59 protein-coding genes (1 of these 59 running past the window's edge) are annotated in these 57,671 nt (G+C 38.7%); 35 read left to right on the plus strand and 24 right to left on the minus strand.

Translation table 11 applies throughout. The features are described from left to right. Positions 1 to 149 precede the first annotated feature (149 nt). The 13 genes from mnmG (at position 150) to DS885_RS11680 (ending at position 11,543) form a co-directional block, all read left to right on the plus strand. The gene (gene mnmG, locus DS885_RS11620; protein WP_113819597.1) at positions 150 to 2,039 is read left to right on the plus strand and encodes a tRNA uridine-5-carboxymethylaminomethyl(34) synthesis enzyme MnmG; all 1,890 of its coding nucleotides are present in this window, start codon (positions 150 to 152) and stop codon (positions 2,037 to 2,039) included. Then, positions 2,039 to 2,665, plus strand: a complete 627-nt coding sequence (rsmG, locus tag DS885_RS11625; RefSeq protein WP_113819598.1) for a 16S rRNA (guanine(527)-N(7))-methyltransferase RsmG — start codon at positions 2,039 to 2,041, stop codon at positions 2,663 to 2,665. Before mnmG ends, rsmG begins: the two co-directional genes overlap by 1 nt. A gap of 27 nt (positions 2,666 to 2,692) precedes the next feature. Beyond that, a complete protein-coding gene (locus tag DS885_RS11630) occupies positions 2,693 to 3,499 on the plus strand; it encodes a ParA family protein (RefSeq protein WP_113819599.1) in 807 nt (268 codons plus the stop codon). Next, positions 3,489 to 4,397, plus strand: coding sequence for a ParB/RepB/Spo0J family partition protein (locus tag DS885_RS11635; RefSeq protein WP_113819600.1), 909 nt, complete (start codon positions 3,489 to 3,491; stop codon positions 4,395 to 4,397). Before DS885_RS11630 ends, DS885_RS11635 begins: the two co-directional genes overlap by 11 nt. Positions 4,398 to 4,616: 219 nt before the next feature. Further along, entirely contained in the window at positions 4,617 to 5,027 is a 411-nt protein-coding gene (locus DS885_RS11640) for an ATP synthase subunit I (RefSeq protein ID WP_113819601.1), read from the plus strand. Beyond that, positions 5,011 to 5,811 carry a F0F1 ATP synthase subunit A gene (gene atpB / locus DS885_RS11645; RefSeq protein WP_113819602.1) on the plus strand — a complete coding sequence of 267 codons (801 nt, stop codon included), beginning with the start codon at positions 5,011 to 5,013 and terminating at the stop codon, positions 5,809 to 5,811. The genes DS885_RS11640 and atpB overlap by 17 nt, the downstream gene beginning before the upstream one ends. Before the next feature lie 87 nt (positions 5,812 to 5,898). Continuing rightward, on the plus strand, positions 5,899 to 6,156 hold the full coding sequence (atpE, locus tag DS885_RS11650) for a F0F1 ATP synthase subunit C (RefSeq protein WP_025565310.1): 258 nt from the start codon (positions 5,899 to 5,901) through the stop codon (positions 6,154 to 6,156). Between the two features lie 39 nt (positions 6,157 to 6,195). After that, a complete protein-coding gene (gene atpF, locus DS885_RS11655; RefSeq protein WP_113819603.1) occupies positions 6,196 to 6,666 on the plus strand; it encodes a F0F1 ATP synthase subunit B in 471 nt (156 codons plus the stop codon). Between the two features lie 11 nt (positions 6,667 to 6,677). Further along, the gene (gene atpH / locus DS885_RS11660; protein ID WP_113819604.1) at positions 6,678 to 7,211 is read left to right on the plus strand and encodes a F0F1 ATP synthase subunit delta; all 534 of its coding nucleotides are present in this window, start codon (positions 6,678 to 6,680) and stop codon (positions 7,209 to 7,211) included. Between the two features lie 12 nt (positions 7,212 to 7,223). Then, entirely contained in the window at positions 7,224 to 8,765 is a 1,542-nt protein-coding gene (atpA, locus tag DS885_RS11665; protein ID WP_113819605.1) for a F0F1 ATP synthase subunit alpha, read from the plus strand. A gap of 48 nt (positions 8,766 to 8,813) precedes the next feature. Continuing rightward, positions 8,814 to 9,680, plus strand: a complete 867-nt coding sequence (gene atpG / locus DS885_RS11670) for a F0F1 ATP synthase subunit gamma (protein WP_113819606.1) — start codon at positions 8,814 to 8,816, stop codon at positions 9,678 to 9,680. 30 nt (positions 9,681 to 9,710) lie between these two features. After that, positions 9,711 to 11,108 carry a F0F1 ATP synthase subunit beta gene (gene atpD / locus DS885_RS11675; RefSeq protein ID WP_113819607.1) on the plus strand — a complete coding sequence of 466 codons (1,398 nt, stop codon included), beginning with the start codon at positions 9,711 to 9,713 and terminating at the stop codon, positions 11,106 to 11,108. A gap of 15 nt (positions 11,109 to 11,123) precedes the next feature. Further along, a complete protein-coding gene (locus DS885_RS11680) occupies positions 11,124 to 11,543 on the plus strand; it encodes a F0F1 ATP synthase subunit epsilon (protein ID WP_113819608.1) in 420 nt (139 codons plus the stop codon). 296 nt (positions 11,544 to 11,839) lie between these two features. Here the strand turns inward: DS885_RS11680 and DS885_RS11685 are convergent, their stop codons facing one another. Further along, complete coding sequence (locus DS885_RS11685; protein WP_113819609.1) at positions 11,840 to 11,998, minus strand: DUF4223 family protein; 159 nt, start codon at positions 11,996 to 11,998, stop codon at positions 11,840 to 11,842. A gap of 107 nt (positions 11,999 to 12,105) precedes the next feature. Next, on the minus strand, positions 12,106 to 12,801 hold the full coding sequence (locus DS885_RS11690) for a DUF2161 family putative PD-(D/E)XK-type phosphodiesterase (RefSeq protein ID WP_113819610.1): 696 nt from the start codon (positions 12,799 to 12,801) through the stop codon (positions 12,106 to 12,108). 241 nt (positions 12,802 to 13,042) lie between these two features. On the opposite strand from DS885_RS11690, the gene glyQ reads away from it, so the two are divergent. The 3 genes from glyQ (at position 13,043) to DS885_RS11705 (ending at position 17,632) form a co-directional block, all read left to right on the plus strand. Then, positions 13,043 to 13,951, plus strand: coding sequence for a glycine--tRNA ligase subunit alpha (gene glyQ / locus DS885_RS11695; RefSeq protein WP_113819611.1), 909 nt, complete (start codon positions 13,043 to 13,045; stop codon positions 13,949 to 13,951). A gap of 11 nt (positions 13,952 to 13,962) precedes the next feature. Then, positions 13,963 to 16,029 carry a glycine--tRNA ligase subunit beta gene (gene glyS / locus DS885_RS11700; protein ID WP_113819612.1) on the plus strand — a complete coding sequence of 689 codons (2,067 nt, stop codon included), beginning with the start codon at positions 13,963 to 13,965 and terminating at the stop codon, positions 16,027 to 16,029. Positions 16,030 to 16,384: 355 nt separating this feature from the next. Next, positions 16,385 to 17,632, plus strand: a complete 1,248-nt coding sequence (locus DS885_RS11705) for a valine--pyruvate transaminase (RefSeq protein ID WP_113819613.1) — start codon at positions 16,385 to 16,387, stop codon at positions 17,630 to 17,632. A 92-nt stretch (positions 17,633 to 17,724) separates the two neighbouring features. Here DS885_RS11705 and DS885_RS11710 read toward each other — a convergent pair whose 3' ends face one another. The 5 genes from DS885_RS11710 to dnaA all read right to left on the minus strand — a co-directional run bounded on the left by DS885_RS11710 (position 17,725) and on the right by dnaA (position 25,927). Continuing rightward, positions 17,725 to 19,665 (minus strand): methyl-accepting chemotaxis protein, encoded by a 1,941-nt coding sequence (locus DS885_RS11710; RefSeq protein ID WP_113819614.1) that lies wholly within the window; start codon positions 19,663 to 19,665, stop codon positions 17,725 to 17,727. A gap of 168 nt (positions 19,666 to 19,833) precedes the next feature. Then, on the minus strand, positions 19,834 to 22,263 hold the full coding sequence (gene gyrB / locus DS885_RS11715; RefSeq protein ID WP_113819615.1) for a DNA topoisomerase (ATP-hydrolyzing) subunit B: 2,430 nt from the start codon (positions 22,261 to 22,263) through the stop codon (positions 19,834 to 19,836). A gap of 7 nt (positions 22,264 to 22,270) precedes the next feature. Then, on the minus strand, positions 22,271 to 23,350 hold the full coding sequence (gene recF / locus DS885_RS11720; RefSeq protein WP_113819616.1) for a DNA replication/repair protein RecF: 1,080 nt from the start codon (positions 23,348 to 23,350) through the stop codon (positions 22,271 to 22,273). Between the two features lie 82 nt (positions 23,351 to 23,432). Next, a complete protein-coding gene (dnaN, locus tag DS885_RS11725; protein WP_113819617.1) occupies positions 23,433 to 24,536 on the minus strand; it encodes a DNA polymerase III subunit beta in 1,104 nt (367 codons plus the stop codon). Between the two features lie 14 nt (positions 24,537 to 24,550). Continuing rightward, the gene (dnaA, locus tag DS885_RS11730) at positions 24,551 to 25,927 is read right to left on the minus strand and encodes a chromosomal replication initiator protein DnaA (RefSeq protein ID WP_113819618.1); all 1,377 of its coding nucleotides are present in this window, start codon (positions 25,925 to 25,927) and stop codon (positions 24,551 to 24,553) included. 516 nt (positions 25,928 to 26,443) lie between these two features. Between dnaA and rpmH the strand changes: the two genes are divergently transcribed. The 6 genes from rpmH (at position 26,444) to DS885_RS11760 (ending at position 31,449) form a co-directional block, all read left to right on the plus strand. Then, positions 26,444 to 26,578, plus strand: coding sequence for a 50S ribosomal protein L34 (rpmH, locus tag DS885_RS11735; protein WP_084605455.1), 135 nt, complete (start codon positions 26,444 to 26,446; stop codon positions 26,576 to 26,578). Between the two features lie 10 nt (positions 26,579 to 26,588). Beyond that, complete coding sequence (rnpA, locus tag DS885_RS11740) at positions 26,589 to 26,945, plus strand: ribonuclease P protein component (protein ID WP_113819619.1); 357 nt, start codon at positions 26,589 to 26,591, stop codon at positions 26,943 to 26,945. Then, positions 26,912 to 27,175: a membrane protein insertion efficiency factor YidD gene (gene yidD, locus DS885_RS11745; RefSeq protein ID WP_113819718.1), complete on the plus strand. Its 264-nt coding sequence runs from the start codon at positions 26,912 to 26,914 to the stop codon at positions 27,173 to 27,175. Before rnpA ends, yidD begins: the two co-directional genes overlap by 34 nt. Before the next feature lie 14 nt (positions 27,176 to 27,189). After that, a complete protein-coding gene (gene yidC, locus DS885_RS11750) occupies positions 27,190 to 28,860 on the plus strand; it encodes a membrane protein insertase YidC (protein WP_113819620.1) in 1,671 nt (556 codons plus the stop codon). A gap of 82 nt (positions 28,861 to 28,942) precedes the next feature. Further along, entirely contained in the window at positions 28,943 to 30,310 is a 1,368-nt protein-coding gene (mnmE, locus tag DS885_RS11755) for a tRNA uridine-5-carboxymethylaminomethyl(34) synthesis GTPase MnmE (protein ID WP_113819621.1), read from the plus strand. A 224-nt stretch (positions 30,311 to 30,534) separates the two neighbouring features. After that, positions 30,535 to 31,449: a porin gene (locus DS885_RS11760; protein WP_113819622.1), complete on the plus strand. Its 915-nt coding sequence runs from the start codon at positions 30,535 to 30,537 to the stop codon at positions 31,447 to 31,449. 807 nt (positions 31,450 to 32,256) lie between these two features. On the opposite strand, the gene DS885_RS11765 is transcribed toward DS885_RS11760, so the two are convergent. Further along, positions 32,257 to 33,174, minus strand: coding sequence for a TIGR01777 family oxidoreductase (locus DS885_RS11765; protein WP_113819623.1), 918 nt, complete (start codon positions 33,172 to 33,174; stop codon positions 32,257 to 32,259). A gap of 79 nt (positions 33,175 to 33,253) precedes the next feature. Here DS885_RS11765 and DS885_RS11770 point away from each other — a divergent pair, with 79 nt between their 5' ends. The 3 genes from DS885_RS11770 (at position 33,254) to glpX (ending at position 36,211) form a co-directional block, all read left to right on the plus strand. After that, a complete protein-coding gene (locus tag DS885_RS11770) occupies positions 33,254 to 33,838 on the plus strand; it encodes an anthranilate synthase component II (protein WP_113819624.1) in 585 nt (194 codons plus the stop codon). Positions 33,839 to 33,902: 64 nt separating this feature from the next. Further along, complete coding sequence (locus DS885_RS11775) at positions 33,903 to 35,123, plus strand: aspartate aminotransferase family protein (protein WP_113819625.1); 1,221 nt, start codon at positions 33,903 to 33,905, stop codon at positions 35,121 to 35,123. Positions 35,124 to 35,200: 77 nt separating this feature from the next. Further along, on the plus strand, positions 35,201 to 36,211 hold the full coding sequence (glpX, locus tag DS885_RS11780; RefSeq protein ID WP_113819626.1) for a class II fructose-bisphosphatase: 1,011 nt from the start codon (positions 35,201 to 35,203) through the stop codon (positions 36,209 to 36,211). Positions 36,212 to 36,266: 55 nt separating this feature from the next. Here the strand turns inward: glpX and coaA are convergent, their stop codons facing one another. From coaA to DS885_RS11805, 5 genes are all read right to left on the minus strand, one after another. Further along, positions 36,267 to 37,232: a type I pantothenate kinase gene (gene coaA, locus DS885_RS11785; RefSeq protein ID WP_113819627.1), complete on the minus strand. Its 966-nt coding sequence runs from the start codon at positions 37,230 to 37,232 to the stop codon at positions 36,267 to 36,269. Then, the gene (locus DS885_RS11790) at positions 37,225 to 37,866 is read right to left on the minus strand and encodes a uridine kinase family protein (RefSeq protein ID WP_258546904.1); all 642 of its coding nucleotides are present in this window, start codon (positions 37,864 to 37,866) and stop codon (positions 37,225 to 37,227) included. The genes coaA and DS885_RS11790 overlap by 8 nt, the downstream gene beginning before the upstream one ends. Before the next feature lie 108 nt (positions 37,867 to 37,974). Beyond that, positions 37,975 to 38,583, minus strand: coding sequence for a thiol:disulfide interchange protein DsbA/DsbL (locus DS885_RS11795; RefSeq protein ID WP_113819629.1), 609 nt, complete (start codon positions 38,581 to 38,583; stop codon positions 37,975 to 37,977). 45 nt (positions 38,584 to 38,628) lie between these two features. Beyond that, positions 38,629 to 39,612, minus strand: coding sequence for a serine/threonine protein kinase (locus tag DS885_RS11800; protein WP_113819630.1), 984 nt, complete (start codon positions 39,610 to 39,612; stop codon positions 38,629 to 38,631). 237 nt (positions 39,613 to 39,849) lie between these two features. Continuing rightward, positions 39,850 to 40,197, minus strand: a complete 348-nt coding sequence (locus DS885_RS11805) for a hypothetical protein (RefSeq protein WP_113819631.1) — start codon at positions 40,195 to 40,197, stop codon at positions 39,850 to 39,852. A 161-nt stretch (positions 40,198 to 40,358) separates the two neighbouring features. Between DS885_RS11805 and DS885_RS11810 the strand changes: the two genes are divergently transcribed. Genes DS885_RS11810 through DS885_RS11825 form a run of 4 tightly spaced genes read left to right on the plus strand, consistent with a single transcriptional unit; the run spans position 40,359 to position 43,902 of the window. Beyond that, a complete protein-coding gene (locus DS885_RS11810) occupies positions 40,359 to 41,255 on the plus strand; it encodes a metal ABC transporter substrate-binding protein (RefSeq protein ID WP_113819632.1) in 897 nt (298 codons plus the stop codon). Next, entirely contained in the window at positions 41,245 to 42,114 is an 870-nt protein-coding gene (locus tag DS885_RS11815; protein WP_113819633.1) for a manganese/iron ABC transporter ATP-binding protein, read from the plus strand. Before DS885_RS11810 ends, DS885_RS11815 begins: the two co-directional genes overlap by 11 nt. Positions 42,115 to 42,122: 8 nt before the next feature. Next, positions 42,123 to 43,004: a metal ABC transporter permease gene (locus DS885_RS11820; RefSeq protein WP_113819634.1), complete on the plus strand. Its 882-nt coding sequence runs from the start codon at positions 42,123 to 42,125 to the stop codon at positions 43,002 to 43,004. Next, complete coding sequence (locus DS885_RS11825) at positions 42,988 to 43,902, plus strand: metal ABC transporter permease (protein WP_113819635.1); 915 nt, start codon at positions 42,988 to 42,990, stop codon at positions 43,900 to 43,902. Before DS885_RS11820 ends, DS885_RS11825 begins: the two co-directional genes overlap by 17 nt. A gap of 28 nt (positions 43,903 to 43,930) precedes the next feature. Here DS885_RS11825 and DS885_RS11830 read toward each other — a convergent pair whose 3' ends face one another. From DS885_RS11830 to aroE, 4 genes are all read right to left on the minus strand, one after another. Next, entirely contained in the window at positions 43,931 to 44,128 is a 198-nt protein-coding gene (locus DS885_RS11830) for a DUF4250 domain-containing protein (RefSeq protein ID WP_113819636.1), read from the minus strand. Positions 44,129 to 44,196: 68 nt separating this feature from the next. Next, positions 44,197 to 44,460, minus strand: a complete 264-nt coding sequence (locus tag DS885_RS11835; protein WP_113819637.1) for a YihD family protein — start codon at positions 44,458 to 44,460, stop codon at positions 44,197 to 44,199. 58 nt (positions 44,461 to 44,518) lie between these two features. Further along, on the minus strand, positions 44,519 to 44,800 hold the full coding sequence (locus DS885_RS11840) for a DUF1488 domain-containing protein (RefSeq protein WP_113819638.1): 282 nt from the start codon (positions 44,798 to 44,800) through the stop codon (positions 44,519 to 44,521). Positions 44,801 to 44,806: 6 nt separating this feature from the next. Continuing rightward, positions 44,807 to 45,625, minus strand: coding sequence for a shikimate dehydrogenase (gene aroE, locus DS885_RS11845; RefSeq protein WP_113819639.1), 819 nt, complete (start codon positions 45,623 to 45,625; stop codon positions 44,807 to 44,809). Between the two features lie 225 nt (positions 45,626 to 45,850). Here aroE and DS885_RS11850 point away from each other — a divergent pair, with 225 nt between their 5' ends. Beyond that, a complete protein-coding gene (locus DS885_RS11850) occupies positions 45,851 to 46,864 on the plus strand; it encodes a class I SAM-dependent rRNA methyltransferase (protein WP_113819640.1) in 1,014 nt (337 codons plus the stop codon). An 87-nt stretch (positions 46,865 to 46,951) separates the two neighbouring features. Here DS885_RS11850 and DS885_RS11855 read toward each other — a convergent pair whose 3' ends face one another. From DS885_RS11855 to DS885_RS11885, 7 genes are all read right to left on the minus strand, one after another. After that, positions 46,952 to 48,100 (minus strand): 5-(carboxyamino)imidazole ribonucleotide synthase, encoded by a 1,149-nt coding sequence (locus DS885_RS11855; RefSeq protein WP_113819641.1) that lies wholly within the window; start codon positions 48,098 to 48,100, stop codon positions 46,952 to 46,954. Between the two features lies 1 nt (position 48,101). Then, complete coding sequence (gene purE, locus DS885_RS11860; protein ID WP_113819642.1) at positions 48,102 to 48,584, minus strand: 5-(carboxyamino)imidazole ribonucleotide mutase; 483 nt, start codon at positions 48,582 to 48,584, stop codon at positions 48,102 to 48,104. 174 nt (positions 48,585 to 48,758) lie between these two features. Further along, positions 48,759 to 49,328: a Sua5/YciO/YrdC/YwlC family protein gene (locus DS885_RS11865; protein WP_258546902.1), complete on the minus strand. Its 570-nt coding sequence runs from the start codon at positions 49,326 to 49,328 to the stop codon at positions 48,759 to 48,761. A 47-nt stretch (positions 49,329 to 49,375) separates the two neighbouring features. Then, the gene (locus DS885_RS11870) at positions 49,376 to 49,930 is read right to left on the minus strand and encodes a DNA topoisomerase family protein (protein WP_113819643.1); all 555 of its coding nucleotides are present in this window, start codon (positions 49,928 to 49,930) and stop codon (positions 49,376 to 49,378) included. Further along, positions 49,931 to 50,404, minus strand: coding sequence for a DUF494 domain-containing protein (locus DS885_RS11875; protein WP_113819644.1), 474 nt, complete (start codon positions 50,402 to 50,404; stop codon positions 49,931 to 49,933). It abuts the gene before it with no gap. Positions 50,405 to 50,406: 2 nt separating this feature from the next. Further along, the gene (gene dprA / locus DS885_RS11880) at positions 50,407 to 51,519 is read right to left on the minus strand and encodes a DNA-processing protein DprA (protein WP_309472392.1); all 1,113 of its coding nucleotides are present in this window, start codon (positions 51,517 to 51,519) and stop codon (positions 50,407 to 50,409) included. A gap of 21 nt (positions 51,520 to 51,540) precedes the next feature. Further along, a complete protein-coding gene (locus DS885_RS11885; protein WP_113819646.1) occupies positions 51,541 to 52,617 on the minus strand; it encodes a LysM peptidoglycan-binding domain-containing protein in 1,077 nt (358 codons plus the stop codon). 95 nt (positions 52,618 to 52,712) lie between these two features. Between DS885_RS11885 and def the strand changes: the two genes are divergently transcribed. The 5 genes in view from def to DS885_RS11910 are tightly spaced (at most 44 nt apart) and all read left to right on the plus strand, a layout consistent with a single transcriptional unit that may run on beyond the window. Continuing rightward, entirely contained in the window at positions 52,713 to 53,225 is a 513-nt protein-coding gene (gene def, locus DS885_RS11890) for a peptide deformylase (RefSeq protein ID WP_113819720.1), read from the plus strand. A gap of 29 nt (positions 53,226 to 53,254) precedes the next feature. Next, entirely contained in the window at positions 53,255 to 54,208 is a 954-nt protein-coding gene (gene fmt, locus DS885_RS11895; RefSeq protein WP_113819647.1) for a methionyl-tRNA formyltransferase, read from the plus strand. A gap of 5 nt (positions 54,209 to 54,213) precedes the next feature. Further along, complete coding sequence (rsmB, locus tag DS885_RS11900; protein ID WP_113819648.1) at positions 54,214 to 55,512, plus strand: 16S rRNA (cytosine(967)-C(5))-methyltransferase RsmB; 1,299 nt, start codon at positions 54,214 to 54,216, stop codon at positions 55,510 to 55,512. Positions 55,513 to 55,556: 44 nt separating this feature from the next. Next, positions 55,557 to 56,933 carry a Trk system potassium transporter TrkA gene (gene trkA, locus DS885_RS11905; RefSeq protein ID WP_113819649.1) on the plus strand — a complete coding sequence of 459 codons (1,377 nt, stop codon included), beginning with the start codon at positions 55,557 to 55,559 and terminating at the stop codon, positions 56,931 to 56,933. A gap of 10 nt (positions 56,934 to 56,943) precedes the next feature. Then, positions 56,944 to 57,671: the 5' portion of a TrkH family potassium uptake protein gene (locus DS885_RS11910; protein ID WP_113819650.1), read on the plus strand. The gene runs 718 nt beyond the window's last position; only the first 728 of its 1,446 coding nucleotides appear in the window; it begins with the start codon at positions 56,944 to 56,946; the stop codon falls past the right edge of the window.

Raw genomic sequence — 57,671 nt, forward strand, 5'->3', positions numbered from 1 at the left:
GCTTAATAAGTGTAGTAATAAAAGATCTTTAAAGATCTATATATAATACTAATACTATTCTTTTGCTATAAAATCAGCTTCTCGCTTTCCTTTATTTTTTAAAAGGGTAAAATCCAGCTTTAATTTTATATAGCTGTATTTGGATTATTATGATTTACCATGAACATTTTGACGTTATCGTAGTTGGCGGTGGCCATGCTGGTACTGAAGCTGCTGCTGCACCTGCTCGAATGGGATTAAAAACCCTATTATTGACTCACAATATTGAGACGTTAGGTCAGATGTCATGTAACCCTGCCATTGGTGGTATTGGTAAAGGACATCTTGTAAAAGAGATTGATGCTTTAGGTGGTTTAATGGCTAACGCTATTGATCAGGGTGGTATTCAATTTAGAACGTTGAACTCAAGTAAAGGTCCTGCTGTACGTGCAACACGAGCACAAGCAGATCGTTTATTATACAAAGCAGCTATACGAGAAAAACTAGAAAACCAAGAAAATTTGAAGATTTTCCAACAAGAAGTGGAAGATTTGATCATTGAAAATGATCGAGTGACTGGTGTCATTACCAAAATGGGTGTGCGCTTTTCTGCTAAAACAGTGGTGTTAACTGTAGGTACATTCTTAAATGGTTTAATTCATATCGGAATGAAAAATTACAGTGGCGGTCGCGCTGGTGATCCAGCTTCTGTTACTTTATCAGACCGTTTAAAAGAGATGCCTTTGAGAATGGGCCGTCTTAAAACGGGTACACCTGCACGTATTGATGCTCGTAGTATCGATTTTTCTGGTTTAGAAGTACAACATGGTGATAATCCAACACCTGTATTTTCTTTCTTAGGTAATCGAGAACAACATCCACGCCAAATTCCTTGTTATATCACTCATACCAATGAGAAAACTCACGATATCATTCGTGAAAACCTAGATAGAAGCCCTATGTATTCGGGTGTTATTGAAGGTGTAGGACCACGATACTGCCCTTCGATTGAAGATAAAATCATGCGTTTTGCAGATAAAAATTCGCATCAAATTTTTGTTGAGCCAGAAGGTTTAACAACGCATGAAGTTTATCCAAATGGTATTTCTACTAGTTTACCTTTTGATGTTCAGCTTAAGTTTATCCAGTCGATGAAAGGTTTTGAAAATGCTTTTGTTACACGACCTGGTTATGCCATTGAGTATGATTACTTCGATCCTCGCGATCTTAAATCAACATTAGAAAGCAAATATATCGATGGTTTGTTCTTTGCTGGTCAAATCAATGGTACAACTGGTTATGAAGAAGCCGGTGCACAAGGTTTATTAGCTGGTATGAATGCTGGTTTACAAGTACAAGATAAAGAAGCATGGGCTCCGCGTCGTGACCAAGCATATATGGGTGTTTTAGTTGATGATCTATCTACCTTAGGCACAAAAGAACCTTACCGTATGTTCACTAGCCGTGCTGAATACCGTTTATTGTTACGTGAAGATAATGCTGATACGCGTTTAACTGAAAAAGGCCGTGAATTAGGGCTGGTTGATGACGTTCGTTGGAAAGCATTCAGTGAAAAGCAAGAATCGGTAGAAAAAGAGTTACAACGTTTAAAAACTCATTGGGTAAACCCAGGTTCAACCAATGCAGAGCAGATTAACTCACTTTTGAAGACACCAATGCAACGTGAAAGTACGTTAGAAGCTATGATACGTCGTCCTGAAGTGGATTATGAAACATTAATGAAAGTAGAGGGTCTTGGTCCTGCTATCGAAGATCCAATCGCTGCTGAACAAGTTGAAATTAAGATCAAATATCAAGGTTATATTGATCGCCAGTTAGATGAAATTGCTAAACTGAAGCGTCATGAAGATACGGTATTACCGCGCGATCTTGATTATTCAGAGATCAAAGGCTTATCGAATGAAGTAACTACTAAGTTAAATGATATTAAACCTGAAAGTATCGGTCAGGCGTCACGAGTGTCAGGTATTACACCGGCTGCTATCTCAATACTCTTGATTCATTTGAAAAAGAGCGGCGTGCGTCGTAAGGCAGTTTAATGAGTTTACGTTCTGAATTAGATGCTTTATTAGCACAAACAAGTTTAAACATCACTGAGCAACAAACAATACAATTAGTTGAACTCGTTGAGTTATTGACCAAGTGGAATAAGGCTTATAATCTAACGTCTGTACGTGATCCCTCACAAATGTTGGTGAAACATATTATGGATAGCATTGTCGTATCTCCGCATTTATCGGGTAATAGTTTTATTGATGTTGGAACTGGCCCAGGTTTACCGGGTCTACCTTTGGCTATTTTAAATCCAGATAAACAGTTTGTGTTGTTAGATAGTTTAGGAAAAAGATTGCGTTTTATAAGACAAGCGATATTAAGCTTAGGTCTTAAAAATGTTGAGATAGTGCAAAGTCGAGTTGAAGAGTTTCAACCTGAGCAAGGGTTTGACTGTGTGTTAAGTCGTGCTTTTGCATCATTAGAAGATATGTTGTCTTGGTGCCATCATTTACCCAATGAAAATGGGCATTTTTTAGCGCTAAAAGGACAATACCCTGAATCTGAGATCACTCATTTAGATTCTAAATTTGAATTTATAGAGTCAGTTACCTTACAAGTCCCACAATTAGATGGTGAACGCTGTTTAGTGAAAGTTAAGCGTGTATCGTAGTGACTATAATTTTTTAGGTAGGTATTTGTGGGTAAAATAATTGCAATTGCAAATCAAAAAGGTGGCGTAGGTAAAACAACTACGTGCGTCAATTTAGCTGCCTCAATGGCGGCGACTAAACGTAAAGTATTGATTATCGACCTAGACCCGCAAGGTAATGCAACCATGGGTAGTGGTATCGATAAATATGAAGTTGCCCATACTGCTTATGATCTATTGATCGACGAACTGCCTTTAGCTGATGTAGTTGAAACTGAAACCAGTGGTGGTTTTCACTTGGTAGCTGCAAATAGTGATGTAACGGCAGCTGAAGTTAAGTTAATGACTTTTTTCGCCCGTGAAACTCGTTTAAGAACCGCTTTAGAAGGTGCTAGAGACGTTTATGATTATATTTTCATAGACTGCCCTCCTTCGTTGAATATGTTAACAGTGAATGCGATGACTGCCGCTGATTCAGTGTTAGTACCTATGCAATGTGAATACTACGCTTTAGAAGGTTTAACGGCGCTGATTGATACGATCAGTAAATTAACCGCCGTGGTTAATGCGGATCTTAAAGTAGAAGGGATCTTACGTACCATGTACGATCCTCGTAATCGCTTATCAAGTGATGTATCAGATCAGCTTAAGAAACATTTTGGCGATAAAGTTTACAGAACAATCATCCCTCGTAATATTCGTCTTGCTGAAGCACCAAGTTTTAGTAAACCAGTGATGTTTTATGATAAAAGTTCAACTGGAGCAAGAGCTTACCTATCTTTAGCAGGTGAAATATTAAGACGAGAAGAGCAATCTATTAGTACAGATCAGGAAGTCATTGAAGATGCTAAGTAAAAAAAGAGGCTTAGGTAAAGGATTAGATTCTTTGTTAAGTAGCAGTACTGTTACACGTAATAAACAAGTGTCACATGATATCCATGCCCAAAAAACACAACAACTGGTAAGTGATGAACAAGGTGCGTTACAGGATCTTAATATCAATCAGTTACAAGTGGGCAAATACCAGCCTCGTCGTGATATGGCATCAGATGCATTACAAGAACTTGCTAATTCGATTCATGCGCAAGGGATTATTCAACCTTTAGTAGTTCGTGAGACCGGTCATCAAAAATATGAGATTATTGCCGGTGAGAGACGTTGGCGTGCAGCTAAAATTGTTGGCTTAACTTCAATCCCTTGTTTAATAAAAAACGTTGAAGATGATGCGGCTATTGCGATTGCATTAATTGAAAATATTCAACGTGAAAACCTAAATGCCATGGAAGAAGCGATTGCTTTAAAGCGAATCGTTGATGAGTTTGAGCTGACCCATCAAGAAGTGGCGAAAGCGGTAGGTAAGTCTCGTACAGCAGTGAGTAACTTATTGCGCTTAAATCATCTTAATTCAGATGTACAGGTACTGTTAGAGCATGGTGACCTAGAAATGGGGCATGCCAGAGCATTATTAGCCTGTGAAGGTGAACTACAATCTGAGTTAGCCAGTATTGTTGTGAGCAAAGCATTAAGCGTTCGTGATACTGAAAAATTAGTGAAACAAGCGCACAAGCCAGAAAAACAGAAAATATCTCCTCCAGTTTGTTCTAAAACTGAGTCATTAGTTACAACTTTAGAAAATAAATTTGGTCTCAAAGCTACGGCTAAAAATAGTCAAAATGGACGTGGCAAGTTGGTTATAGATTACACTTCTATTACAGACTTAGATGCATTGATCACATTAATTGAAAAAAGTTAATCGATCTTAGCAACTATTAATCTGAATCAAACCCCGATTAAGCGTTTTATTACTAATATATGCCACTAAACTAGCAGACCTGTTGTCTTCTTCTTTAATGGTTATATTGCATTGAATAGCTTTGTCGGTATAATTTACGCAGGTTTTAGCTTGTAGGAAAAGTCTGGTCGAATAAACCATTTTTCTATACTTCAAGTTAGCTAGTAAAGGGAAATCAAAGTGGTTGATAAACTAGCAAAAAAAAGTCAGATTTCTGGATTGAAATTGGTGGCTTTTCAATTTTTATTAGTGCTATTTTTTGCATTGATTTCAACAGTGTTTTTTTCGAATAAAGCAGGGTATTCAGCATTATTTGGAGGAGTCACTTTTTTACTTCCTAATCTCATTTTTGTACTGTTAGCATTCGCTCACGCGGGCGCTAGGCAGGCTAAAAAGGTGCTTAGGGGGTTTTACGCAGGGGAGGCTATAAAACTCTTTTTAACTGTGTTGTTACTTGTGGTGTTTTTGAAATATGGAGCGTTATCTTTAACCGCTTATTATATCTCATTTGCATTATTAGTAGTGTCGCAGTGGTTAGCGCCTTTCTTTTTTTATAACAACGATGGGATAAAACATGGCTGGTCAAGGTGAAGCTCTAACATCATCAAGTTATATTCAACATCATTTAACAAACCTTACTTGGAGTGTTGATGGTGGTTGGAATGCACATGATGCTGGTTTTTGGACTTTTCACGTCGATTCTCTACTGATTGCAGTAGGCCTCGGTGTATTATTTCTTTGGTTGTTTCGTAGTGTTGCAAAACGTTCGACTGTCGGTGTACCTGGTAAGTTACAGTGTTTCATTGAAATGGTTATCGATTTTGTAGATGAGAATGTAAAGGATACTTTTCATGGCAAAAATGCCTTGATAGCTCCATTAGCATTGACTATTTTTGTTTGGGTTTTCTTAATGAACCTAATGGATTTAGTTCCTGTTGATTTACTGCCTCACGCTGCGCAAACCATCGGGATACCTTATCTTAAAGTTGTACCTACAACTGATTTAAACGTTACACTTGGTATGTCATTGAGTGTGTTCGCTTTAATCATTTATTACACTGTCAAAGTTAAAGGTGTAGGCGGTTTTGTTAAAGAACTAACTATGCAACCATTTAACCATTGGGCATTTATTCCAGTAAACTTCCTTCTTGAAGCCGTAACGCTATTAGCGAAACCTGTTTCATTAGGTTTACGTTTGTTCGGAAACTTATATGCTGGTGAGTTAATCTTTATATTGATAGCTTTATTGGGTTACTGGCAATTACCACTGTACTTCCCGTGGGCCGTATTCCATATTTTAATTATTGTTCTACAAGCCTTCATCTTTATGATGTTGACGATTGTATATCTCAGCATGGCGCATGAAGATCATTAATTAATTTGGGTATAACATTAATATTTACTTTTTAAGTAATTACTTTTAAACATTAAAACAATTTATTTTATTTTTGGAGAATTTTTCATGGAAACAGTATTAGGTTTTACTGCAATCGCTGTAGCACTTCTAATTGGTTTAGGCGCTGCTGGTACAGCTATCGGTTTTGGTATCTTAGGTGGTAAATTCCTAGAGGGTGCTGCACGTCAACCTGAAATGGCACCTATGTTACAAGTTAAAATGTTCATCGTTGCTGGTCTTATCGATGCAATCGCGATGATCGGTGTTGGTATTGCATTATTCTTCACTTTTGCAAACCCATTTGTAGCTCAACTAGCGGGCTAATAACGGATCCTAATTAACTTAATTAACTAAGGAGCTGTTATGAATATAAATGCAACCCTAATTGGCCAAGCAATCGCATTTGCGATATTTGTTTGGTTCTGCATGAAGTACGTGTGGCCACCACTTTTAGATGCGATTGAAGCGCGTCAAAAGAAAATTGCGGATGGTTTAACTCAAGCTGAGCGTGCAGGAAAAGATCTAGAACTTGCGCAAGCTAAAGCAGCTGAAAAGCTGAAAGAAGCTAAAGCACAAGCGGCAGAAATAATTGATCAAGCTAATAAGCGTCGTACACAAATTGTTGAAGAAGCTAAAAATGAAGGTGAAGCTGAGCGCAGTAAAATTATTGCTCAAGGTGAAGCAGAAGTGGAAGCTGAACGTAACCGTGCTCGTGAAGAGTTACGTCAACAAGTTGCTACGTTAGCGATAGCTGGTGCTGAGAAAATCATTAAGCGTTCTATCGATAAAGAAGCAAACAGCGACATTATTGATAAATTAGTTGCTGAACTATAAGGAGCTCGCTTATGTCTGAATTGACTACTGTAGCTCGTCCTTATGCAAGAGCCGCTTTTGAATTTGCTGTGAGTAATAACAACATTGAAGCCTGGTCTGCAATGCTGTTCTTTGCCTCTGAAGTTGCACAAGATGCAACAATGGCAAATGTATTAACACGCGATAAAGCACCACAAGAGTTAGCTGAACTGTTTATTAATGTTTGTGGCGACCAACTCGATGAGAATGGTCAAAACTTGATTAAAGTATTAGCTGAAAATGGACGTTTGAGTGTTTTGCCTCGCGTTGCACAACTTTTTGCTGATTTAGAAACTGAGTATAAAAAAGAGGTCGACGCTGATGTCGTTTCTGCTTATGCCCTTTCTAAAGAACAACAAAAAGAATTAAGTGTTTCGCTAGAAAAACGTCTCGCACGAAAAGTAAACCTAAATTGTAGTATTGATAAGTCATTAATTGCCGGAATGGTAGTTACTGCTGGAGACTTAGTGATTGATAGCACAGCTAGCGGTCAACTAACTCGTTTATCACATACTTTACAATCTTAATGGGAAGTTAGCATGCAACTGAATTCCACTGAAATTAGCGATCTTATCAAGCAACGAATTGGACAATTCGAAGCGGTAAGCGAAGCGCGAAATGAAGGTACAATCGTTTCTGTAAGCGATGGTATTATTCGCATCAACGGCCTTGCTGAGTGTATGCAAGGTGAGATGATCGAACTACCAAATGGTAGCTTTGCTATGGCACTTAACCTTGAGCGTGACTCGGTAGGTGCGGTAGTAATGGGACCTTACCGTGACCTTAAAGAAGGTGAAAAGGTAAAATCAACTGGTCGTATTCTTGAAGTACCAGTAGGTAAAGGTCTTCTTGGTCGTGTTGTAAACACAATGGGTGAGCCAATTGATGGAAAAGGACCAATCGAAAACGATGGTTACTCTCCAATCGAAGTAATTGCACCAGGTGTAATCGATCGTAAATCAGTTGATCAACCAGTTCAAACGGGCTGGAAATCAATCGATTCAATGATTCCAATCGGTCGTGGTCAACGTGAGCTTATCATCGGTGACCGTCAAGTAGGTAAAACTGCTATTGCAATCGATGCAATCATTAACCAAAAATCAACAGGTTTATACTCAATCTATGTAGCGATTGGCCAAAAAGCGTCAACTATTGCTAACGTAGTACGTAAACTTGAAGAGCACGGCGCATTAGAAAACACTATCGTTGTTGTTGCATCTGCTTCTGAAGCTGCTGCACTACAATACCTAGCACCATATGCTGGTTGTTCAATGGGTGAATACTTCCGTGACCGCGGTGAAGATGCACTGATTGTATATGATGATCTTTCTAAGCAAGCTGTTGCTTACCGTCAAATTTCACTACTGCTTAAACGTCCACCTGGTCGTGAAGCATACCCTGGTGACGTTTTCTACCTTCACTCACGTCTACTTGAGCGTGCTTCTCGTGTAAGCGAGCACTACGTTGAAACATTTACTAAAGGCGCAGTGAAAGGTAAAACTGGTTCATTAACAGCATTACCAATCATCGAAACGCAAGCGGGCGATGTATCTGCATTCGTACCGACTAACGTAATTTCTATTACCGATGGTCAGATCTTCTTAACAACTGAACTATTTAATAATGGTGTTCGTCCAGCTGTTGATCCAGGTATCTCTGTATCGCGTGTTGGTGGTTCTGCTCAGTGTAAAGTCATTAAGAAACTTTCTGGTGGTATCCGTACTGCACTAGCGCAATACCGTGAATTAGCGGCGTTTGCTCAGTTCGCATCTGATCTAGATGAAGCAACTCGTAAACAGCTTGACCATGGTAAAAAAGTAACTGAGTTAATGAAGCAGAAACAATATGCTCCAATGTCAGTTGTTGAACAAGCGTTGTCATTATTTGCTGCAGAGAAAGGCTTCTTAAATGATGTCGATGTTGAAAAAGTATTAGACTTTGAAGCATCTTTAATCTCTTACGCTAAAAATGAGCATGCTGAGTTCTATGCTCAAATTAATGAAACTGGCGCTTACAGCAAAGAAATCGAAGGACAATTCAAGGCTATCTTGGAATCTTTCGTTGCGACGCAAACCTGGTAATTAATTAACAACAATAGTTGTTAATTAAGCATTAATTAGGAGTAAGAAATGGCCGGCGATAAAGAAATTAGAAATAAGATCGCGAGTGTTAAAAACACTCAAAAGATCACTGGTGCGATGGAAATGGTAGCTGCATCTAAGATGCGTCGTGCGCAACAGCGCATGGAAAGCAGTCTTTCTTATGCATCTACTATGCGCAAAGTGATCGGTCATATCGCACTAGGTAACTTGGAATACCACCACCCTTATCTTCAAGAACGTGAAGTTAAGCGTGTTGGTTACATTGTCATTTCAAGTGATCGTGGTTTATGTGGTGGTTTAAACATTAATTTGTTTAAACCGGTTATCCAAGAAATGAAAAAACACAGCGAAGCTGGTGTTGAAGTTGATTTAGCCGTTATCGGTTCTAAAGCAGCTAGTTTCTTTGGTGGCTTAGGCGCTAATATTGTTGCACAAGCAACAAGCTTAGGTGATGCACCAACCGTTGATGATTTAATCGGTTCGGTAAAAATCATGTTAGACGCTTATGATGCAGGAAAACTTGATCGCTTGTACATAGTGAACAATAAATTCGTTAGTACCATGGTACAAGAACCTACTGTCAGTCAATTATTACCTCTGCCAAAAGCAGAAAACGATGATGAAGTAGCTACCCATCACTGGGATTACATTTACGAAGGTGACGCTAAAGATATTTTAGACTCATTATTAGTTCGTTATGTTGAATCTCAAGTGTATCAAGCGGTAGTAGAAAACTTAGCGTGTGAACAAGTTTCACGTATGGTTGCAATGAAAGCTGCAACAGATAACGCAAGTGACTTGATTGATGATTTACAACTTGTTGCCAATAAAGCACGTCAAGCTGCAATTACTCAGGAGCTTTCTGAGATTTGTGGTGGTGCGGCTGCGGTATAATTTTAAAATAAAGATTTTAGAGGATCAGAAATGAGTTCAGGTAAAATCGTACAGATTATCGGTGCTGTTGTGGATGTTGAATTCCCACAAGATAGCGTACCGAATATATACAGTGCACTGATCGTGACTGAAAAGAACCTTACAATGGAAGTACAGCAACAAATTGGCGGCGGCGTTGTACGTTGTATCGCAATGGGTGCTTCAGAAGGTTTAAGTCGTGGTTTAGAAGTTACTGATACTAAACAAGCAATCACAGTACCTGTTGGTACGGCTACACTAGGCCGTATTATGAACGTATTGGGTGAGCCAATTGATGAATGTGGTCCAGTTGTTTCTGATGAGCAATACGAGATCCACCGTGCAGCACCTTCTTATGAAGAGCAGTCGGCATCAGCTGAAACACTAGAAGTTGGTATTAAAGTTATCGACTTAATTTGCCCATTCGCAAAAGGTGGTAAAATCGGCCTATTCGGTGGTGCTGGTGTTGGTAAAACAGTAAACATGATGGAACTTATCAATAACATCGCACTTAAACATTCAGGTTTGTCTGTTTTTGCTGGTGTTGGTGAGCGTACTCGTGAAGGTAACGATTTCTACCATGAGATGCAGGAAGCAGGCGTTGTAAACGTTGAAAAACCTGAAGAATCAAAAGTAGCAATGGTTTACGGTCAAATGAATGAGCCACCAGGAAACCGTTTACGTGTTGCCCTGACTGGTCTTACTATGGCTGAGCGTTTCCGTGATGAAGGTAAAGACGTACTATTATTTGTTGATAACATCTACCGTTACACACTAGCGGGAACAGAAGTATCAGCACTATTAGGTCGTATGCCATCAGCCGTTGGTTACCAACCAACACTTGCTGAAGAGATGGGTGTATTACAAGAGCGTATTACATCAACTAAAGTGGGTTCTATTACATCTATCCAAGCGGTATACGTACCTGCCGATGATTTAACGGATCCATCTCCAGCAACAACCTTTGCTCACTTAGACGCAACTGTTGTACTTAACCGTAATATCGCATCTATGGGTCTTTACCCTGCGATTGACCCGTTAGATTCAACTTCTCGTCAACTGGATCCTTTAGTTGTTGGTCAAGAGCATTACGATATTGCTCGTGGTGTTCAAGGTATTTTACAGCGTTATAAAGAGCTGAAAGATATCATTGCTATCCTAGGTATGGATGAGCTTTCTGAAGAAGATAAGCAAATTGTATCTCGTGCACGTAAAGTTGAGAAATTCTTAACTCAGCCTTACCACGTAGCAGAAGTATTTACAGGTGACCCAGGTATTTACGTACCACTTAAAGACACATTAGCTGGCTTTAAAGGTTTAATCGCTGGTGAATACGACGACATTCCTGAGCAAGCGTTCCTATACGTAGGTGCAATTGAAGAAGCTGTCGAAAACGCTAAAAAAATGTAATAGCTGGAGGTAACTATGGCTAAGGCAATGACCACACATTTAGATGTTGTAAGTGCAGAAAAATCACTGTTTACAGGATTAGTTTCGCATTTATCAGTATCAGGTCAAGAAGGTGAACTAGGCATTATGCATGGTCACACACCATTATTGACGCCAATTAAACCAGGAATGGTTCAATTAGTGAAACAAGATGGTGGCGAAGAAGTCATTTATATCTCAGGTGGTTTTCTTGAAGTACAGCCAGGTGGCGTTACTGTTTTAGCTGATACTGCAATTCGTGGTCAAGATCTTGACCAAGCGAAAGCAGAAGAAGCTAAGCGTGCTGCTGAAGCGCAAATGTCTAGTCCTAATAAGGATATTGATTTTGCATTAGTAACGGCTCAACTTGCGCAAGCGGTTGCTCAGTTACGTGCTATTAAGTTAACACGTAAATAGATATTTACACTTTCATTAAAAAGGCGGCCTATAGGTCGCCTTTTTTTGGCTATTTTTTGGGTTATACCAACTACATCAAATAATGTTATTTAAATTTCTCTCAGGGAAAATGACTTAGTTTAAGGCGTAATTTAAGCTTTGAAGTAGTCGAAAGTTGATTGGTATTAAGAGACTAAGAGTCGTTGATTAACTGGCTTGTTAATAGTGGTCAGGTTTAATGGGGGAGTTGAAGTTTAAAGCAGTCGAAGCGCACTCAAAGAGCCACGCTTCTTTTAATATCGGGGAGATATCAAATATTATTCACCACATGCGCCAATAGCAGCAGGAATAGATAGTTGTGGAACTAGTAAGTAGTCCATTGAACAGTCTTTAGCACTGTTGTAAGTAGTACCAGTACAACCAGCAAGAAGAACAACGGCAACAGCAGCAACTGCGAATTTAGCGATAGATTTCATAATGAGTCCTTATATTATATATGTATATTAACAATCAATGTATTGTCAACTGGACGCAAGATATCACAAAAAAAATTCCGATCAAATAATTAATTTATTTTTATTACTCATTTAATTGATTGTAATTTTTGTTTTTTCTGCCAATCGCTTAATTCTATTTTTCCCTTTTCAGATAAGCTATATAAACCTCGCTGTACTTTATCAAACCAGCCATAATGATTGTTATAGAGAAACTGTGTCGCTTGTGGTTCATCAATGGCTTTATTGATTGAAGAGCCTGAATTTGGTGAGGATATTGATAGGTATTCTGCGATTCGAATTGCACGTTGTCTATATGCTGTTAATCCTGCATTACTATTCGTTGAACCACCCTTTTGAGTGTCGCCCTGGCGTGAATGGAACTCTTTTAACAGGGCTTTTTGTTTGCGTGTATTCTTTTTTGGCGTGTAATATTTAGGGTCATTGATGACCTCTACATACTGTTGTGATTTTTGTATATCAACCACAATTAAACCTAATCCTAGTCGTGCAATCAGTTTTTTAACCTGTTTTTGTTTCTTTTTAAAAATAGTCGCTTGTTTAGGGATCGCTATATACACATTATCAGCTAAGGTAAAGCGCTCTACTGCTTGTAATAACAGTGTGATATTCAATGTTAGTTTTAACTCTATTATTAATAATTGATCATCTTGAATGGCAACAATATCGCAATCTTTGATCTCCCCTTTCACCTGATAACCTAAATTTGTTAAATAGTGTTTAATCGGTAAATAAAGATCGGATTCTTGAAGTTTAGTGGGCATGTTTATCGGCCAATTGGCTAAGATTGATGAGTTTAATAGTAAAAATATAACATAATAATTTATTGTTTTTGGCCTATTAGCATGTAAATGTTTAGTACATCTCTCTTGGATATTTTATGACCTGGATTATTTTCTATATTGACTTACCAAGTTAAGCGATGTAATTGATTGTCATTGGTATAATTGTCGCCAAATGGGTATAATAAATTTTATTTTTTCTAATTAACTCGAAGCCTAAATCATGCAAAAATTCGATACAAAAACATTCCAAGGGCTAATTCTTGCTTTGCAAGACTTCTGGGCTCGTCAAGGTTGTGCCATTGTACAACCACTCGATATGGAAGTTGGGGCTGGCACATTCCACCCTCAAACATTCTTACGTTCAATTGGTCCTGAGCCAATGAGCAGTGCTTACGTTCAACCATGTCGTCGTCCTACAGATGGCCGTTACGGTGAAAACCCTAACCGCTTACAGCACTACTACCAGTTCCAGGTTGTGTTAAAACCATCTCCGAAAAATATTCAAGAATTATACTTACAATCACTAGAAGAGATTGGTGTCGATACGTCGATTCACGATATTCGCTTTGTAGAAGATAACTGGGAATCACCAACGTTAGGTGCTTGGGGTTTAGGCTGGGAAATTTGGCTAAACGGTATGGAAGTAACACAGTTTACTTACTTCCAACAAGTAGGTGGACTTGAATGTTCTCCTGTTACTGGTGAAATTACTTACGGTTTAGAGCGTTTAGCTATGTATATCCAAGGGGTTGATAGTATTTATGACCTAGTATGGACTGATGGCCCAATGGGCAAAGTGACTTACGGTGATATTTTCCACCAAAATGAAGTTGAACAATCAACTTATAACTTTGAACATGCCGATGTTGATGCGCTTTTTGTACAGTTTGATCAATGTGAAAAAGATAGCCAAAAGTTAATTGAAGCAGGTTTACCACTACCAGCTTATGAGCAAGTTATGAAAGCATCACATGTATTTAACTTGTTAGATGCACGCCATGCTATCTCTGTGACAGAACGCCAACGTTACATTCTACGTGTTCGTTCACTTTCAAAAGCAGTTGCAGAAGCTTATTACAGTGCACGTGAAGCGCTTGGTTTCCCACTTTGTAAAAATTTAGATAAATAGAGGCAAGTTTAATGTCACATGAAAATTTATTGATTGAGTTGGGTACTGAAGAGTTACCACCGAAATCACTTCGTAAACTTGCTGAATCATTTGCTAGTAATGTTGAAGCAGAATTAGTTAAAGCTGAACTGGCCTTTGATAAAGTTGAATGGTTAGCTTCTCCAAGACGTTTGGCTGTAGTGGTTACTAACTTAATAGCGGCTCAAGCCGACAAAATCGTAGAAAAACGTGGTCCAGCAGTGAATGTTGCCTTTGACGATACTGGTGTAGCGACTAAAGCTGCACAGGGTTGGGCACGCTCTAACGGTATTAGCGTTGAACAAGCTGAACGTTTAGTGACTGATAAAGGTGAATGGTTATTGTTTAAATCATCGGTTAAAGGTCAAGAAATCAGCGAATTAATCCCTGGGATCGCTGCTACTGCTTTAAGTAAGTTGCCTATTCCTAAACCAATGCGTTGGGGTAGTGAAAGCACGCAATTTATTCGTCCTGTACACACGGTAACTATGCTATTTGGTAGCAAACTAATCCAAGGTGAGCTGTTGGGTGTTGCGTCAGACAGAGTAATCAGAGGTCATCGTTTCCTAGGTGAAGCGGAGCTTACTTTAAACCATGCAGATAATTACCAATCACTACTAGATGATTCAGGTAAAGTGATCGTTGATTATGAGCGTCGTAAAGCTATTATCCGTGAGCAAGTAGAAGCCGTTGCTGCGCATGAAAATGGCGTCGCCGCGATAGATGAAGAGCTACTAGAAGAAGTAACATCATTAGTTGAATGGCCTGTTACACTGGTGGGTTCTTTTGAAGAGAAATTCTTAGACGTTCCTTCTGAAGCGCTTATCTACACAATGAAAGACAACCAAAAATACTTCCCAGTATTAGATAAAGAAGGCAATTTATTACCTCGCTTTATCTTTGTTTCAAACATTGTTAGTCGTGATCCTAAACAGGTTATTTCAGGTAATGAGAAAGTAGTTCGCCCTCGTTTAGCTGATGCTGAGTTCTTCTTTGAAACAGATAAAAAGAAAACATTAGAAAGCCGTTTAGACTCTCTATCAACTGTATTATTCCAAAAACAACTGGGTACATTGAAAGAGAAATCTGAACGTATTAGTAAAGTTGCTGCAAAAGTTGCGGCTAAAATTGATGCTAATACTGAGCATGCACAACGTGCAGGTCTATTATCTAAAGCTGATTTAATGTCTGAAATGGTAATGGAATTCCCTGACGTTCAAGGTGTAATGGGAATGTATTACGCTCGTTTTGATGGTGAACATGAAGATGTTGCTGTTGCATTAAACGAACAATACTTACCACGTTTTGCTGGTGATAAACTACCAACTTCATTAGTTGCTTGTGCCGTATCTTTAGCTGATAAACTAGATACATTAGTGGGTATCTTTGGTATTGGTCAAGCACCTAAAGGTGATAAAGACCCGTTTGCTTTACGTCGTGCAGCTATCGGTTTATTACGTATTATCACGGATAAAGGCTTAGATTTAGATATTGTCGATCTAGTTGAAATCGCTAAAGTACAATACGCTGATAAATTAACTAACGATAATGTGGTTAACGATGTTGTTGATTTCTTATTCGCTCGTTTCCGTGCGACTTACCAAGCTGGTGGTTATTCAGTTGAGTTAATTCAATCTGTTTTAGAGCGTCGTCCTACTAAACCTGTAGACTTCGAAAAACGTATTAAAGCAGTAGCTAAGTTCCAAACTTTACCAGAAGCTGCACCTATTGCTGCTGCAAATAAGCGTATTAGTAATATTCTTGCTAAGGTAAATGATGAAATTAACAGTAAAGTTGATGCAAATTTACTCCAAGAAGACGCTGAAAAAGCACTTTCTGAAATTTTAGAGGCTCTAGAAAGCAAGCTAAGCCCTTTATTTGAAGAAGGAGACTACGAGTCAGCCTTATTCGAGTTAGCTAGCTTAAAATCGCCTGTAGACGATTTTTTCGATAACGTGATGGTAATGGCGGACGATTTGGCTGTAAAAAATAACCGTTTAGCCCTTCTAAACCGTTTACGTAACTTGTTCTTACAAGTTGCTGATGTTTCTGTTTTGTAATTTATCGCAATAAGAAAACATTAATATTAACTAAAAAAGCTCAGTTTTTACTGAGCTTTTTTGTTTCACGTGAAACAGCTCTAAGCCATTTTTTCTTTTATTTAAATTTTTGATGTGAGTGTTTATCTATTTTATAGCGTGACTTATCATTAAAAACCTTATTTATTCTCCTCTGTATTTATGAATATTTGCTCTGTTTATATTGATCAGTAGGATAAAATAAAGGGGTAAAAAATTTAAGGTGAAGCATTTTTATTGCTTATAAGATCAGCGGTAAAAATAGAAAACGAGGTTTCACGTGAAACAAATTCTTTTAAAACTGCATAATTAAAATTTATATTTAGGATTGTTATAAATGCCCTATTCAATTTTTGGAAACAAATTTACACAGCATTCTGGCATCAATGAATTGATGGACGATTTAAATAAAGGTGTAAAAGGCGGCGATGATATTTTAATGTTAGGTGGCGGAAATCCTGCGACTATCCCATCAATTCATCAGCGACTAACTAACTTAATGCAGGAGTTATTAGACCAAGGGAAACTAATGGATACTCTTGGTAATTATGATGGACCACAAGGTAAAGATGCATTTATTAATGCATTAGTAGAATTGTTCAATGATCTATACGATTGGGACTTATCTACAGACAATATCATGTTAACAAATGGTAGCCAAAATGCTTTTTTCTACCTATTTAATTTATTAGCAGGTGATTTTTCACAGGGTAAAAAACGTAAAATTTTATTCCCTCTTGCCCCAGAATATATTGGTTATGCCGATGCCAGTGTCTCTGAAGATACTTTTGTTGCTGTTCGTCCTAAGATAACAGAACTACCAAACCAACAATTTAAGTACCACGTTGATTTTGATGCTTTGAATATAACCGATGATATTGGTGCTATTTGTGTTTCTAGACCCACTAACCCAACGGGTAATGTCTTAACTGATGCAGAGATTGAAAAGTTAGATAAATTAGCTAAACAACATAATATTCCACTGATTATCGATAATGCGTATGGTACTCCTTTTCCAAATATTATCTTTGAAGAGGTAAAACCTCATTTTAACCTTAATACTATTTTATGTTTAAGTTTATCTAAGTTTGGTTTGCCAGGTGCACGTTGTGGGATTGTTATTGCTAATCCAGAAGTGATTAAAGCGATGTCTAATCTGTCAGGTATTATGGCACTTTCTCCAGGTGGTATTGGTCCTGAAATTGTGTTGCCATTAGTTAAAAGCAAAGAGATTATAGAGTTAAGTGATCAGGTTATTCGTCCTTTTTACAAACATAAATCTGAAGTGGCCATTAAATTATTAACTGAAAAAATTAACAGTGAAAACTTTAGGATCCATAAATCAGAAGGTGCGTTATTTCTGTGGCTTTGGTTTAAAGACTTACCAATTACTTCACATGAACTTTATCAGCGATTAAAAGAGAAAGGGTTAATTGTTGTTTCAGGGCACTATTTCTTCCCTGGTTTGGAGCAAGATTGGCAACATACTCACGAATGTATTCGACTTAACTACGCTCAAGATAGTGAAGTTGTAGAGCGTGGCATTACTATTTTAGCTGATTTAGTTAATGAACTTTATGCGTAAACTGTTTAGTTTTTAATTGGACATTGAAGTGTGTTTCACGTGAAACATACTTTATTTTAATCCTTCTTTTTGCTTTTTCTCTAAGACTTAGCTTAGCGTTTTAATTGCGTGATCAACTGATTTAATACTTCACTAATATCTTTAATCACTTCACTTGATTGGTTTATATCTTGTAAATTAGCACTCACCTGTTGAGCATGCTGCTTTATTGTAGAGGTATTACCAACGACCTGTTCGATAGTGGTTGCTTGCTCTTCTGTAGTGGCAGCGATGGTATTATTAAACTGGTAAATATCGTTAATGATATTAGAAACCGATTTTAATTGTTGTTGAGCTTCTAAACTATGTTTTGCACAATCGATGGCCGCATCGCTCTGTTGTAAAACAAACTCATTGGCTTGATTTGCTGTTTCTACTAATTGATTAATAATGCCCTGTATCTCTTCTGTTGAACTAGAGGTGCGAATTGCTAACGCTCTTACTTCATCTGCAACAACTGCAAAGCCCCTTCCTTGTTCTCCAGCTCGAGCAGCTTCAATAGCGGCATTAAGTGCGAGTAAATTAGTTTGGCTTGAGACATTATTAATAACTTCTAAGACGTTGTTGATTGAGTAGGTATCTGCAGTTAACTTTTTAACTATTTTACTCAGCGAAAGAATATTGTCTGACAGTTGTTTGGTTTTTTGCACTTCACTGGCTAATGCAAGATCGGCTTGATTCATTAACTGAACGGCTTTATCTGTATGTTGACTGGTATCCGCTGCATTTTTAGTAATATCATTAAATGAATTGGATAAAGCAATAATAGAGGTATTCACCTGTTCTGTTTGTTGATGTTGCTGTTGGCTGCTCTGTTCCGCTTGTCTCGCACGTTTTTGTAATAAGTTACTAGCATTCAATGCTTGTTCAGATTGAGACTGTAGAGAGCCTGTGAGTTCTTTTAAATAAGCCTGTAAACTCAGACTACGCTTATTAACGATCATAAATTCTGAAAAACGACTTTTAATATTCAGCGCGCTGCCAAAGTCCCCTGCGGTTAATGCATCAAAGAAAGGCAACAATCTACGAATAAATTGTAATGTTTTAAACTGTAAGCTGGCAGATAAGATCACCATTAATAAAAACAGTATTAAAGCGGAAGCACCAATCAAACGGACCTTATAAGTGATTGCTTGTTTTTGTTGATCAACCACACTGGAATAGGCTGTAAAGGTATCGATTAAAATGCCTAGTTTAGTACTTAAGTTCACACGACTTTCAATAACCGATGCAAGCATGACACTGGTATTGGTTAATTCTTTCGGGTAGCGTTTGGTTAAACTATTTAATTCATCGATCGATTCTTGAGTTAAGTCGATGGTTTCAGGCTCATCAAAACTAAATTCATCAACTGCTTCTGTATAAAACAAGTTAAGACTTGGTAACTGATTCAAAGTGGATAGTAGCGTTGAAATATGATCATTTTGTTCAACAAGGTTACTTTTAATGGTGTCACTTTTTTGTTCTAGATAACTTTGTCTTAATACTGCTATTTGATGTAAGTGCTGATTTATATCTAATAAAATTTGGTAGTAATCTTGTTTGATCGCTAAAGCAACGTCGGACTTTTCTACTAAACGTCTTAAGTCAGTAATATAACCTTGGCGTTCTGTTTCATTATTGATCAACAAAATATCTGGGGTCGCTGCTAACTTACCTGCTTCCCTCGCTTCAATAATGGCTGTATCTAAATCATTAACTCCGAGATCAATGGCATTTTGTTGTGATGCATTAAGCCAAGTTATCTGTGTTTCTTTTAAAGCACCTAACTTATTTTCTGCGTTTAATAACTTTTGTGTATCACCTGTCCCTAGATATCGTTCTAAGGAAATAGCAATATCATCTTTTAATGCGGATTTGATGGCATGGTAAGACTGGTTAATTTGATAGGGTTTATCAACTTCCTGCCAAGCCCAAACAATAAATGTAGTGATCAGCATTAATAATGAAGCAATGCAGATAGATATGATTTTAGTAAGTAGATTAATAGACATATTGCGCTCTTTAAACAATTCGACAGCGCATAGTAATTAGAGAATGTGGCAGTAATATTTCTAGATATCTAAAATTAGGTATTATTTTCTAAATTTTAGTCAAAAAAATCCAGCTAAATAAGCTGGATTTTATTAATAACTTTTCATGAATGAATTATGTGTGGTTATTTAGATATCGATATTGCCTACACGTAATGCATTCTTTTCGATAAATTCGCGTCTTGGTTCAACATGGTCACCCATTAATGTTGTAAATAATTGGTCTGCACCAACGGCATCTTCAACAGTAACTTGTAACATATGACGTGTATTAGGATCCATGGTCGTTTCCCATAACTGACTTGGGTTCATTTCACCTAGTCCTTTATAACGTTGGATATATAGGCCACGTTTAGATTCGTGCATTAACCAGTTAACCGCTTCAATGAAGTTTTCTACTGGTTTAGTACGATCGCCACGTCGGATGTAAGCACCCTCTTCAAGTAAGTTTTGAATCTCAGTACCTAGTGTTACTAATGCTTTGTATTCAACCGAACCAAAGAACTCTTCATCAAAGGTATAAATTGTATCTACGCCGTGTTTGCGAACGGTGAAAATAATCTTGTTAGAGATCTCATCATCTGATTTAGCAATGTCTGCCTTATAGATAGTCCCTTCTAACTCTTCACGGTTTAATACTTCGACAATATCTTCAACCCACGATGTCACTTCATCTGTCTTAGCCAAGCTATCAGCGGTTAATTCTGGACGATAAATTAACTTATCAAGGACAACGTTAGGGTAACGGCGAGAAAGCCTTACAATCGTATCCTGAGCGTCACGGTAGCGATCGATCATATCCTGTAATGCGACACCTGTAATACCTGGTGACTCACTATTAACATGTAAAGATGCGCCATCCATTGCTAATGATGTTAAGTAAGCTTGTAAAGCCGGATCATCTTTAATGTAAGTTTCTTGTTTACCTCTTTTTACTTTGTATAGAGGTGGTTGAGCGATGTAGATATAACCATTTTCGATTAATTCCGGCATTTGGCGGTAGAAGAATGTTAACAACAGTGTACGGATGTGAGAACCATCCACGTCGGCATCGGTCATGATAATGATGCGATGGTAACGGGTTTTCTCAGGGTTATATTCATCACGTCCAATACCACAACCCAGTGCGGTGATCAGTGTTGCTACTTCTTGTGAAGATAACATCTTATCGAAACGCGCTTTTTCAACGTTTAGGATTTTACCTTTAAGTGGCAAGATAGCTTGGTTTTTACGAGATCGGCCTTGTTTCGCACTTCCGCCAGCCGAGTCCCCTTCCACTATGTATAGTTCAGAAAGCGCTGGGTCTTTCTCTTGGCAATCTGCTAGTTTACCTGGTAAACCTGCTAAATCTAATGCGCCTTTACGACGTGTCATATCACGGGCTTTACGCGCCGCTTCACGTGCTCTTGCTGCATCAACAATTTTGTTAACAATGATTTTAGCTTCGTTAGGGTTCTCTAATAAGAAATCCTGTAGACGTTCATTCATTGCACCTTCAACAATCGGACGTACTTCCGATGACACTAAACGGTCTTTTGTTTGTGAAGAGAATTTTGGATCAGGTACTTTTACTGAAATAACCGCTGTTAAACCTTCACGAGAATCACCACCTTCAGTGGTTGTTTTGTTCTTATTGTTTTTAACTTTTGCTAACTCTTTTTCAATATAAGAGTTTAAAGTACGGGTTAGAGCACCACGGAAACCTGTTAAGTGGGAGCCACCATCACGTTGTGGAATATTGTTTGTGAAACAATAGATGTTTTCTTGGAAACCATCATTCCACTGCATTGCAACTTCAACTGCTGTGCCATCTTCATGCTCTGTATTAAAATGAAATACTTTATTATGAATAGGTGTTTTGTTTTGATTTAAGTATTCAACAAATGCTTGTATACCACCTTCGTAATGAAAGTGGTCAGATTTATCGTCTTCACGTTTATCAATTAACTTTATTGAAACACCTGAGTTTAAGAAAGATAGTTCACGTAGACGTTTTGCTAAAATGTCGTAATTAAACGTCGTTTTAGAGAAAGTAGATGGGCTTGGCCAAAAACGAATTTCTGTTCCAGTTTGATCTGTATCCCCAATAATTGCTACTGGTGCATCAGGTTCACCAAGAGAGTATGATTGTTGATGAATATGCCCACTACGTTTAATGGTTAAACGTAATTTGTCAGATAAAGCATTTACTACAGAAACACCAACACCGTGTAAACCACCTGATACTTTATAAGAGTTATCATCGAACTTACCACCTGCGTGCAGCACTGTCATAATAACTTCTGCTGCCGATACACCTTCTTCTTCATGGATATCTACTGGGATACCACGACCATCATCTCGTACAGATACACTACCATCACTGTGAATAGTACAAATAATATCGTTACAGTGACCCGCCAAAGCTTCATCGATCGAGTTATCTAACACTTCGAAAACCATGTGATGTAGACCGGTACCATCATCGGTATCACCGATATACATGCCAGGGCGTTTACGAACGGCATCTAACCCTTTTAGTACTTTAATACTTGACGAATCATAACTATTCTCAGCCATAAAACTTTCACCTTTCTACTGTAATTTTGCCCTGTTTCACGTGAAACAGGCTACATTCTGTAAATAAATCATCAATCCCATTTTCCGTAATGGCACTGATAAATACTTGAGCACTAGACTCTTTGATATGTTTTGCTAACACCGCTTGTTTGTTTTTATCTAACTCTGAACTAAAGTCATCTATTAAAAACACACATTGTTTATGATCGACTGCGTTTAGAAACAAACCTTGTGCTAAACGTAATGCATAAACAAGTAACTTTAATTGTCCTCTTGATAACACATCATCAACAGGTAAATTATTGATTTTTAATTTTAAGTCGGCTTTTTGTGGACCGATGCTTGTGTAGCCTAGCTGCTTATCACGATGAAAATTATCGGATAAATAGTCGGCTAACGACTTGTTATTTTTGTCCCATCCACAAAAGAATTTACTGTCGATAGTAAATTCTGGCAAAAAGTCTGCAATAGTTTGTGTGATTAAAGGCTGCAATTTTGCAAAATAATCAGCCCTCTGAGCGCTTATCTGCTCGCTCAAGACACAAAGTTCATTATCCCATACTTGAAGCTCTTTGTAAGCGTTACATTGCTTTAAAGCGGCATTCCTTTGCTTTAAAAGTCTCTTTATGCGAGCCCAGTTGCTATAAAACATAGGATCATGATAAAAAACGCCCCAATCTAAATATGCACGACGATTTTTAGGACTACCTGAGAGTAAAGTATAGCTTTCAGGGGTAATCAATTGCATCGGAATATATTGGGTTAAAGAGGCTAATTTCTTGACGATTTGACCATCAATTTTCAGGGTAGTTTCACCCCCTTTGGATTTTTGTAGTCCAATGGGGAAAACCCGATCTTGATGGTTAATTTCACTAAAGAGTGTGAAATTATGTTGTTCGTATTGAATCACTCGATTGGTTAAATGGGTGCGAAAAGAGCGCCCTAACCCAAGAAAGTAGATTGCTTCTAAGAGTGAAGATTTACCACTGCCATTATCGCCTATGATCAGGTTTACTTTACTATCAAAAGTGAGGGAAGCAGTATCAATATTGCGGAATTGATTAATGATTAATTTCTGTAACGACATTAATCAATTCCTTTAGTCGGGTAGCAAACAGAAGCGGTTTGTAACATTTTGACTATTGCATAAATGGATAAGATATTATTGACTATAAACGCATTGGCATGAGTACATAAAGTGAGTCATCACTATCTAGCGACTCAATTAAAGCACTATGATCTGATGTGCTAAAAGTGATTTTTACTTGTTCGCTTTTAAGGGTGTTCAATACATCCAATACATAACTTACGTTAAACCCAATCTCTAACTCTGCTGACTGGTAATCGACATCAATATACTCTTCTGCTTCTTCACGCTCAGGGTTGTTGGCAGTAATTTTTAATAGATTTTCCGATAAGGTTAAACGTACCCCACGGAATTTCTCATTTGATAAAATAGCTGCTCGACTAAATGCTTGTTTAAGTGTTTCACGACTAGAGATAAGCTCTTTATCACCATTACGTGGAATAACACGGCGGTAATCAGGGAAACGTCCATCAACAAGCTTAGTGGTAAACACAAAACCATCAATCACGGCACGTAAGTTGTTTTTACCTAATTGAATGGTCACATTCGCTTGGTCTTTATCAAGTAGCTTAACTAATTCCAACACACCTTTACGCGGTACGATCACAGATTGCTCTTCGATAGCCTGGTCAATATTAATGGCGCAAGATGCTAAACGATGCCCATCGGTTGAAACACTACGTAAACTATTACCAGAAACTTCAAAGAACATACCATTTAGATAATAACGTACATCCTGGCTAGCCATTGCAAATTGAGTAAATTCAATAAGTTTTTTAAATTCATTCTGCGGCACAGTTAATTCAATCAGGCTCTGCCAAGATTCGATGTTTGGGAAGTCGACAGAGGGCAAGGTTGATAGTAAGTACCTACTACGCCCAGACCTAACTGTAGCTCGCTCATTTTTCACTTCGAAAGTCACTTCACAAGGATCTGACAAGCCTCGACAAATATCTAAAAGTTTACGTGCAGGTACTGTAATTGCACCTTCTTCTGAAGCTTGCTCTAATGGAATTTGTGCCATTAATTCAACTTCTAAATCAGTACCCGTTAAGTTTAAAAAGTTATCTTTTACTTCAATCAGGATATTACCCATGATCGGTAAAGCTGGACGACCACCTGCTACTGAGCCTACAACGAGTTGTAATGGTCTTAATAAGATTTCACGGGAAATAGTAAACTTCATGAGATAAGCCTTTGTTACATCGATAAGGTGCGAATAAGAATTTTATAATCTTCTTGAATGTCGTTATTTTCACGACGTAACTCATCGACTTTACGACAAGCATGTAAAACAGTTGTATGGTCACGACCACCAAACGCTTCACCAATCTCAGGTAAGCTATGTTGGGTTAACTCTTTAGCAAGTGCCATCGCAATTTGGCGAGGACGAGCAACGGTTCGTGTACGTCGTTTTGATGACATATCAGAGATTTTAATACGGTAATGTTCAGCAACTACTTTTTGGATGTTATCTACAGTCGTTTGCTTAGTATGAACTGCTAACATATCACGTAATGCATCTTGTACTAGTGAGATAGTAATATCTTGACCAGTAAATTGCGCTTTTGCTGAAATATTAGCAATGGCACCTTCTAATACACGTACGTCGGTAATGGTTAAACGCTTAGCAATAAAGAAAGCAACATCATCAGGTAATGTTAAACCACGCTCTTCTGCTTTACTGATTAAGATAGCAACACGCGTTTCTAATTCAGGTGGATCGATTGGAATAGATAAACCCCAACCAAAACGAGTTCGTAGTCGTTCATCAATTCCTTCAATCTCTTTAGGAAAACGGTCACTGGTTAAAATAACTTGCTGATGGCCATCTAACATAGAGTTGAATGTTTGGAATAATACTTCCTGTGAACGCTCTTTACCTGCGAAGAAGTGAATATCATCTATTAATAATGCATCTAGCGATGCGTAATATTCTTTAAACTGCTCAATGGTATTGTTACGAATGGCATTGATCATATCCTGTACAAAACGTTCAGAACGAATGTACACCACTTTGCTTTCTGGATTTTCTGAAACAATCGCATTACCCACCGCATGTAATAAATGCGTTTTACCTAAACCTGGGTGAGCATATAAAAAGAGTGGGTTATAAACACCACCTGGATTTTCTGCAATTTGTTGAGTCGTCGCAATAGCAAAATTATTCGATTTACCTTCAACAAAGTTATCAAAGGTATATTTTTTTATTAAATTACTTTTGTGCGCGATATTTAAAGAAGGTGACTCACCTTCCCAAGGTTGATTGGTATTTTGTACTGGTGCTGCTTTTGCGACTGTCGGATTATTAGTGGCAGCATTTGCTGTACCCACTAATAAACGTATTTTAATGCTGAGATTAGGATCAACTTCATGTGCCAAGGTTTGCAATTTAGTTTCAATGATATCCATGTACTTTTCACGTACCCATTCACTAGTGTATTTATTTGGCGAATATAATGACAAGGTATTATTGTCGTATTCTGCCTGTAAAGGGCGTAACCAAGTACTAAAGTCTCCTGCTGATAGCTCGTCTTTTAATTGTGCTAAACATTCTTGCCAAATAGCCAGGGACATTGTGGAACTCCAGTAGATTCATTAGGGCGGATAATTCTACCGATAAGATCGTCATGATGCTATAAGATCAAGCAACAAAAAGAAAAAAAAGATCCTTGAAATTTATCTCATTCAATGGTTAAAGCATCCACAAGGATATAACTAGGTAACATCAAGGGCACAGAGCTTTATCCACAACATACATATTTAACTATTTACAAATCTTAATTTATAAGATCGCGGAAGATCCTTGCTAATTAGTGTCGCTTATATATAATCGCGCCACCCTAACTTTTGAGTTTGGCTCGTAGTGACTATTTATTTATTTCTTATTTAATTTTGAAAAAAATGAATTTAATCTACCAGAAAGAAGCATCTCTGATTGACTTTTAGTCGATCAATCAATAGAATTCGCTCTCTTTTTAATCGGCTGACGCTTTTGATTAATATTGTTTAGTGACTTTTCGAAGTGATTAAGCACTAACAGATTGAAAAAATTAGCTACTGTACAGTACTTAACAATAAGTGGAAAAGAGCATGAAACGTACTTTTCAACCAAGCAACACAAAGCGTAAGCGTTCACACGGTTTTAGAACTCGTATGGCGACTAAGAACGGTCGTGCCGTATTAGCTCGTCGTCGTGCTAAAGGCCGCGCTAGCTTAAGCGCATAATTTACCAGACGTGGTGAATTATTCGTTTTCTCGGGAGTTACGTCTGTTAACTCCCGAAGATTTTCAACCTGTATTTAAAAATGCTATTCCAGCAGTATCCCCGCATTTAACTCTTCTTGCTAGAAAAAATACTTTTGACCATCCTCGTATTGGTATGGCTATTCCTAAAAAGCATATAAAACTTGCTGTAGGTCGTAATCGTATCCGTCGCATAGTAAGAGATCATTTCCGTCTTCAACAACATGAGCTTCCTAACATCGATATCGTCGTTGTTGCTAAAGCTGGTATTGCTGATTTATCAAATCAAGAACTTCATAAGGTATTGGATAAGTTATGGCGAAAATTAGTGCAGCGTTGCAATGGATAGCAATTAAATTCATTCGTGGTTATCAGCTAGTTATAAGTCCCATTCTTGGACCTCGTTGTCGTTTTACGCCAAGTTGTTCACATTATGCGATAGCAGCCATAAAGAGTCATGGTATGATAAAAGGATGTTGGCTAGCCGCTCGTCGTCTTGTAAAATGCCATCCCTTTAATGAAGGAGGATATGATCCTGTACCTCCTTGTTGCGCAACTAAAAATAAACCTAAACCTTAGAGATCAAATACGTTATGGAATCACAACGCAATTTACTTTTCCTCGCACTTTTGTTTGTTAGCTTTTTGCTATATCAAGCATGGGTTACCGAGCAAAACCCTCAGCCAGTTGCTGCAGCGCAAACGACTGAACAAAGCACTTCACAATCATCAGTACCATCGACTAGTAATCATAGCGCTGATATTCCAGCTTCTTCTGAAGATCACGCTTCAGCTGTCGCACAAGTACCAACACAAGCATCAACTAATGCAACAACTGTATTAGAAAATGACCAATTACGTTTAGAAATTACGTTAGTTGGCGGTGACGTTATTGTCGCAGACCTACTTGACCATGACGACGAGTTAGATTCTGGTGTTCCATTCCGTTTATTAGAAAATGCAAATGGCTTTACCTACATTGCACAAAGTGGATTGATTGGCAAACAAGGTCCAGATGCAAACCCTAAAGGTCGCCCTTACTATAGTACAGCTAACACAGAAAACATCTTAGCAGATGGTGAAGACTCTGTGTCTACAGCGCTACGTTACGTAGACCAAGCTGGTAATGTATTTACTAAAACCTTCACTTTAAAACGTGGTGAATACAACGTAAGTGTTGATTACACCATTGAAAATAAGTCTGATAGTGATGTAAATGTACAGCTATACGGTCAGTTAAAAGAGTCGTTAAAAGAGCACTCTACTAACCTAATGATGCCTGTTTACCGTGGTGGTGCATTCTCTACAGATGATACTAAATACAGCAAATACACATTCGACGATATGGTTGAACGTAACCTAAATCAGAACACTCAAGGTGGTTGGGTAGCGATGCTACAACACTACTTCGTGTCTGCTTGGGTACCTAATGCCGATGATAACAACGTGTTATACACTAATGTTATCCAAAACAAAGATGCAACCATCGGTTTTAAATCACCTATCAAAACGATTGCACCTAACAGCACTGAAAAATACTCTACTAACTTATGGATTGGTCCTAAGTTACAAGATGAAATGTCACATGTTGGTGAAAACCTAGACTTAACGGTTGATTACGGTTGGTTATGGTGGCTTGCACAACCATTATTTAAATTACTGTTATTCTTCCAAGGTATTGTGGGTAACTGGGGTGTTGCAATCATCTTAATTACATTCACTGTAAAAGGTCTTTTATACCCACTGACAAAAGCACAATACACGTCAATGGCTAAAATGCGTTTATTACAACCTAAGATACAAGCATTACGTGAGCGCTACGGAGAAGACCGTCAGAAAGTATCAAAAGCAATGATGGAAATGTACAAAGAAGAGAAAGTAAACCCATTAGGTGGTTGTTTCCCTATCTTATTACAGATGCCTATCTTCATCGCTTTATACTGGTCGTTAATGGAAGCGGTAGAATTACGTCATGCACCATTTATGTTCTGGATCCAAGATTTATCGGTACAAGACCCTTACTACATCCTACCTATCTTAATGGGTGTGAGTATGTTCTTTATCCAAAAAATGTCTCCAGCAACGGTACAAGATCCAATGCAACAGAAGATCATGAAGTTTATGCCTGTGGTATTTACCTTCTTCTTCCTATGGTTCCCAGCTGGTCTAGTACTTTACTGGTTAATGAGTAACATCGTGACACTAGTACAACAAACCGTTATTTATCGTCAATTCGAAAAGAACGGACTAAGTGCTAAGAAATAATTCTAGTATTTAGTAATTGATAAAAGGCGACTATAATAGTCGCCTTTTTTATTGGCTTCACTTTTTAAGTTAGGAACAGAACATGATAAAAGCTACTGATACTATTGTTGCTCAAGCAACTGCGCCAGGGCGTGGTGGTGTGGGCATTGTGCGCGTTTCTGGTCCTGATGCAGAAGCCGTAGCAGAGATTATTTTAGGTAAAAAACCGAAAGTACGTTATGCCGAGTACTTACCTTTCTATGACCAAGATAAACAAGTGTTAGACCAAGGTATTGCGTTACTCTTTAAAGGTCCTAACTCCTTTACCGGTGAAGATGTACTTGAACTACAAGGTCATGGTGGCCCTGTGGTGATGGATATGTTGATCAAAGCTATCCTGACCATTAAAAACTTGCGCAGCGCTAATCCAGGTGAGTTCTCTGAACGTGCATTTATGAATGATAAGCTCGATTTAGCACAAGCTGAGGCAATTGCTGATTTAATTGAAGCAAGTTCTGAGCAAGCAGCTAAAAGCGCACTGCACTCGTTACAGGGTGAGTTTTCTCATAAAATTAATGACCTCGTTGAAAGCTTGATTTACTTACGTATTTACGTTGAAGCTTCCATTGATTTCCCTGAAGAGGAAGTAGACTTTTTAAGTGACGGTAAAATTGCCAAAGACTTATATCAGATTATTGATAACCTCAATGCAGTAAAAGAACAGGCCAAACAAGGTGCTATTTTGCGTGATGGCATGAAAGTGGTGATTGCAGGCCGCCCTAATGCCGGAAAATCAAGCTTACTTAATACGTTAGTCGGTAAAGAAAGCGCGATTGTAACCGATATTGCAGGCACCACACGCGATGTTATGCGCGAACATATCCATATTGATGGTATGCCTTTGCATATTATTGATACCGCTGGCTTACGTGAAGGGGCCGATGAAGTCGAACGTATTGGTATTGAACGGGCTTGGACAGAAATAAAAAATGCTGATCGTATTTTATTTATGCTAGATGCAACTACTACCGATGCCGAAGATCCACATGATATTTGGCCTGATTTTATTGAAAAATTACCGGCAGATGTTGGCTTAACTGTGGTACGTAATAAGGCTGATTTAACCGGTGAATCATTGCAAATGACTGAGCATGATAACCACCCTGTTTACCGAATTTCAGCTAAAACAGGCTCAGGTGTTGAAGCATTAAAACAACATTTAAAAGATATAATGGGCTATCAAGGTAATGTTGAAGGTGGTTTTATGGCACGTCGTCGTCACTTGCAAGCGATTGATCAAGCTGAGAAACATCTTTTAGAAGGTAAGGTTCAATTAGAAGAGTATAAAGCCGGTGAGTTACTTGCTGAAGAGTTACGTCTCACGCAGCAACACCTCAGTGAAATCACTGGAGAGTTTACCTCTGATGACTTATTAGGACGTATATTTTCTAGCTTCTGTATTGGTAAATAAAGTTATTATTTTCTATTCTATATTAAGCCGCTGTATTGCGGTTTTTTTGTTTCAACTCTACTATCGTAACGCTTATAAAATAAATTGAACTTTTTTAAAATGTAATATATCCGCAATATTTTTGTCATATTCAATCCCTAGACTGCTTCTCCGTAAACAGCAATAAGCTGCAAAACAAAAATTTTATTCTTTAAATATTATTTTAAATTAAACACGGATGAATCATGAAAAAAACACTATTAGCAACAGCAATTTTAGCGGGTCTTGTTTCTGCAACGGCTCAATCTGCAACTGTATATGATCAAGACGGTACAACACTTAAAATTGGTGGTCGTGCTGAAGTACGTGCTGAGTTTAAAGAGACTGGTGATGGTTCTGTTGTCGATAAAAGCCGTGCTCGCATTAACTTTGGCGGCAAAACTCAAATTACTGACAACCTAACTGGTTTTGGTTTCATGGAATACCAAATCGAACCTGGTGAAACAGTTGATAACCGTTACTTGTTTGCTGGTTTTGGTACATCAATTGGTGATTTCTCTTACGGTCGCCAAGATACTGCTAACGTACAAGTTTCTGATATGACAGATATTGCTTCTGTTCACTCTGGTTACCAACAAGTATTTGATGCTTCATCTGATAAAGAAAACACAACTTTCTTATATTCAGGTACATTTGCTGATTCAGTAACAGTGCAAGCTAACTTCACAGGTTCTGATGAAGATGATCAAGATTCTGTTGCTATCTCTGCTCTTTACTCTAGTGACTTCGGTTTAGACCTAGGTATCGCACATACAGATGCACAAACAGATGAAACGCAAACTACGTTAGCGGCTGCTTACTCTGTTGGTGGTTTCTACGGTGCAGCTTCATACGCAACGGGTGATGCATTCAACGACGCAGACGAAATCTCTGACATGACCTCTATCGAGATTGCATTACAATACAAATTGACTAAGCAATTCCGTATGATCGGTATGATTGTTCAACAAGAGATTGACGATGTAGATACTGAAGACTTTTACGCTGTTGAAGGTCAATACCGTTTCAACAAATCAATCCGTACTTACGTAACTTACCAATTTAATCAAATTGATGATGCAGAAGACTCTTTAGTAGCGGGTATCCGTTACAACTTCTAATCAAACCATTCGTTCGGTTTTAAAATAAAATCCTGGGTATTTACCTGGGATTTTTTGTTTGCGCTTATTATTCATCACCTTTTTAGCTGCTAATTAACCACTCTCCACCAGCGAATAGTTGTCTTTTTATACTGTCATCCCTTTTGGTCTAGTAAATGCCCCATTCAGTGTTTTTAATTTGTGAGAGATCGACCATTGCCTATAGAGGTTATTGCATTATTTAAACTTAGTTTAATGCGCTTTAATCTGATTTATTTTAGATTAAGTTATTGTTATTTAATGGTTTGTTTGTTTCTTGTTCTTCTCTGTAAGATAAAATCGTATTTTAAACACCATTATTCATTAGGAAAAGGTCGTATTATTTATCTCGCAAAGGGGAAATGCTTTACAGGATGTAAACAATGACCCGATGTATTGCTAGGATGGCAATTAGGACCTCTCAGGATGAGAGTTTATAAAACAGGATGTTTTATAATTAGGGAAAGCAGGACACTTCAGGATGAAGTTATTAGTGACTACTAGGATTGTGGTTATTAAGCCAGGATGGCAAAGAAGGACACCTCCTAAGGAAAGGGAGATGACGGGTAAACAGGATGTTTATCTAATAAGGATATAAACAAGGATGAGCCCAAAGGATTTGGGAAGTGGACGCCTAGTATGGCATTAGTCAAAAGGATGTAACGCAGGGAGCATCAACTATCACGGACTAGATAGATAAGACTAAAATAAGGGCAGCTTCGGCTGCCCTTTCCTGTTTCTGTAACATTCAAAATTCCAATCGAATAAACTTCAATGCTCAAATACCTATTATTTTCTCTGTAATTGATGCTTTAAACTTGCTTCTAGTAACTCATATTGAAAGGTAAACCCAGCCTCTAATAGCTTAGTTGGACGTACATTAGTACTTGAAAGCAATAACGCCTTACCCATTTCAGCAAACAACAATTCAACCATAAATGCTGGTAAGGGTAAGATACAAGGCCGGTTTAATATATTGGCTAAAATCACAGAGAAATTACGGTTAGTTACTGGGTTAGGGGAAACGAGGTTAACTGGGCCTGATAACTCCGCATTACGCATAATAAATAAAATAGCATTAACCTGATCGGTTAAGTCTATCCAACTCATGATTTGCTTACCTTGCCCTATTTTACCTCCTACACCCATCCTAAAAGCAGGTAGCATTTTAGCTAATGCACCCTCTTGTTTATCTAATACAATGCCAGTACGTAAGTTAACTACCCTAGTCTTATTGGTGTTGACTTTATGGCTGGTTTGCTCCCATTGCGCTGCTAATTGGCTAACAAATTCATCTCCCTGTGACGAACTCTCATCAACAGGTTGTTGGCCACTATTACCATAAAAACCAATGGCAGAAGCACAAATAAACAAACTCGGTGGTGTCTCGCTGTTATTAATGAAATCAACGATCAATTGTGTTGACTGAATGCGACTATCGGTTATTTTCTGTTTAACTGTTTCAGTCCAACGTGCATTAGCTATGTTTTCACCAGCTAAGTGAATTATGATGTCCGGTTGAGGCGCTGAGTTGAGGTATATCTCTTGTTGGTCAATCAACCAATAAGGTTCTGTTTCACTGACAGTACGTTGTAATTTATAAACTTGGTATCCCTGTGAGGTTAATAAAGGCACTAAAGATCGACCGATTAACCCTGTTGCCCCAGTAATCAATACTTTTTGTTTTGTTTCAGCTTGTTGACTCATTAATGCCCCTTAATGTTATTAGGATTAGATACGAGACTAATGTTAAAATAGATCTTTATGTTTTAGATGGCCCCTATTTATGCTGTTAATGATTGATAATTATGATTCCTTTACTTACAACTTAGTTCAGTACTTCGGAGAACTAAAGCAACAAGTAGTAATAAAGCGAAACGATCAAATTAACTTACAAGAGATCGCAGATTTAAAGCCGGATCATATCGTTATTTCACCTGGGCCTTGTACACCTAATGAAGCGGGTGTGTCTTTAGCTACAATAGAGCGTTTTGCAGGGGAAATTCCAATCTTAGGGGTTTGCCTTGGCCATCAAAGTATCGCTCAAGTCTTTGGAGCAAAAGTCGTACGAGCTAATAAAGTGATGCACGGCAAAAATTCTTTAATCGAACACGATAATCGCGGTGTATTTACCGGATTAGCGAACCCATTAAATGTAACTCGTTACCATAGTTTGATTGTGCAGGAAGATACTTTACCTAATTGCTTTGATATTTCAGCCAGAGTGATAGAAAGCCAAGAAATAATGGCGATTCGTCATAAACATATGGCATTAGAAGGGGTACAATTTCATCCTGAAAGTATCCGCTCTGAACAAGGACTGACGCTCCTTAATAATTTTATTGAGCAATCTATTGGATTGTTAAAATAAGTGCGTATATTAAGCTTTTAAACCCCTATTTTATGACTGTTTCAACTTATTAAAGGAATGCTTTATGTCAAACACTCACATCACCCGTCCGTTATTTGATCAAATTATGGTGCCAAACTATGCTCCGTTAGAAATGATCCCTGTGCGCGGTGAAGGTTCTCGAGTGTGGGACCAACAAGATAATGAGTTCCTTGATTTGACTGGTGGTATCGCTGTTAATGCTTTAGGTCACGCACATCCTGAATTAGTGACGGCATTAACTGAGCAAGCGCAAAAGTTATGGCATGTTAGTAATATCTACACGAATGAACCAGCGTTAAGCTTGGCACAAAAATTAGTGGATAATACCTTTGCAGAAAAAGTGTTTTTTGCAAATTCTGGTGCGGAAGCTAATGAAGCGGCGTTAAAACTTGCACGTCGTGTTGCTTTTGATCAAGCAGGAACAGATAAAACTGAAATTATCGCTTTCTATCAAGGTTTTCATGGGCGTACTTTCTTTACCGTGACAGCTGGTGGACAATCTGCTTACTCTGATGGTTTTGGTCCAAAACCAGCGGATATTACCCACCTTGAATACAATGATTTAGCGGCGCTTGAAAAAGCAATATCAGATAAAACCTGTGCGGTGATTTTAGAGCCATTACAAGGTGAAGGTGGTGTGTTACCTATTTCACCTGAATTTGCACAAGGTGTGCGTGCGTTATGTGATAAACACAATGCCTTGATGATTTTTGATGAAGTACAAACAGGTATGGGCAGAACAGGTGAATTGTTTGCTTATATGGCATTAGGTATTACACCTGATATCGTGACTTCTGCAAAAGCATTAGGTGCGGGTTTTCCAATTGCGGCAATGTTGACAAAAAGTCACCTAGCTGAGCACTTTAAAGTAGGCACACACGGCACTACATTTGGTGGTAACCCTTTAGCTTGTGCAGTAGCAGGTAAAGCATTCGATTTAATTAACACCCCAGAAATGTTGGAGGGTGTTAAGCGTAAAGAACAGCTTATCCGTCAGCACTTACAGGAAATCAACCAAGAGTTTTCTGTGTTTAAAGAGGTTCGTGGTGCGGGTTTGTTGTTAGGTGCCGTGTTAAATGAACAATATCAAGACCAGGCAAAAACCTTTTTCTTAGGGGCGGCTGAACAAGGTCTATTAATCTTAGTCGCAGGAGCTAACGTATTACGTTTTGCACCTGCCTTGAATATTTCAGATGAGCTAATCGAACAAGCAATGCTGAAACTGAAACAAGCTATACAAATTATCGTTAATAAAGATGCATAAGAGCGAGGTCTGTTATTAATGTTTTATTGTTAATAACACTTTGTTTTAATTAGATTTAAAAATTGGGAGCTCATACAATGAGACGCGAACTAGCAATAGAATTTTCTCGAGTAACAGAAGCAGCTGCATTAGCTGGATACAAATGGTTAGGCCGAGGTGATAAAAACACGGCAGATGGTGCAGCTGTAGAAGCAATGCGCTTGATCTTCAACCAAATTGATATCGATGGCGAAATCGTTATTGGTGAAGGCGAGATTGATGAAGCACCTATGTTATACATTGGTGAGCATGTAGGTACAGGGACTGGTGATGCTGTGGATATCGCCGTTGACCCAATCGAAGGTACGCGCATGACGGCTATGGGCCAATCTAACGCTCTAGCTGTATTAGCAGTAGGTGAAAAAGGCAGTTTCTTACGTGCACCTGATATGTACATGGAAAAACTAATTGTTGGTCCAAATGCTAAAGATGCTATCGACTTAGAACGCTCTCTTGAGCAAAACCTAAAAGCCATCGCTTTTGCATTAGGTAAATCTCTTTCGGAGTTAACGGTTGCAACATTAGCTAAACCTCGCCATGACCGTATCATTAAAGATATGCAAGGCATGGGTATTCGTGTATTTGCGATTCCAGATGGTGACGTTGCTATCTCCGTGTTAGCTTGTATGCCTGATAACCAAGTAGATGTACTGTACTGTATTGGCGGTGCACCAGAGGGGGTTATCTCGGCTGCAGTTGTACGTGCATTAGACGGTAACATGCAAGCGCGTTTGATTCCTCGTCCAATGGTGAAAGAGCCATCGGAAGAGAACATTAAAATCGGTAAAGAAGAAGTCGCTCGTTGTGAAGCTGCTGGCATTGAAGTAAATAAAGTATTAAAACTAGAAGACCTAGTGAAAAACGATAACGTTATCTTCTCTGCAACTGGTATTACTAAAGGTGACTTAGTAGAAGGCGTATCAATTGATGGTCGTCTAGCGACTACCGAGACACTATTAGTACGTGGTAAGTCGCGTACAGTACGTCGTATTAAGTCTACGCATTACCTAGACCGTAAAGATCCAAATTTAAAAGATATTATTCTTTAAACCTATTGGACTTTAGAGACGGAAAAGGCGCTATTAGCGCCTTTTTTATTACCTTCTATTTACGTAACTGAACTTGGCTAACCTGATGATTGATGGATTTTTTCAGGATTAAATTTGCCCTATCTCGTGTTGGGCGGATATTTTCTTCTAAGTTTACCCCGTTAATCTCATCCCAAATTTTTGATGCTATTCCGACGGCTTCTCGTTTACTCATTTTCGAATAACTATGAAAATAAGCATTAGGATCAGTGAAAGCACCCTCTCTAAACTTCAAAAAACGTTGAATATACCAGGTTTTTAATAGGTCAGTTTCAGCATCAACAAAAATAGAAAAATCTACAAAATCAGAAACAAAGGTACGGTGTGATTGATCACCTTCAGTTGAGGCTGCTGTTTGTAATACATTTAGCCCTTCTAGTATCACAATATCTGGCTGCTCAATCTGCAAGGATTGGTCAGTCATAATGTCATAGGTTAAATGTGAGTAAACAGGTGCAGTCACCTTCTTTTGACCGGACTTTATTGCAGAAACAAAGTCGATCAAGGCTTTAATATCAAAACTTTCAGGAAAGCCTTTCTTATGCATTAAATTACGCGCGACAAGCTCTTTATTCGGACGTAAGAAACCATCTGTTGTTACTAAGGCAACCTTAGGATGTTCCGGCCAGCGTGACAATAATGCTTGTAGGATACGTGCAGAAGTACTTTTACCTACGGCAACACTGCCCGCAATACCAATGATATAAGGGACTTTCTCGTTATGAGAGTTAAGGAATTTATCACGTACCGTATGACGATATTGTCGTGCACCTACGTATAAATTAAGTAAACGCGACAAAGGCAGGTAAATATCAATCACTTCCTGCATGGATAAGGATTCATTAATCCCCTGTAATTGCTTTATATCTTGTTCAGACAAGGTTAGCTTTACATTGTCGCGTAACTCAGCCCATTCATCGCGTTTGAACTGTATGTAAGCGCTATGGCGGTTCTCTGGGTCAAACGCTGAATGACTATTCATTGTCGAGCTGCGCTTCTTCTAGGTAAATTGAGCGACTATTACCGATTGGGTCATCTGCATAAAGGTGATATTGGCCAGCCGGTTTAATTAATAATTCAAATAGATTAACCAAAGCTTCTTGTGACTCTTCAATATTCACTTGTTCATGAAGGCGTTTGCGTGCAGTTTCGAAGTTACTTTTTACCCAGCAGCTGTAATCATATAAATCGAGGTAGGATTCTTGTAATAGATACACCCCTTCGATCAGGATTATATCGATATTATTAAAATGGTAATCAACGGTACGAGGTGACTCTGCGTCATCTAAGTTAACAGAGGTTTTAATGCTCCCAAAAAGTTTAAGCGGTAGAATTAACTCTTCAAACATCTCATCAAAGCGATAAGCATTAAGGTAATACTCTTCAGGGCTGTTCATTATATTAAAGCGAACGTCTTTGCTGGCTTCCCAGTCATCGGTATGAATTACGGCTACATTTAGCCCATCCAACCTTAAAGCGGCTGCAATTTTTTCGGTTAGTTCACGTTTACCACTACCCTCAATCCCACTAATAGCAACGATCTGTGCCTTAGTCGACTCTTTGTTGTTGTGTAATTCTTTAATCGCACTTTTCATTTGTGCTGAATTATTAAACATGGTTTTCAACGGTCATCTCCCCTTTTGGACGCCGCTATTATGCCATAAAAATGAAAAAAGCCACTAATGTGGCTTTTTATTTTAAATTGGGTTTTTTACAGCAGGCGTTTAGTCTGTTTTTTTAGTTAAAAACTTAACTAATTCAACGAACTCTTTAGTGCTTTTAACTGAACCAGTATTTACTTTGTATTTACCGTTCACAATCAGTGTTGGTACGCCACGAACTTTGAATGTTTCAGTATTACGTTTCATTTGAGCTGCCATACCGTTTACTGGGAAGCTCGCTAAAGCGCCCTGTGCTTCTTTTTCAGATACACCTGCTTTAGCAAAGATATCAAGGATGTCTTGTTCATTGTTGATTGCTTTACGTTGTACGTGGATTTGATCGAAGATAATGCTAGTCACTTCTTCTTTTACACCCAGAATGTCTGCAGCAGCATAAGCTTTTGTCACTTCATCGGCCATTGCGCCGCCTAAGAAGTTTACGTGGCTCTTTTTAACTGTCACGTCATCTGGTAACTCTTGTTCAAGGTTTTTCATCAGTGGTTCAAACTTGAAGCAATGTGGGCAATAGAAAGAGAAAAACTCTAAAACTTCAGGTTTATCAGTAGCCGTTTGTTTAATAACGTCATAGTGAGTGCCTTCTTCAAAATCTGCAGCTTGTACGCTTAATGGCAGTAAAAACAAACCGATTAATAGAGCAAAAACCTTTTTCATTATGTGATCCTTTATTATCATTGTTGTGATTTTATGATGTAAAAATTAATAGTGTGGCTGAAGCATCAGAGGAGCTTCATCTAATAATACTAACTGTTGTTGTAACGATTGTAACCACTCTTTCCAATATTGTTCTGTTATAAACCATGGAAAGTTGCTTGAAAATGCAGGATCTTGCCAACGGTTATGTATCCAAGCTGCGTAATTGATCATACGCAGAGTGCGTAAGACCTCTATGTAGGCTAATTGTTCCGGTTCAAACTCATATTCTTCTTGATAACCTTCTAAAATCATAGATATTTGTAATAATTGCTCATTTCGGTCACCATTTAATAACATCCAGATGTCTTGTATTGCAGGCCCCATTTTACAATCATCGAAATCTACCCAGTACGGCTGCCCTTCTTTTAATAATATATTGCTAGCATGTGCATCTCCGTGGATGGCGATCATGTTTGCTTTAGGCAATTTCTTGGTGGTGATTTTGTAATATAAGGATTGTAAGGTTTCAAACACCTGAGAATGAATGCTGTCAGGGATATGTTCACAGCTTTTTAACTGTTCAATGGCTGTCTGAATGGTCTCGTTGACCTGCAAACTTGGACGTGCTTTAAATTGATGCTGCGCACCTGCTTTATGTAACTTACCTAGTGCAATACCTACTTCATATAAGCTGTCCACGTCATCAACAGCAAGGGTGCGTGCAGATAGATTCTCGAATAATGCAAAATAATACCCTGCAAAAGAGTGTAAGGTTTTACCTTCAATATTTAATGGTGATGAAAGTTGTAAGTCTGCTTCGCTCAAATATTGGCAAAAAGCATGATCTTCTAATAATTGCTGTTCGCTCCAGCGTTCAGGTCGATAAAACTTCACTACATAGCGTTGTTGATGCTCATCGGTGAAAGAAAAGACTCTATTTTCGTAAGAATTAAGCGCTAACAAGCCTGTATCTGGGTAAATACCAATACTGGCAAGTGCATCTAGTTGGCACTCAGGCGTTAATTGTTGATAGCTTGTATTTGACATTCTATTTCTCCAATAAAAAAGGCGCTGCCAATGTATTAGCGCGCCCCTGTAAAATATTTATTTTGTTATACGTAAAATGTTAATACGGTCTATATAAGATAACAAATTCATGAGTGATTGATAGGGCTGAACGGAAATAATTTACTGAGTTTTGGAATGGCTTCGAGAAAGGGGTTAGTTATTTTTTGAGGAAGATAAAAGTACTCAAATATTGAGTACTTTTATCTAGGGAAAACCTTATAGCGTTTCAGTACAACCTTTAGCTGTCATTACTGGTGTTGCTATCTCTTTAGCTGTGTCGTAACTTGTTTGCATTTTTTCTGTTGCTGTTGCAGTACTAATACCTGCCGTTGTTAACAGGCTAGAGCCATTTTCTACACTAGTCATTTTAGCTTCGTAATCAACAAAAGTTTGTTTGATCTCTGCACAAGTTAAACTTGGAAAATTAGTTTCTAAAAGGTTATTGGTTAAGCTAGCTACAGTGCTTGATGTGCTTGTTGAAGTACTCTCTGTTGTATCCGTATTTGTCGCTTGGCAACCAGCAAGTAATACACCACCTAATAAGATTAACGCTGTTTTTTTCATTTTCAATCCATTTGTTATTGATAGATAAACCAGTGTATTTTTTTATACAAAAACAATCAATCCATAACGCCTATCAAAGTGATAATGAATATCATTTGCGATAAAAGGGGTGGACTGCTATCTTTGGCTTACTTATTAAACTAATTGGGTAGGCGGATTGTATGTTAAGAACTTTATTTGTTGTACTGATACTTATTTTTCAGGCCCAAGCAGGGTATGCAGCATCGAATGACAGATTTAAAGTGGTGACCACTTTTACTGTAATAGCTGATATGGCGAAAAATGTTGCAGGTGATGCAGCCATTGTCGAATCTATTACTAAAGCTAATGCAGAAATCCATAATTATCAAGCGACACCTGGAGATTTACGTCGAGCACAGGGCGCAGATATGATCCTTTATAACGGATTAAACCTAGAACTATGGTTCGATAAATTTTTTAATAATTTAAAAGGTGTGCCAAGAGTGATCGTTTCTGACGGTATTAAACCAATGGGGATCACCCAAGGGGCTTATTCAGGTAAACCGAATCCTCACGCTTGGATGTCAGAACCTAATGCATTGATTTATATTGATAATATTAGAGCTGCATTAGTAGAACATGATCCAAGCCATGCAACAACCTACAACACCAACGCAAAAAAATACAGTGAACAGATTGTTGCAGCAGTAGCGCCTTTCAAAGCCAAAATTGCGGCAGTGCCAGAGCAACAACGTTGGTTAGTAACCAGTGAAGGTGCATTCAGTTACTTAGCCCGAGATTATGGTTTAAAAGAGTTATATTTATGGCCTATGAATTCAGATGCACAGGGCACTCCACAACAAGTTAGAGCGGTAATCGATACCGTACGTTCAAATAATATTAATGCAGTGTTTAGTGAAAGTACGGTATCCGCTAAACCTGCACAACAGGTAGCAAGAGAAACAGGTGCGCTATACGCGGGTGTGCTTTATGTTGATTCTTTGAGTAATGCAGATGGTCCTGTCCCTACTTATATTGACTTGTTAACGACGACCTTGAGTCGAATTGCAGCGGGGGTAAATCAAGATGCTAAATAAACAAACAACAAACGAAATAAAAGTCAATGATATTACAGTGACTTACCGAAATGGCTTTACCGCTATTCATGATGCCAGTTTTACTTTACCTAAAGGCTCTATTACAGCTTTAGTAGGTATTAACGGCAGCGGTAAATCAACTATCTTTAAATCCATTATGGGGTTAGTTAGTTTAAAAACTGGCTCAGTAAACATTTTAGGATTAACAGTAAAACAAGCACTAAAAAGCAACATTGTCGCTTATGTACCTCAATCAGAAGAGATTGATTGGGATTTCCCTATCTTAGTGGAAGATGTGGTGATGATGGGACGTTACGGGCATATGAATATGTTGCGTATGAGTTCAGCCAAAGACCGTGAAATGGTTGATCAAGCGTTACGCCGTGTGAATATGCAAGACTACCGTCACCGTCAAATTGGCGAATTATCGGGTGGTCAGAAAAAACGTATCTTCTTAGCACGTGCATTAGCACAGGAGAGTCAGGTCATTTTACTCGATGAACCTTTTACTGGTGTTGATGTAAAAACTGAAGAGCACATTATGCAATTACTAAAAGTATTGCGTGAAGAGGGTAAAGTGATTTTAGTCTCAACGCATAACCTAGGGAGCATTCCTGAATTTTGCGATAGAACCGTTTTTATTAATCGAACTGTATTAGATGAAGGTCCAACTGAGAGGGTATTCACACCCGATAATATACAAAAAGCCTTTGGTGGTGCGCTACGTCACTTTGTTTTAAGTGGTGACTTATTGCATAACGATGATGATAAACGCCAAGTTACTGTGATCAGTGACGATGAGCGTCCAGTTGTTCTTTACGGAGAGCAACATACTAATACCGTGCTTAATCAGCAGTAGGAGGGGAAATGTTAGAATATTTATTAGAACCCTTTAGCTACGATTACATGGTTAATGCGATTTTTGTGAGTGCGCTGGTGGGCGGTGTTTGTGCCTTTTTAGCCGTGTACTTGATGTTAAAGGGGTGGTCACTGATTGGTGATGCGCTTTCACATTCCATTGTACCTGGTGTCGCAGGAGCTTACATGTTGGGGTTGCCATTTGCAGTTGGCGCGTTTTTTTCAGGTGGTTTAGCGGCAACAGTGATGTTGTTTCTAAACCAAGCCTCTAGATTAAAAGAAGATGCCATTATCGGTATTATTTTCACCTCATTTTTTGGTTTGGGGTTGTTCATGGTCTCTTTGAGTCCAACGTCAGTAAATATTCAAACCATAGTCATGGGTAATATTTTGGCAATCACACCTTACGATACATTGCAGTTAGTGATCATTAGTATGGTTACCTTAGTTGTATTAACGGTGAAGTGGCGTGATTTTATGGTGCTGTTTTTTGATGAACAGCATGCAAGAAGCATTGGTTTAAATGCTAATGCCTTAAAAATTATCTTTTTCACCTTATTGAGTGCATCAACGGTTGCGGCGTTACAAACAGTAGGGGCTTTTCTAGTGATTGCGATGGTAGTGATCCCCGGTGCGACAGCTTATTTACTAAGTGATAAATTTAGTAATGTTATTTTTATCAGTATTAGCGTCGGTACATTGAGCTCATTAATTGGGGCCTACCTCAGTTACTTCATTAACGGAGCAACAGGCGGAATTATTGTTCTATTACAAACCTTTATATTCTTATCTGCTTTCTTCTTCTCGCCTAAATATGGCTTGATCAGTAATAGAAAAAAGCAACGCGCATTAACCGTTAAACAAGGAGAATTACATGACAGCACTATTTGAAAATTTAACTTCTCCATTTGTTTTTGATTTCATGCGACAAGCATTTGTGATGGTACTTATTTTAGCGGTACCGACGGCAATACTGTCTTGCTTTTTAGTTTTAAAAGGGTGGTCATTGATGGGAGATGCTATCTCTCACTCTGTTTTACCAGGTATCGTGATCGCTTACGTGTTGGCTATTCCTTTTGCTGTTGGTGCTTTTGTTGCAGGTATCAGCTGTGCTGTTTTTACAGGATTCATTAAAGAACATAGTCGCCTAAAAGAAGATACAGTGATGGGGATTGTCTTCTCTGCGATGTTTGCTTTGGGTCTGTTATTAATCACTAAAATAGAAACAGATGTTCACCTTGACCAAATATTGTATGGCGATCTATTAGGTAGTAGCTGGAACGGCATTATGGAAGTGGCGATCGTGAGTTTAGTAGTGTGTACTTTCTTGTTTGTACAAGGCAAAAACCTATTGTTATATGTGTTTGATAAACAGCATGCACAGGCGATAGGGTTATCTGTTAGATTTTTGCATTACGCTTTGTTATCAGTGTTATCGATTACTATTGTGTTTGCGTTAAAGTCGGTGGGTATGATTTTAGTGATTGCTATGTTAATCACTCCAGGCGCGATTGCTTTTTTATTAACTCGTAACTTTTACAAGATGTTAGTGATCAGTGTCGGTGTGTCATGTAGTTGTGCTGTATTGGGTATCTACCTAAGCTTCTTCATTGATAGTGCACCAGCACCAACTATTATTATGTTGCTTGCAGCATTATTTATTGGCGTGTTCACTTACAGCAGCTTAAAAGTTAAAAAACTTACTCAGCAAAGGGTTAAACACGAAAAAAAACATTCAGCTAAAGGAGCATGGTTAGGTTACCCATGCCGTCTTCGGACTCATTGTTGACAAACTAAAGCAGGGCATCTATAGCACGCTAGTAGGTGCTCTGCTTAAATTGATGATTACTTAAATCATAGATAAAACCTGCTCCAGCAAGACGCTCCTTTAACAGTGATTTATCCATTTCGTAAGTTGCACATAGGTCATCTAATGTTTTTTGCTCATTTCTTAATTTCATATTAACAATGCTTAGTAACATATTAACATCCATTGTTTTATAGCTCTCTAACATAGTGCTCTCCCTGTTTAGTGATTACCCAAACTACATTAAATTAGCTAACTTCTTTTAATGTATCGGTATTATAATAAACCTCTTGCCTTTAATAATGCACTTTGAAAGTCATCTTCGCAATCTTTTGCAATCCCTGGAATCATTTCGTCTTTCTCTGTTTGGTCCATTTTTAAGTGATAAATGATCACTTCATCAGTTAGTTGACTGATGGGACCATCAAAACCTGACTCACTAGCGATACGTTCTAATAGTGCTAATAAATCCAGATCTTGGTGTTTTAACCAGTAGGGTTTGATTAGCTCTAACATCTCATTAATACGGTGACTTTGCATATATTAGTATCCTTTTAAATAGTACTTATTACCTGTACACAGCGAGATAATTGCTAACTTAATCAAAAGCGAGGTATATCTTTCCATCCTCATTAAAGTCTTGTTGATTAATTAGCTCTTCAGCGAGATCTTCAATATCAAAACGAGCATTATCAAAGCGTGTTAAGGCAGACTTTTCATTCGCCTGTGCATCACTGTCGTTTTGCTGATCAAGCGAACTTAATGCAATCCATGAGATAACACACTGTATTAAGCGTCCTTGGCATTGAGCTTGAAACTCTACTTGCTGTAAATCAGAGTTATAGTATTCGTTATCAGAAAATATAATGCTTTGATTCATATTAAGTTAACCAGCTAAATTATGACGTAATTCGTTTAATACTTGTTTTGCACCGGGTTTTACACCACGCCACAGTGCAAAGCTTTCTGCTGCTTGCCCAACTAACATACCTAAACCATCAATAGTTAAACGTGCGCCACTATCCTTTGCCCACGCATTAAATGCCGTGACCTGAGCGTTATAGGTCATGTCATAGATAGCAGTTTCAGGGTTAATTAAGTCACTGGAAATAGCAGGTAAACTGCCATGTAACCCTGCAGAGGTTGAATTGATAATAAGATCAAAAGGCCCTTGTAATTGATCAAAAGGTTGCGCATCAATACTGCCTAGTTGTTCAAAAATAGACACTAAATTTTGTGCTTTTTCAAAGGTACGGTTAGCGATCGTTAACTGTGCAGGGTTCTCTGCTAGTAAAGAACTACATACACCACGAGCAGCACCACCAGCTCCTAACAATAAGATACGAGCCCCAGCGAGGTCGACATGATTATTTTTTAAATCTAAAACTAAACCTGCCCCATCAGTATTATCACCAATGATTAAGCCGTCATCGGTTTTTTTCAAGGTATTTACAGCACCTGCTAAACGTGCGCGGTCTGTTAATGATTGTGCAAACTGAAAAGCTTCCTCTTTGAAAGGAGCGGTAATATTGCAGCCTTTAGCGTTATCATTGAAAAAGCGTTGTACAGATGCAGTAAATCCATCAACAGGCGCCTCAACAATGCCATAGGTCATCTTTTGCTGAGTTTGACTAGCAAATAGGGTATGAATAAAAGGTGATTTGCTATGTTTAATAGGATTGCCAAAAACAGCGTACTGATCCATGTTATCTCCAATTTCAATAAGTTTAGTCTGCCTTTAATTTAGCATGTCTGGTTTATACAGGGTATCTCAGTGAGATAATTATTTTTTAGTGTTCTATTATTAAATTCTCCTATTAAAAAATCACTGTTTGTTTTGTTAACGCTTACTATGTTGTTAATATAGCCTTTCATTATCTGGCATACATATGTTGCTGAATAGCTATCTTCCTTTACTGAGTTTTTGATTATGCCAATAACTGCTTTATTAAACGCTGCTTTAGCGAAGCGTGAATCCCTTCTGAATAACCTGTCTATTGAAGATCAACCTAAAACAGATTGTTTTCGTGTATTTCATGGCACAGTAGAAGGCGTTAATGGGCTTAATATCGATCGTTACGGTGATGCATGGTTAATTCAAACCTTTCATGAAACCTTATCTGAAGCACAGTTAGATGAGATTAAAACGGTATTGTTAAATGTGGCGGATTTGCCTCTGGTTTATAACGACAGATCAAACAAAAACTCTCGTATTATTAATCAATTAGATGAAAGTACTGATGCTTTTGCACAAAGCGATCAAGTGATGTCTGAAAATGGCGTATTGTTTACCAGTAAATTGCGTCATGAAGGACAAGACCCACTGCTGTTTTTAGATATGCGTGTTGGCCGTGAATATATGAAAAAGCACAGTCATAAAAAAAGTGTATTAAATCTTTTCTCTTATACCTGTGGTATTGGTATTGCTGCAGGTGTGGGCGGTGCAAAGCGGGTTGTTAATGTCGATTTTTCTTCTTTTGCATTAGCCGCAGGACGTAAAAATGCGCAACTCAATGACGTCGAATCTGTTTGTCAGTTTATTCAAAGTGATGCATTTCCTGCTTTACGTCAGTTAGCAGGGCTTAAAGTCACCAGTCGTAATAACAAAAAACTACCTAGTTATCCTAAAATGTCTGCTTCGCAGTTTGATTTAGTCTTTTTAGATCCACCACGCTTTGCTAAAAGTGCTTTTGGCACGGTTGATCTCGTGAATGATTATCAAAGCCTGTTTAAGCCTGCGCTATTAACGACTAAACCCGGTGGTACTATTGTGTGTTGTAACAATGTAGCTAAGGTTGATAAGGAAGTGTGGTTTAAAAGTTTAGTCCGTTGTGTAGAAAAGCAGGGCAGAGAAGTAACTGCGGTTGAATGGTTAGATTGCCACAACGATTTCCCTTCTTTTGATGATAACCACCCTTTAAAAATCGTAGCATTAACACTGTAATACCAATTGCATTAAGTAAGTGATTGGCATTACAGATATAAAAAAGCCGAGTCTTCAACTCGGCTAGTATTGATGCATTTGCAGTGATTATTTTTCTAATAAACGCTGTGCAGTGCTTTTAACACCTGGGTAATTTTCCTCAGGTAATATTTCAGCTAGTTTTAATAACTTTTCCGCTAAAGCTGCATTTGATTCCGCTGACACATTGATATGCCCCATCTTACGGCCTGCACGTTGTGCTTTACCGTACCAGTGGCTTTTTACATCACTGATGCTAAGTACTTGCTCACTGATATCTGCTTGACCTAATACATTGATCATCGCACTCACTTTTTGCAGATTAGTATCACCTAATGGTAAACCTGCTACAGCACGCATATGGTTTTCAAATTGACTACATGCAGTACCTTGTTGTGTCCAGTGACCAGAGTTATGTACACGCGGTGCAATTTCATTAACCATTAATTGACCGTCTACATCAAAGAATTCAATGGCTAATACACCCACGTAATCCATATCTGCAGATAGTTTGTTAAATGCATCAATCGCTTGCTGTTGAACGCTAAGCTCAATTTCAGTGGCTAATGATAGCGTTAATACACCATCAGTATGTTGATTTTCAGTCACTGGGTAGATAGCAATGTTACCTGCTTTATCGCGGGCTCCAATTACTGATACTTCGCGGTTAAATGGGATCATTTTCTCTGCGATAATACTGTGTGGGAAACTTTCAGTACCCGCAGCAATAAACTCAGCCATTTCAGACCAAATAGTCTCTAATTGATCAATTGATTTTAAGCGCCATTGGCCTTTACCATCATAACCCGCTTGGCAGGTTTTAATCACTAATGGTAAACCTAACAGTGACACAGAATCGACTAGGTGTTGCTTTTCAGTGATCAATTTATACGGTGCAGAAGGTACGCCAGTTTTATCCAGCAGTGCTTTTTCAATGCTACGGTCACCGCCAGCTTTGATTGCTGCTTTACCTGGGTAAAACTTTCCACTGTCATGGCATAACGCCAGTACATCATCAGGAATATGTTCAAACTCACAGGTGATCACATCAACCAAGGTAATTGCGTCTTCAAGTGATTGCTCATATGACTGTAACGTCAGTGGGTGAATAACTTGCTTTGAACCTACGTCATAGGCGCGCACATTTAGATTTAACGGCGCCGCTTCTAAACTCATCATGCGTGCAAGTTGCCCTGCACCTAAAACTAGAATATTCATATTAAACCGCTGGATCTGGGTTAGCTAATACGGTGTCTGTTTGCTTTTGGCGGAACTCATCCACTTTAGCAAGCAGTTCAGGTTGTTGGCATGCAAGAATTTGCGTTGCTAATAGGCCTGCATTTGCAGCACCGGCTTCGCCGATTGCCAATGTACCTACAGCAACACCTTTAGGCATTTGGCAAATTGATAATAATGAATCAACGCCTTTTAATGCTTTAGATTGAACTGGTACACCTAATACAGGTAAGCTGGTGAAAGCCGCTGCCATGCCTGGTAAGTGTGCAGCACCACCAGCACCAGCAATAATTACTTTAATGCCACGTTCAGCAGCACTAGAAGCGTAATCAGCTAATAGTTGTGGGGTACGGTGTGCAGAAACCACTCGTGTTTCATATTCAACACCAAAAGAATCTAACATGTTTGCCGCGTGTTCCATGGTCGGCCAGTCAGACTTAGAGCCCATTATAATACCAACTTTCATACATACTCCTGTAATAGGGGGATAATTTATAATCCGCGCGATTATACCCGTTAGGCTATAAGATGCAAAGTTCGGTTGGTTAATTAGTAGGGGGGATTTTGGGGCTTAAATTTTAAAAAACCTCCGCGTTTAATAGCGAAGGTTTTGATTCAATTAATGATGACTAGAATAGGTTTAACGTAAACGCTTGCCGGTGACAGCATCATGGATTTGTGAGGGATTTTCTAAACCTGTAACAGGGTAGTTAACCACATAATTAAGCAATGAATGGTTAACAAACATCTGCTCCACTTGTTCTGCAGTTATACAGGATGGTTCGCCAGATAAGTTAGCGCTGGTGGAAATAATAGGCTTGCCAAACTCATTACATATTGCTTGCACAGTAGGGTGTTCGGTAACACGTACGGCAATGCTATCAAAGTCACCACTAACGAGCTTAGAGAGTGAGGCTTGTACAGGAACAACCCAAGTGAAAGGGCCTGGCCAAGTGGCTTTAATATTATCTAACTGTTCAACGCTTAGTGATGAAAAGTCTGCATAACCTTGTAGCTGTTCGATATTAGCGGCAATTAAAATTAAACCTTTATGCGCTGGGCGTTGTTTTAAGTCGAGAATTTTTTGAATGGCAACTTCGCTATCCGGATCGCAACCTAATCCAAATACCGATTCTGTTGGGTAAGCAATAACACCCTCTGATTTTAAAGCTAACAGTGCTTGAGAAAGCGTATTTTTATCCATTGTCATTTATTGCTCCACTAATTTTTAACGTGTTTACTACAAACAGCCAATAATTATATAGGTTTACTGCGGTAACCACATCCTTTTTTAGGGCAGATCATACGCGTTGCAGTGGCTGTTTTGCGCTCGACTAAGATAGGCCATTTGCAATCTGGGCAGAACTCATTCACTGGCTTATCATTCACTGCATATTTGCAGTCAGGGTAGTTATCACAAGCATAAAAGGTTTTACCAAAACGTGATTGACGGGCAACTAGGTGACCATTTTTACAACTAGGGCAAGCAACATCAGCTTCGGTTTTTTCTGGTTGAGCAGCTTGCTCAGAGAGTTGTGCCGTATGCTCACAGGTTGGATAGTCACTACAACCAATAAATAGACCAAAGCGACCTTGTTTAAGAACCAATTCATGCTGACATAAAGGGCAACTTGTCCCAGTGAGCACTTTTTTGATATCACTTTTTTCATGCAGTGGACGTAAGTAGTCACATTCAGGGTAAGCACTACAGCCTAAGAAAGGACCTTGTTTACCATTTCTAATATGTAATGCTGAACCACACTTAGGGCATGGCTCAGTGACTTTTTTATGGTGTGTGGTCAGGCTGCTCATTTAATGAATCAGCCCCTCTTCAAAGTCCATGACCATAGATTCTAATTGTAGGAATGCATCGTCACTCACAGGGTCATTGAATAACACCATTAGGATTAACCATTTAACATCTTCTAGAATTAACTCACCGCTGTCTAATGCCATGATGCAATCGATCACCATTTCGCGGGTATGTGTAGTTAGGATTTTAGCTTCTTCTAGGTAGTTAATGTAATTACGACAGGTCAAAGAGATTTGACGTTGTTCTTGTTTATTATAAATACGGTGAGAAGTTTTCTTCTCTGCGGTAGCGCGGCTTTGAGGCTCTTGATTATGCATGTTAGCTAAATTGTCTAACCAAGCTAATGCTTTGGTTATATCAGACTTTTGAAAGCCTTCTTGCATTAATTCATCGGTCACCTCTTGTGTATCAAGCTCCATAGTTTGGTCAACTTGTATATAACTTTCAAAGAGATACATGATAATTTCGAACATAGCTAGCCTTTTAACTTAGTATAACCTTGCGGTTGGACGGTAATTATACCATTTATCTCTAATTCTATTAACTGATTTTGTAAGCTGACAACATCTAATCCACTTCGTGCTAGCAAGGTCTCAAAACTGGTTAGATTATAATCGATTAATGCGACTAAAGGTGATTGTTTACTTACTGGCGGAGTACTGTCTTCTGTGGCTATTTGGGGTAATTGCAAAGCAGGAAACTCATTAATAATATCATTACAATCTAACACTAGTTTCGCACCTTGCTGGATTAACTTTAAACAACCACAGGCTTGTGGATTATCAATTGAGCCAGGTAAAGCAAATACTTCTCTATTTTGCTCGTTAGCATAACGGGCTGTAATTAATGAACCACTTTTGAGAGATGCCTCGATAACCAGCGTACCTAAACTTAATCCAGAAACAATGCGATTACGCCTAGGAAAGTTGCTCGGGTAAGCAGGAGTATCTGGCCAAAACTCAGAGATTAATAGCCCTTGTTCAGATACCTGTTGAGCAAGCTCAAAGTGACGTTTTGGGTAAATGTTATTTAAGCCGGTGCCTAACACCGCAATGGTTGAACCTCTACGTTTTAACGCGCCACGATGTGCCATGCCATCGACACCAATAGCTAAACCGCTGGTGACCGTTATGCCACTATCAGATAACTGTTGTGCAAGGTCGTGAGCTTTCTCTTGCCCATAGGGTGTACAACTCCTACTACCAACTATGGCTACCTGAGGCGCATTAAGTAGCTTGATATTACCTTTTACAAATAGCAACAAAGGAGCACTACTGATCTGTTTTAATAGTGCAGGATATTCTGGGTCATCATAACTAATAATATATTGATTCAGTGTCGGTTGATGCCAAGATAAGCATTGTTGAATATGTTTTTGGTTAGGGTGTAGAAAGGCATCTATTTGTTGTTCGTTGAGCTTTAACGCAGCAAGTTGCTTAGCGTTGAGTTGAAATAGGGATTGAATTGAATAATGACTTAGTAGGGTAAATATTTTGCGTTTTTGTAAAGCTGGAATAGCATCAAGTGCTATCCAGCAATACAGAGGGTTGTTGGTTAACTCGTTGTCAAATAATGAACCTTGAATAATAACCTACCTTAATTAAAAGGTTTAAAACGATAACCCTTCAATTTTATATGTTGAACCGATAACATCTTTACCGCGCATTAAGATTGCGATGCTAAGGTTTTCATAGACCTTAAATACCATCAACTCACCAACACGTTCCGCTGGTAGTGTGATATCTGGATCACCAATTTGATCAAAGGCATCACCATCTTCTTGATAGATAACATCATCATTCACTAAGATTGCTTGGCCTGAGCGTAAGATAGAGAACATTGAACCTATTTGTATTCCATCCATTTTGCCTTTATCAATCACTACAACATCCCATTTACCGATAGCAGATGGACCATTAAGTGATGATAATATTTGACCTTTAACCGATTTACTTACAGGCTTAGGAATAAAGTAAGCAGGTAAGCTTTCGTATTCAGGAATCGGCAAGATTAAATCACCTTGACGCGCCTCTCTTGAGCTTCTGAGTAAATCAAGAGGCGTTGCTTCAGCTGTAGTATCAACATTAGGACTTTTAGATACCTGAGCTTGACCGATAAAGAGTAGTTCAGAGCCAAGATTTTCGCTATATTTCCCTTTGAAGTTTTCACCTAGGCGGTAAATGCCGTAAAGCTTATTCTCATCAAATTGACCTTGACCGTAAAAAATATCACCCTCAAAGAAACGTGGAGAACCTACCGCATCACCTAATACTTTTGGTGTTCCTTCTAATAAATCAGGTGAGATGATGTGATCTTTAGTTAGGAAAGCAGAGAGTCTGTTTAATGGAATAATTGGAATCGCTTGGTCTTTCTCTTGAATACGTGGTGTAGGAGAAAGCTTTTTAAGGCGTTTACGGGTTAACCTTGGTTCACCATCAACCCAAATAAGGTTAAGTACATCACCAGGATAAATAAGGTGTGGGTTGGCTATTTGGCTGTTGTTTTCCCATAAGCGGGGCCATAACCATGGGCTATTTAAAAATAGCGCTGATATATCCCATAGTGTGTCTCCCTTTTTCACTATGTATGTTTCTGGATGATCTGCTCGTAGTTTTAGTGTGTCAGCGAATGCTGTGATCGACAACACAACCCCAACTAGGAGCGATGCAATAAGTTTTAATTTCATAACAATCCTTGCCCTGTGATTAATAAAACTGTTTTTTATAATAGGAAATGACTAGAATTAACTTTTTTATTATTAATAATGAGAGCGATAATACCATGGCTTTACTTGAAGTATTACATTTTCCAGATGATCGTTTAAGAACGGTTGCTAAACCTGTCGAAGAGATCACCCCTGAAATCAAGCAATTCGCTGCAGATATGATTGAAACCATGTATGACGAAGATGGTGTTGGTCTTGCTGCAACGCAAGTAAACGTACATCAACGTATAGTGGTTATTGATGTATCAGCTGAACGCAATCAACCTCTAGTATTGATCAACCCAACCATTTTAGAAAGTGATGGTGTTGAAATTTCTGAAGAAGGTTGTTTGTCAGTACCTGAAACCAATGCTGAAGTGCAACGTGCTGAATTTGTTACCTTACAATACCAAGACTTAGACGGCGACACACAAGTGGTTAAAGCTGACGGTTTATTTGCGGTATGTATCCAACATGAATTAGATCATCTAAAAGGTAAGTTATTCATTGATTACTTATCACCATTCAAACAAAAGCGCGTTAAAGCAAAATTAGAAAAGTTAAAACGTCAGCAGAAAAAATTCTCATAAGTATACATTCATCAGTTTAAGGTTATTTTGTGGAAAAACTAAAAATCATTTTTGCAGGCACTCCAGATTTTGCTGCTAATCATTTACAGGCATTAATTGATACTGAATTTAACGTGGTAGGTGTTTACAGTCAGCCTGATCGTCCTGCTGGACGAGGTAAAAAACTGACTGCCAGTGCAGTAAAAGAGGTGGCATTAGCCAATGATATTGCGGTTTATCAACCAGAAAACTTTAAACAAGCTGAAAGTGTTGAGCAATTAGCTTCATTAGATGCTGATTTAATGATTGTGGTTGCCTATGGCCTCATTTTGCCAAAAAGCGTGTTAACCACACCGCGTTTAGGTTGTTTGAACGTGCATGGTTCATTATTACCAAGATGGCGAGGTGCTGCACCTTTCCAACGTGCTATTTGGGCTGGTGATAAAGAAACGGGCGTAACCATCATGCAAATGGATGAAGGTTTAGACACCGGTGATATGCTAAAAAAAGTCAGCTGCCCAATTGATGCCGATGAAACTAGCGCGTCTTTATACGCTAAAGTAGCAGAGCAAGCACCATCAGTGCTGATTGATACTATTCAACAGTTACAGGCAGGTGAGCTAGTTGCAGAAAAGCAAGATGAAAGCGCAGCGACCTACGCTAAAAAATTAAGCAAAGCAGAAGCGCAAATCGACTGGAAGGATGATGCAGAATTCATCGACCGTTGTATTCGTGCTTTCAATCCTTGGCCTATTAGCCATTTTCAATGGGTAGGACAAGTGATCAAAGTACATCAAGCCAAAATAGTGGATACAGAGACAACAGCAACACCAGGTGCCGTGTTGAAAGTAGATAAACAAGGTATCCAGGTAGCCACTGGTAAAGGTGTGTTAAATTTAGAAATCATCCAATTGGCAGGTAAAAAAGCGATGCCGGTCGCGGATGTTTTAAACTCTCGTCATGACCTATTTACTACATCAAGCAACTTACTCGAACAAGGTTAACAACAATGAATGTACGTGCGATTGCCGCTAAAGTATTAAATCAAGTGGTAGAGAAGGGGCAGTCGTTATCACAAGCATTGCCAGCCATACAGCAGGAACTCACTCCTAAAGATAAAGCGCTAGTACAAATGCTCTGTTACGGAGTATTACGTACTTTGCCTCGTTTAGATTTCTTCTGTCGTTCGTTAATGAAAAAACCATTAACGGGCAAACAGCGTGATTTACACTTTCTAATTCTAGTTGGCATGTATCAACTCTTATATACCCGTATCCCAAGCCATGCCGCCGTTGGCGAAACGGTAAATGGTGCCAAAGCCCTAAAGAAACCAGCTTTAAAAGGCATGATTAACGGCGTATTAAGAAGCTTTTTACGTGAACAAGAAAGCTTGATCGAACAGGCAGATCAACAACCTGCTTTATTATATTGTCACCCAAGTTGGTTAGTGAAGCGTTTACAAGCAGCTTACGGTGAGCAGAAAGCTGCGCAAATCATGACTGAGAATAACCAACAAGCACCAATGTGGTTACGTGTTAATGCACGCTTTCATGATCGTGAGCAATATCTTGCGCTGTTAACAGAGCAAGATAAGCAAGCGGAAGGTATTGATAATAATGATAATGCGCTATGTTTAGAAAATGCTTGTGATGTTTACCAATTACCTGGTTTTGAACAAGGTTGGGTATCTGTACAAGATGGTGCAGCACAGTTAGCAGCCCATTATTTACAAGCACAACCCAATGAACTTATCTTAGATGCATGTTCAGCACCAGGCGGTAAAACGGTTCATACTTTAGAGTTACAGCCAGAGCTTAAACAGATGGTGGCGGTGGATTTTGATGAAAAGCGTTTATTACGTGTACAGGAAAACTTGGAACGATTGAATCTGCAAGCGACTGTGATCCATGGTGATGCCTCTAAACCTGAACAGTGGTGGTCAGGTGAGCAATTCGATCGTATCTTATGTGACGCTCCTTGTAGTGCCACGGGTGTGATTCGTCGTCACCCAGATATTCGTTGGTTACGCCGTGATAGTGATATCAATGAGCTAGTGGCATTACAGCAAGATATCCTGCAGGCTTTATGGCAAAAACTAAAACCGGGTGGGGTGCTGTTATATGCAACATGCTCTATTTTACCCGATGAAAATGATCTGCAGATTGAGCGATTTTTAGCAGCAACTAGCGATGCATCATTAATTCCACTAGACAGTAAAGTCAGTGACAGTGTTTGCCAGCGTCAAATCTTGCCGAATGAGCAAAAAATGGATGGTTTCTATTACGCAAAATTGCAAAAAGCGTTATAAAACGATAACAACAATAAGAGTCAATCGATAACTAGTGAGACGAAATGAAAATTATTATTTTAGGTGCAGGACAAGTGGGCGCTTCTTTAGCTGAAAACTTAGTTGGCGAAAATAACGATATCACTGTGGTTGATGAAAACCATGAAGCCTTACAAGAGTTACAAGATCGTTTTGACTTACGTGTAATACAAGGTAGTGCCTCATGCCCAACTACCTTGGGTAATGCAGGTGCCGTAGATGCAGACATGTTAATCGCGGTGACCAACAGCGATGAAATTAACATGGTTGCCTGCCAAATTGCCTTTACCCTGTTTAATGTGCCTAAAAAAATAGCGCGTATTCGTTCACAAACCGTGGTGATGCATGAACAAGAGTTATTTCATAAAGATGCCTTCCCTATTGACCATATTATTGCTCCTGAGAAGTTAGTAAGTGATTACATTACTCAGCTAATTGAATACCCGGGTGCGCTGCAAGTAGCCAACTTTGCCAATGGTAAAGTGGGGCTAGTTGCCATTCGTGCTTATTACGGTGGTTCGCTGGTGGGTAACGCTATTTCCGCGTTAAAAGAGCATATGCCTAATATCGAAGCGCGTGTGGCTGCAATATTTAGACGTGGTAAAGCAATTCGTCCACAGGGCACAACAATTATTGAAGCCGATGATGAGGTGTTTTTTATCACGGCTAGCCCAAATATCCGTGCGATCATGGGCGAGATGCAGAAGTTAGAGCACCCTTATAAACGCATCATGATTGTTGGTGGTGGCTATATTGGTGAAAGCCTTGCTAAGCGTTTAGAAAAAGAAAACTCAGTTAAATTGATTGAGAAAAATTACCGTCGTGCTGAACATCTTTCTGAGACGCTATCTAACACCATAGTGTTCTGTGGTGACTCATCAGATCAAGACTTACTGCTAGAAGAGCATATTGATCAAACCGACCTATTTATCACCGTCACCAATGATGATGAAGCGAATATCATGTCTGCGATGTTAGCCAAGCGTTTAGGTGCGCGTAAAGCCATGGTTCTGATTCAACGTACTGCTTATGTTGATTTGATCCAAGGTAACATTCTCGATATTGCTATCTCTCCGCAACAAGCGACCTTATCTGCATTGTTAACCCATGTACGTAAAGCCGATCTAAAACACGTTTATTCATTACGTGAAGGGTTAGCAGAAGCCATTGAGATTGTTGCCCGTGGCGATAACATGACCTCTAAAGTAGTGGGTAAAGAGATTTCACAATTAAAACTACCAAAAGGAACCAGTGTTGGCGCGATAGTACGTGAAGAGCAAGTGTTAATTGCGCACGATGATACCGTGATAGAAACTGATGACCACGTTATCTTGTTCTTAGTGAATAAGAAGTACATCAACGATATCGAAAAACTATTCCAACCAAGTCCATTCTTCCTGTAAGCAATAACAGATGAATTACCGTCCACTGTTCTTTATTACTGGGCTAGTGCTGTCGAAAATGGCAGTGTTTATGTACTTCCCTATGATATTGGCTTTCTATACCGGCACTTTTGGTGGAATGGAGTTTTTATTATCGATAGTGATCACTCACCTTGCTTCTATTGCTTTCTTATACTTTGGCGGAGAGAAACAACGTTCCCATTTAGGCGTTAGGGAGATGTTTCTATTAACCACTGGGGTATGGATTCTAGCCAGTTTATTTGCCGCGTTACCTTTTGTATTTATACAGCATATTAGTTATAGCGATGCTTTTTTTGAAACTATGTCTGGCATTACCACAACTGGAAGTACGGTGTTACATGGTTTAGATTCCATGCATCATAGTATTCTGCTTTGGCGTTCAATATTACAATGGCTAGGCGGTGTTGGCTTTATTGTAATGGGTGTGGCTATTTTACCTTTTTTAAATGTGGGGGGGATGCGATTATTCCAAACAGAATCCTCTGACTGGTCCGATAAATCAGCGGCAAAAACCCGACAGGTGGCTTTAGATATTCTGTTAGTTTATATCACACTCAGTATTGCTTGTTATATTGGTTATCGCTTTTCTGGGATGGATAATTTTGAAGCGATCAACCATGCAATGACCACTATCTCTACAGGGGGATATTCAACCTCCGATAGCTCGATGGGGCACTTTACTGTCTTTGCACATTGGAATGCCATTATCTTTATGTT

The organism is Psychromonas sp. B3M02 (assembly GCF_003318165.1).
Taxonomy (GTDB): Bacteria; Pseudomonadota; Gammaproteobacteria; order Enterobacterales; family Psychromonadaceae; genus Psychromonas.

Excerpts from the sequence above, each read along its gene's own strand:
- yidC (WP_113819620.1), top strand. The coding sequence starts at position 27,190 with ATGGAATCACAACGCAATTTACTTTTCCTCGCACTTTTGTTTGTTAGC.
- def (WP_113819720.1), top strand. The coding sequence starts at position 52,713 with ATGGCTTTACTTGAAGTATTACATTTTCCAGATGATCGTTTAAGAACG.
- atpF (WP_113819603.1), top strand. The coding sequence starts at position 6,196 with ATGAATATAAATGCAACCCTAATTGGCCAAGCAATCGCATTTGCGATA.
- DS885_RS11835 (WP_113819637.1), bottom strand. The coding sequence starts at position 44,460 with ATGCAAAGTCACCGTATTAATGAGATGTTAGAGCTAATCAAACCCTAC.
- rsmG (WP_113819598.1), top strand. The coding sequence starts at position 2,039 with ATGAGTTTACGTTCTGAATTAGATGCTTTATTAGCACAAACAAGTTTA.
- dnaN (WP_113819617.1), bottom strand. The coding sequence starts at position 24,536 with ATGAAGTTTACTATTTCCCGTGAAATCTTATTAAGACCATTACAACTC.
- yidD (WP_113819718.1), top strand. The coding sequence starts at position 26,912 with ATGGCGAAAATTAGTGCAGCGTTGCAATGGATAGCAATTAAATTCATT.
- gyrB (WP_113819615.1), bottom strand. The coding sequence starts at position 22,263 with ATGGCTGAGAATAGTTATGATTCGTCAAGTATTAAAGTACTAAAAGGG.
- glyQ (WP_113819611.1), top strand. The coding sequence starts at position 13,043 with ATGCAAAAATTCGATACAAAAACATTCCAAGGGCTAATTCTTGCTTTG.
- DS885_RS11875 (WP_113819644.1), bottom strand. The coding sequence starts at position 50,404 with ATGTTCGAAATTATCATGTATCTCTTTGAAAGTTATATACAAGTTGAC.
- DS885_RS11795 (WP_113819629.1), bottom strand. The coding sequence starts at position 38,583 with ATGAAAAAGGTTTTTGCTCTATTAATCGGTTTGTTTTTACTGCCATTA.
- DS885_RS11800 (WP_113819630.1), bottom strand. The coding sequence starts at position 39,612 with ATGTCAAATACAAGCTATCAACAATTAACGCCTGAGTGCCAACTAGAT.
- DS885_RS11690 (WP_113819610.1), bottom strand. The coding sequence starts at position 12,801 with ATGCCCACTAAACTTCAAGAATCCGATCTTTATTTACCGATTAAACAC.
- DS885_RS11810 (WP_113819632.1), top strand. The coding sequence starts at position 40,359 with ATGTTAAGAACTTTATTTGTTGTACTGATACTTATTTTTCAGGCCCAA.
- atpA (WP_113819605.1), top strand. The coding sequence starts at position 7,224 with ATGCAACTGAATTCCACTGAAATTAGCGATCTTATCAAGCAACGAATT.
- atpG (WP_113819606.1), top strand. The coding sequence starts at position 8,814 with ATGGCCGGCGATAAAGAAATTAGAAATAAGATCGCGAGTGTTAAAAAC.
- DS885_RS11635 (WP_113819600.1), top strand. The coding sequence starts at position 3,489 with ATGCTAAGTAAAAAAAGAGGCTTAGGTAAAGGATTAGATTCTTTGTTA.
- mnmG (WP_113819597.1), top strand. The coding sequence starts at position 150 with ATGATTTACCATGAACATTTTGACGTTATCGTAGTTGGCGGTGGCCAT.
- trkA (WP_113819649.1), top strand. The coding sequence starts at position 55,557 with ATGAAAATTATTATTTTAGGTGCAGGACAAGTGGGCGCTTCTTTAGCT.
- DS885_RS11815 (WP_113819633.1), top strand. The coding sequence starts at position 41,245 with ATGCTAAATAAACAAACAACAAACGAAATAAAAGTCAATGATATTACA.
- DS885_RS11775 (WP_113819625.1), top strand. The coding sequence starts at position 33,903 with ATGTCAAACACTCACATCACCCGTCCGTTATTTGATCAAATTATGGTG.
- DS885_RS11830 (WP_113819636.1), bottom strand. The coding sequence starts at position 44,128 with ATGTTAGAGAGCTATAAAACAATGGATGTTAATATGTTACTAAGCATT.
- glyS (WP_113819612.1), top strand. The coding sequence starts at position 13,963 with ATGTCACATGAAAATTTATTGATTGAGTTGGGTACTGAAGAGTTACCA.
- DS885_RS11710 (WP_113819614.1), bottom strand. The coding sequence starts at position 19,665 with ATGTCTATTAATCTACTTACTAAAATCATATCTATCTGCATTGCTTCA.
- DS885_RS11850 (WP_113819640.1), top strand. The coding sequence starts at position 45,851 with ATGCCAATAACTGCTTTATTAAACGCTGCTTTAGCGAAGCGTGAATCC.
- DS885_RS11685 (WP_113819609.1), bottom strand. The coding sequence starts at position 11,998 with ATGAAATCTATCGCTAAATTCGCAGTTGCTGCTGTTGCCGTTGTTCTT.
- rpmH (WP_084605455.1), top strand. The coding sequence starts at position 26,444 with ATGAAACGTACTTTTCAACCAAGCAACACAAAGCGTAAGCGTTCACAC.
- dnaA (WP_113819618.1), bottom strand. The coding sequence starts at position 25,927 with ATGTCCCTGGCTATTTGGCAAGAATGTTTAGCACAATTAAAAGACGAG.
- DS885_RS11805 (WP_113819631.1), bottom strand. The coding sequence starts at position 40,197 with ATGAAAAAAACAGCGTTAATCTTATTAGGTGGTGTATTACTTGCTGGT.
- DS885_RS11680 (WP_113819608.1), top strand. The coding sequence starts at position 11,124 with ATGGCTAAGGCAATGACCACACATTTAGATGTTGTAAGTGCAGAAAAA.
- DS885_RS11870 (WP_113819643.1), bottom strand. The coding sequence starts at position 49,930 with ATGAGCAGCCTGACCACACACCATAAAAAAGTCACTGAGCCATGCCCT.
- DS885_RS11760 (WP_113819622.1), top strand. The coding sequence starts at position 30,535 with ATGAAAAAAACACTATTAGCAACAGCAATTTTAGCGGGTCTTGTTTCT.
- DS885_RS11865 (WP_258546902.1), bottom strand. The coding sequence starts at position 49,328 with ATGACAATGGATAAAAATACGCTTTCTCAAGCACTGTTAGCTTTAAAA.
- DS885_RS11855 (WP_113819641.1), bottom strand. The coding sequence starts at position 48,100 with ATGAATATTCTAGTTTTAGGTGCAGGGCAACTTGCACGCATGATGAGT.
- DS885_RS11790 (WP_258546904.1), bottom strand. The coding sequence starts at position 37,866 with ATGTTTAATAATTCAGCACAAATGAAAAGTGCGATTAAAGAATTACAC.
- DS885_RS11820 (WP_113819634.1), top strand. The coding sequence starts at position 42,123 with ATGTTAGAATATTTATTAGAACCCTTTAGCTACGATTACATGGTTAAT.
- purE (WP_113819642.1), bottom strand. The coding sequence starts at position 48,584 with ATGAAAGTTGGTATTATAATGGGCTCTAAGTCTGACTGGCCGACCATG.
- atpH (WP_113819604.1), top strand. The coding sequence starts at position 6,678 with ATGTCTGAATTGACTACTGTAGCTCGTCCTTATGCAAGAGCCGCTTTT.
- atpD (WP_113819607.1), top strand. The coding sequence starts at position 9,711 with ATGAGTTCAGGTAAAATCGTACAGATTATCGGTGCTGTTGTGGATGTT.
- mnmE (WP_113819621.1), top strand. The coding sequence starts at position 28,943 with ATGATAAAAGCTACTGATACTATTGTTGCTCAAGCAACTGCGCCAGGG.
- DS885_RS11825 (WP_113819635.1), top strand. The coding sequence starts at position 42,988 with ATGACAGCACTATTTGAAAATTTAACTTCTCCATTTGTTTTTGATTTC.
- atpE (WP_025565310.1), top strand. The coding sequence starts at position 5,899 with ATGGAAACAGTATTAGGTTTTACTGCAATCGCTGTAGCACTTCTAATT.
- DS885_RS11885 (WP_113819646.1), bottom strand. The coding sequence starts at position 52,617 with ATGAAATTAAAACTTATTGCATCGCTCCTAGTTGGGGTTGTGTTGTCG.
- atpB (WP_113819602.1), top strand. The coding sequence starts at position 5,011 with ATGGCTGGTCAAGGTGAAGCTCTAACATCATCAAGTTATATTCAACAT.
- recF (WP_113819616.1), bottom strand. The coding sequence starts at position 23,350 with ATGTCGTTACAGAAATTAATCATTAATCAATTCCGCAATATTGATACT.
- aroE (WP_113819639.1), bottom strand. The coding sequence starts at position 45,625 with ATGGATCAGTACGCTGTTTTTGGCAATCCTATTAAACATAGCAAATCA.
- DS885_RS11765 (WP_113819623.1), bottom strand. The coding sequence starts at position 33,174 with ATGAGTCAACAAGCTGAAACAAAACAAAAAGTATTGATTACTGGGGCA.
- DS885_RS11705 (WP_113819613.1), top strand. The coding sequence starts at position 16,385 with ATGCCCTATTCAATTTTTGGAAACAAATTTACACAGCATTCTGGCATC.
- glpX (WP_113819626.1), top strand. The coding sequence starts at position 35,201 with ATGAGACGCGAACTAGCAATAGAATTTTCTCGAGTAACAGAAGCAGCT.
- coaA (WP_113819627.1), bottom strand. The coding sequence starts at position 37,232 with ATGAATAGTCATTCAGCGTTTGACCCAGAGAACCGCCATAGCGCTTAC.
- rsmB (WP_113819648.1), top strand. The coding sequence starts at position 54,214 with ATGAATGTACGTGCGATTGCCGCTAAAGTATTAAATCAAGTGGTAGAG.
- DS885_RS11840 (WP_113819638.1), bottom strand. The coding sequence starts at position 44,800 with ATGAATCAAAGCATTATATTTTCTGATAACGAATACTATAACTCTGAT.
- DS885_RS11770 (WP_113819624.1), top strand. The coding sequence starts at position 33,254 with ATGCTGTTAATGATTGATAATTATGATTCCTTTACTTACAACTTAGTT.